This is a genomic window from Limosilactobacillus albertensis (assembly GCF_014145555.1).
In the GTDB taxonomy this organism is placed as follows: domain Bacteria; phylum Bacillota; class Bacilli; order Lactobacillales; family Lactobacillaceae; genus Limosilactobacillus; species Limosilactobacillus albertensis.
In genome coordinates this window covers 57,672-115,342 of the sequence record NZ_JACIVD010000065.1, presented here as the reverse complement: position 1 = coordinate 115,342, position 57,671 = coordinate 57,672, and the positions used below count along the sequence as shown (strand labels likewise).

Below are 57,671 nucleotides of genomic sequence, written 5' to 3'. Positions count from 1 at the left end.
GCCAGAAATAACGCGTTGACCGTCATTGCCGTACTTTAAGAACACACGGATGATGCCTTGCTTGTTATCATCAACGTATTCAACATCGCGAATGAAACCTTCGTTCTTTAAGATTTCAGCGATGTCCTTCTTCATCTTTGATGCAGGTGCTTCTACTGATTCGTGTTGAGCCATGTTAGCGTTACGAATACGAGTTAAGAAATCTGCAATTGGATCACTCATAGACATCGATGTTTTCCTCCTTTTGTCGGTTTTTGTTTACCAGCTAGCCTTCTTCAAACCAGGAATTTGTCCCTTGTGGGCAAGTTCTCGTAAGCAAATCCGGCATAGGTGGAATTTACGGTAAACAGAGTGCGGACGTCCACAACGTGCACAACGCGTGTATTCACGACTTGAGAACTTAGCTGGACGGTTGCACTTAGCAATCATTGATTTTTTAGCCAATTTGTGGAACCTCCTTTATTTAGCAAACGGCATACCGAGTTGTGCAAGTAATTCATGTGATTCTTCATCAGTTTGGGCAGTTGTAACAATAACAACATCTAAACCACGAACTCGGTTAACTTTATCATAATCAATTTCAGGGAAAATTAATTGTTCATGAATACCAAGAGTGTAATTACCACGACCATCAAATGCCTTGTTACTTACACCGTGGAAGTCACGAACACGTGGTAAGGCCACATTAACTAATTTATCCAAGAAATCATACATGCGTTCACCACGCAACGTTACTTTAGCACCAATTGACATTCCTTCACGAAGACGGAAACCGGCAATTGACTTCTTAGCCTTAGTAATTAAAGGTTTTTGACCAGAAATCAAGCCAAGTTCTTCAACAGCTTCGTCAAGATTCTTAGAGTTGGTAGTTGCATCACCAACACCCATGTTTAAGACAATCTTATCGATCTTAGGTGCTTGCATAACTGAAGAATAATTAAACTTTTCAATTAATGCTGGACGAATTTCATTTTCGTATTTAGCTTTCAAACGGTTTTCCATTAGAAGTTATTCCTCCCTTCCTTATAAATTAGTCAAGTGTTTTACCTGACTTCTTTGCAACGCGAACCTTGTTACCATCAACGAACTTGTAACCCACACGAGTTGGTTCATTTGTTGAAGGATCAATCAGCATTACGTTTGAAGCATTAATAGCTGCTTCTGTATCAATAACGCCACCATTAGGATTTGAGTTGCTTGGCTTTTGGTGTTTCTTTACAATGTTTACACCTTCAACGACAACACGGTTTTGAGAAGCAAGTACACTTTTAACAGTACCTTCCTTACCCTTATCCTTACCGGCGATTACGCGAACCTTGTCACCTGTTTTAATGAACATGTTGATTGTGCACCTCCTTATTTTCGGTTAAATCTTTAGAGAACTTCTGGAGCTAATGAAACGATCTTCATGAAGTCGTCTCCACGAAGCTCACGAGCGATTGGGCCAAAAATACGGGTACCCTTAGGGCTCTTGTCGTTGTTAATCAAAACAGCGGCATTTTCATCAAACTTAATGTATGAACCATCCTTACGGTGAATACCTTGCTTAGTCCGTACAACTACGGCCTTAACAACGTCACCCTTTTTGACAACGCCACCTGGTGTTGCCTGTTTTACAGTAGCAACAATGATATCACCGATATTACCTGTTTTAACTCGAGAACCCCCTAAAATCTTAATAACTAGGATTTCACGAGCACCGGAATTATCAGCGACCTTCAACCGACTTTCTTGTTGAATCACGGTTAATGTCCTCCTTCCATCTACAAATAAGAATTAGAATACGAAATTTTTTAGAGTTGTCTGCTAAATTAAAGGGTAGCAGCCTTTTCGACAATCTTTACAAGACGGAAACGCTTCTTAGCTGATAATGGCCGAGTTTCCATAATTTGTACAGTGTCGCCGGTCTTAGCTTCGTTGTTTTCATCGTGAGCGTAGTACTTCTTTGAGTACTTAACACGCTTTCCATAGATAGGAGCACTCTTGTAAGTATCAATTACAACAGTGATAGTCTTATCCATTTTGTCTGAAACAACGCGGCCCTGGTAAACCTTACGTGCATTACGTTCTTCACTCATGCGCTAATCCTCCTTTTCGTATTCTTATTTATTTAATTGTTGTTGACGAAGAACTGTCTTAACCCGTGCAATGTCCTTGCGTACTTGCTTAAGACTTGCAGTATTTTCCAACTGGCCGGTTGCTAATTGGAAACGTAAGTTAAACAATTGTTCCTTCAGTTCCTTTTCACGGTCAAGTAGCTTGTCAGTGGTTAATCCATTCAGTTCTTGTACATAATCTTTACTTTTCATTAGATTGTCCACCTACTTCCTCACGTTGTACGATCTTAGTGCGAACTGGCAACTTGTGACCGGCAAGACGTAAAGCTTCACGAGCGACTTCTTCAGAAACGCCCCCTACTTCAAACATTACCTTGCCACGCTTTACTGGAGCAACCCATCCTTCTGGAGCACCTTTACCATTACCCATACGAACTCCGACACCTTTGCTAGTGTATGAGAGTTGTGGGAAGATTTTAATCCAAACTTTCCCACCACGCTTCATGTAACGCGTCATAGCGATACGAGCAGCTTCGATTTGACGGTTGCTAATCCAATGTGAATCAAGAGCTTGTAAACCAAATTCACCAAAAGTAACTGTTTTACCACCCTTAGCTTCACCGCGCATGTGGCCACGTTGAACCTTACGGTGCTTTACACGTTTTGGTACTAACATGTGTTACTTCCCTCCTTGTTCATCATTGTTTGAGTTCTTCTTAGTAGGAAGTACTTCACCACGGTAGATCCATGTCTTTACACCAAGAACACCATAGGTAGTGTTAGCTTCATCCCAAGAATAATCAATATCTGCACGAAGTGTATGCAAAGGAACAGTACCATCAGAGTATGATTCAATCCGTGACATATCTGCTCCATTTAACCGACCAGCAACTTGAGTCTTGATACCCTTAGCACCGGCACGCATAGCACGTTGCATAGCACCACGCATAGCACGACGGAAAGCAATACGAGCTTCCAATTGACGTGCAATACTTTCACCTACAAGGTGAGCATCTAAATCTGGCTTTTTAATTTCCACAATATTAATGTGAACACGCTTGCCAGTTAACTTGTTAAGTTCTTTACGAAGTGCTTCAACTTCTGAACCACCTTTACCAATAACCATACCTGGTTTGGCTGTATGAATTGATACGTTTACGCGATTAGCTGCACGTTCAATTTCAACGGTTGATACAGAGGCATCAGCAAGTCGCTTTTCAATATACTTACGGATCCGAAGGTCTTCGTTAAGGTAATCAGCAAAGTCCTTATCAGCGTACCACTTTGCGGTCCAATCACGAATGACCCCAACACGAAAACCATTAGGATTGATCTTTTGACCCACTATTCATTCCTCCTATCGTTCTGTAACAACCACTGTAATATGACTAGTCCGCTTATTAATTGGAGAAGCAGAACCTTTAGCACGAGGACGGAACCGTTTAAGAGTTGGTCCTTCGTTAGCAAAAGCTTCGCTTACAACCAATGAAGCACGATCTAAGTCGAAATTGTTTTCAGCGTTTGCAACAGCAGATTTTAATACTTTTTCAACATCTGAAGCGGCACCGCGAGGGGTGAACTTCAAAATAGCAAATGCTTCGGCAACACTCTTACCACGAATGGCGTCAAGTACAAGACGAACTTTACGAGCAGAAACTCGCACCATTTTGGCAGTAGCCTTAGCTGACGTAATGTTTTCAGCCATGTTTTACTTCACCCTCCTTACTTACCTGTCTTCTTGTCATCAGCAGCATGACCATGGAAAGTCCGAGTAGGAACAAATTCACCTAACTTATGACCAACCATGTCTTCTTGTACATAAACTGGTACATGCTTCCGACCATCATATACTGCAAATGTGTATCCAATAAAGCTTGGGAAAATGGTAGAACGACGTGACCATGTCTTGATGACAGTCTTCTTTTCAGAACCTTCTTGCTCCTTAACCTTCTTCAGTAATGAAGCATCAGCGAAAGGTCCTTTTTTCAAACTACGACCCATTTAGTGTACCTCCTCTCGGGTATTAAAACGTATATAAATATTAACGAGTATGTGGACCGCGCTTCCGACCACGAACAATAAACTTGTTTGAACGAGCTTTGTGTGAACGGGTCTTCTTACCAACAGTCTTCTTACCCCATGGAGAAAGAGGAGATGGTAAACCAACAGGTTGCTTACCTTCACCACCACCATGTGGGTGATCATTAGGGTTCATAACTGAACCACGAACGTGTGGACGTTGACCAGCGTAACGAGTACGACCAGCCTTACCCTTAATAATTAAGGCATGTTCGTCATTACCAACAGTACCGATAGTAGCACGGCAAGTAGCAAGAACCATACGAACTTCACCAGAAGAAAGACGAACTAAAACGTATTTTTCTTCTTTACCAAGTAATTGAGCTGAAGCACCAGCTGAACGAGCAAGTTGACCACCCTTACCTGGTTTTAATTCAATGTTGTGAATAACAGTACCAACTGGAATGTTCTTTAATGGAAGAGCATTACCAACTTTGATATCAGCATCAGGACCAGATTGAACGGTCATACCAACCTTTAAGCCTTTTGGAGCAATGATGTATGATTTAGTACCGTCAGCGTAAACAAGTAAAGCAATATTTGCAGTACGATTTGGATCGTATTCAATTGCCTTTACAGTAGCTGGAACATCATCTTTAATACGCTTAAAGTCAATAATACGGTATTGACGCTTAGTACCACCACCACGGTGACGAACAGTAATATGACCATAGCTGTTACGACCAGCAGTGTGCTTTAACGGTGCTAACAATGACTTTTCTGGTGTAGTCTTCGTGATTTCAGCGAAGTCATAACCGTTCATGTTACGACGACCGTTAGTGGTTGCTTTGTATTTACGAATTCCCACTGTTTTTTCCTCCTTTTTTTAGTGATTAGTTTTCGCTGTTATCATTAAACAGCTTAATTTCATTTGAATCAGCAGATAAAGTTACAATAGCCTTACGACGGCGCTTAGTGTATCCTTCGTAACGACCTTGACGCTTTAACTTACCTTTTACATTCATAATGTTAACTTTAACAACCTTAACGTCAAAAATTTCTTCAACAGCATTTTTAACTTGTGTCTTAGTTGCTCGTAAATCAACATCAAAAGTGTAACGTTTGTTGTCCATACCGGCCATTGATGCTTCGGTAACTACTGGACGTAAAATAATGTCACGTGCTTCCATTATGCGAGCACCTCCTCTACTTGAGAAAGAGCTGACTTAGTGATAACAATCTTTTGGTTATCAACAACGTTTAAGATGTTAACACCAGCTGGAGTAACAACAGTAGCATTTGCTAAGTTACGTGCTGATAAGGCGGCATTCTTGTCTTCATCAGTAACAACAATTAATGTCTTTTCAGCAACGTTTAAGTTACTCATAACATCAGCAAATTCCTTTGTCTTTGGTGCATCAAAGTTTAATGCATCAACTACTACAAAGCTGTTATCAAGAACCTTTTGAGAAAGGGCAGACTTGATTGCAAGTTGACGAACCTTACGAGGAAGGCTGTACTTGTAAGAACGTGGAGTAGGTCCAAAAACAATACCACCGCCACGGAATTGTGGTGAGCGAATTGACCCTTGACGAGCACGACCAGTACCCTTTTGACGCCATGGCTTCTTACCGCCACCGCTAACAGCAGAACGGTTCTTTACAGCATGTGTACCTTGACGTAATGAAGCACGTTGACGCAAAATAGCATCGAATACAACATTTTCATTTGGTTCTACACCAAATACTGCATCGTTCAATTCAACAGTACCATTTTGGCTACCATCTTGTTTATACAAATTAACGCTAGTCATTATTTACTTCCTCCTTTCTTCTTATTTATTGTGTTGCTTACTAAGGCTCTTCTTAGTGTTAGCCTTAACAGAGTTCTTAATAGTTACGTAAGACTTGTTTGCACCAGGCACATTACCCTTAATGAGTAATACGTTGTTGTCAAGATCAACCTTAACAACTTGTAAATGTTGCATAGTGACAGTCTTGCCACCCATACGACCAGGAAGCTTCATACCTTTGAAGACCCGGTTGATAATTGCACCTAATGAACCAGGACGACGATGATAACGAGAACCGTGTGCCATAGGTCCACGAGATTGGTTATCCTTATGGATGTTACCTTGGTAACCATGACCCTTGGTAGTACCCGTAACGTCGACAGTTTCACCTTCTGCGAAAACGTCAGCCTTAACTTCGTCTCCGACTTTAATGTCCCCTAATTCAGCGTCGCGGATTTCACCGATGAAGCGCTTAGGGGTCGTATTTGCTTTTGCTGCATGACCTTGTTCAGGTTTGTTACTCAAAACTTCCCGCTTGTCATCGAAACCAAGTTGTACGGCATTGTAACCATCATTTTCAACAGTCTTGATTTGCATTACAACGTTTGGTGTTACGTCGATAACAGTAACTGGAACTAATTCACCATTATCAGTGAACACTTGAGTCATTCCAACCTTTTTACCTAAGATTCCTTTGGTCATGAGTACACCTCCAATTTTCTGTTTTATGTATAATTCTTATTCTAACAATTAAAGCTTAATTTCAATGTCAACACCACTTGGAAGATCGAGCTTCATTAATGAATCAACAGTCTTTGGTGTTGGGTCAACAATATCGATCAAACGCTTGTGAGTACGCATTTCGAATTGCTCCCGAGACTTCTTAAACTTGTGTGGTGAACGAATAACTGTGTAAATAGTCCGTTCAGTTGGTAACGGAATAGGACCTGAAATTTGAGCACCTGTCCGCTTAGCAGTATCAACAATCTTGTCAGCTGATTGATCTAAGATACGGTGTTCATAAGCCTTTAACCGAATACGAATCTTTTGTTTTGCCATTATGTTCCCTCCTTCGTCAGATTTGAAATTTGACTAGCTCCGCGGAAATTACCGCCACATCCTGTGGCAAAGCGGCCGGGTGTGTCGCAACCTTCCGCATCAACGCTTCGCAGCTTAATACTATATGGGGGTAAGGCAAATCTACCTCCAAAGCTCAAGCACCTATCCATAATACTAAAGAAACACGATTAGTTCAAGTAATTTCCTAAAATATTTTCGATTGAAATATTTTTGTAAAATTCGTATTTTATTTTACTACTAAAATATGAAATTTCTTTTTCTTAAATATCAACATCCTATATCTGAGGCTAACTAATGGATTTTTTATGTAAACAAAAAAGAACTGTAATATTCAAACTACAGTCCTTTGATGGATTTGAGATTAAGATGTCAATAATTAGTTATTGCCACCATTTTTCTTAATGATATCTTCTTGCACAGACTTAGGAACAGCTGAGTAGTGATCGAAAGTCATAGTGAAAGTACCACGTCCTTGAGTAGCAGAACGTAATGCAGTAGCGTAACCAAACATTTCTGAAAGTGGAACGAATGAGTGAATTAATTGTGCATTACCACGTTCTTCCATTCCATCAATAGTACCACGACGAGCTGTTACTTGACCCATAACATCACCCATGTTGTCTTGAGGTACAACGATATCAACCTTCATGATTGGTTCAAGGATAACTGGATCAGCCTTCTTAGCAGCATTCTTAAGAGCTAATGATGCAGCAACCTTGAAGGCAGCTTCACTAGAATCGACTTCGTGGTAACTACCATCATAAAGCTTAGCATGCATATCAACAAGTGGGTAACCAGCAAGGACACCGTTTTGCATAGCTTCCTTTAATCCTTGTTCAACAGCAGGGATGAATTCACGAGGAACAACACCACCAACAATGGCGTCTTCAAATTCAAATCCTTCCCCTTCTTTAAGTGGTGTAAATTCAATCCATACATCACCGTATTGACCTTTACCACCAGATTGACGAACAAACTTACCTTGGGCACTTGCTGTCTTAGTAAATGCTTCACGGTATGAAACTTGTGGCTTACCTACAGTAACTTCAGCATGGAATTCCCGACGAAGACGTTCCACAATGATATCAAGGTGTAATTCACCCATACCAGCAATTAAGGTTTCACCAGTTTCAGGGTTTGTTTCAGCCTTAAAGGTTGGATCTTCTTCAGCAAGCTTTTGAAGTCCCTTGTCCATCTTATCCTGATCAGCCTTTGACTTAGGTTCAACAGAAACTTGAATAACTGGTTCTGGGAAGTCCATTGATTCAAGTTGAAGTGGGTGATCTGGATCAGTTAATGAATCACCTGTAGTGGTGTTCTTCAAACCAATAGCAGCTGCGATATCACCGGAGAATACTTCAGGAATTTCTTGTTGTTGGTTAGAGTGCATTTGAAGCAAACGACCAATACGTTCACGCTTGTCCTTAGTAGCATTGAGGACATATGAACCAGATTGAAGTGAACCAGTGTAAACACGTAAGAATGTTAAACGACCAACGAATGGGTCAGTAGCAATCTTAAATGCTAAAGCAGCAAATGGCTTGTCATCACCAGCAGTTAATTCAATTTCATTACCATCAGCATCATGAGCAACAAAAGGCTTAACATCAAGTGGTGATGGTAGGTAATCGATAACAGCATCAAGCATCATTTGGATACCTTTATCCTTGTAAGCTGAACCAGCTAATACAGGGAAAATCTTTTCGTCCAAAGTTCCACGACGAATTGCAGCTTTAATTTCGTCAACTGAAATTTCTTCACCTTCAAGATACTTTTCCATGAGGTCATCGTCAATGTCAGCTAAAGTTTCAACCATTTCATCATGACGCTTCTGAGCTTCTTCCTTCATATCATCAGGAATATCAACAGTGTCCCAGTTAGTACCAAGCTTGTCTTCATCGTAAACATAGGCAACCATCTTAACTAAGTCAACTAAACCGATGAAATCATCTTCAGCACCAATTGGCATTTGAATTGGAAGTGGAGTAACATTCAAACGATCTTTAATAGTTTGAACAGAGTAATCAAAGTTAGCACCAATTTTATCCATCTTGTTAGCAAAAACAATTCGTGGAACATTAAATTGGTCAGCTTGACGCCAAACAGTTTCAGTTTGTGGTTCAACACCAGCTTGGGCATCAAGAACTGTTACAGCACCATCAAGAACCCGCAAAGCACGTTCAACTTCGACAGTGAAGTCCACGTGTCCTGGAGTATCAATGATGTTGATACGGTTATCCTTCCAAACAGCTGTTGTAGCTGCTGAAGTGATAGTAATACCACGTTCCTTTTCTTCATCCATCCAGTCCATTTGTGAAGCACCATCATGGGTTTCACCAATTTTGTGAATCTTACCAGTATAGTAAAGAATCCGCTCAGTTGCAGTCGTCTTACCGGCATCAATGTGTGCCATGATACCGATGTTACGAGTTTTAGCAAGTGGGTATTCACGTTTATTAGCCATCTTAAAAGAGTATCTCCTTCCAAAATATGGTTATACTTATTTTAGCATTTATTTTCAAAAAGGGGTGACGCTTGAGTACAAATTACGTCACCCCTTCACTGAAACTAGTTAAATAACCAGTATCAATTGACAGTGATTATTACCAGCGGTAGTGTGCGAATGCACGGTTGGCTTCTGCCATACGGTGCGTATCTTCACGCTTCTTAACTGATGCTCCGGTATTGTTTGAAGCATCAATGATTTCACGTGCAAGACGTTCAACCATAGTGTGTTCTCCACGCAAACGTGCGTATTGAACAATCCAACGAAGACCTAATGTAGTACGACGGTCTGGACGAACTTCAATCGGAACTTGGTAGTTTGAACCACCAACACGACGAGCCTTAACTTCCAAAACAGGCATAACATTTTCCATTGCTTGTTGGAATACTTCAACTGGATCATTACCAGTTTCGTTCTTAATTTCATCAAAAGCAGCGTATAAAATCTTAGTAGCAGTTCCACGCTTACCATCAATCATCAAGTGATCAATTAAGCTAGTAACCAACTTTGAGTTGTACATTGGATCTGGTAAAATTTCACGCTTTTGTACATGTCCTTTACGTGGCATTACTTAACTCCTCCTTAAATTACTTCTTATCCTTAGGCTTCTTAGCACCGTACTTAGAACGTGATTGCATACGGCCTTCAACACCGGCAGTATCTAGAGTACCACGGATGATGTGGTAACGAACCCCAGGTAAATCCTTAACACGACCACCACGAATTAAAACAACTGAGTGTTCTTGGAGGTTATGACCAATACCAGGAATGTAAGCAGTAACTTCGATTAAGTTTGAAAGACGTACACGGGCGTACTTCCGTAAAGCTGAGTTAGGCTTCTTAGGTGTCATAGTACCCACACGAGTAGCAACTCCACGCTTTTGTGGTGATGGAGTCTTAATTTCTTCTTTCTTGAAAGTGTTGTAAACATAACCAAGAGCTGGTGACTTTGACTTGCCCTTGTGGCTCTTACGGCCTTTACGTACCAATTGGTTAATGGTTGGCATTATTTTTTCCCCTTCCTTATCTAAGTCCACACATCCAGGCGGTTCATTTTTATGAATAAAAAAAGTTCCTGCATGTGTTATACAATTGTCGTGCCTTCGTTGACGCATCTGCCCAACGACAGACACTCCGTTGCTAAAAAAGCACCTTAAATAGACTATCATGCACTCATATGAATGTCAATGTATCATTGATTATTTCTTTTAAATCATTAATTTTGAAGTGCAATTACACAAAAAATACGTATTTAATAATTAGGAGGGTTATCATGTCAATTATTTCGTTTATATTCGGTGCATCATTAGCATCATTCATCGCTTCTTACAGCTATCGACTCGCTGCTAATCAGCCACTAATGTTTCCGCGCTCTTATTGTGATAACTGTCGCTTAACCCTGTGCTGGTGGCAGCTTATTCCTATTTTAAGTTTTGTTATACTCCGCGGACAATGTTTTTACTGTAAACAAAAAATAAATTTTTATCTACCATTAGTTGAATTGCTTTCCGGAACCGCCTTCGCTATTTTAATTATTTATGAACCACTTCATGACTCCATTATTATTATCTTTTTGACGTGTCTAATTTTTCTTGCATCGACCGATTTTTTTGCCCAAGTTATATATTCTTATTACCTAATTGGACTTTTTCCTGTTGCTTTTCTCTCCGTTCCGCAAGACTATCTTTATAATTTTATCTCTGCGTGTATATTAGCAATCAGCCTATTGCTCTTTGCAGCGCTAACTAAGACCCTAGGAAATGGTGATATAGAGTTTCTGTTCATTATTTGCCTTATTTGGGGCTGGAAGCAAACTCTTTTAATTATTCAAATTAGCTCAATAATTATGCTTGTTTGTTTTTTGACTACTCATAAAGCTAAATTACCCTTTATTCCAGCTTTAGCATTTACCACATTCCTTAGTATCTTTATTCAGGGATGCTAAAAAACTCCAAGAATTGATGTTTTAGTCAAAATTCTTGGAGTTTTGCACAGTTAAAATTAACTTACTTTATCTTGCTTTACCGGCTTCAATTTAACAACAAAAAGATTTTGTCCAAATTGTGCAAGGTTTTCTATATTCTGCAGCAACAACAATAGCCAGGAAAAGGCCAAGCCAAATTCAAACAATTCAAAAGCGGTCAAAGAAAGATAATTTGATAGCTTAAAAACAATATATTCAATACTCATCACAGCCCCAATGGTATATGAAATTGTTAAAAATTGTTTAGTGACTTCCGGTAGGACCCACCTAATTACAACTATTAGGATCAACATAATATAAACAAGCCACATTGCGATTCGATCATGCAAAACATGAAATTCCGGATTATTAGGAAAAAGGCCAATAGCTGCAATACATACTGCCAACATAATTAATAACCAACGTAAAGCCTGAATTTTATAACCATGATATCGTCGTTGAATATTGACAAACAAGTAGTCTACTAAGGCAATCATTAATAAACCAGTAAAAATTAACGTTATATTAAACTGGAAATTTGTTGAATTTTTAGCAGTTCCTAAAAAGCTAAAGTTATAGCGCCACCAATCTCTTGAGGAATTAGTCAACATCGAAAACAACATTCCCCCAATAATCATAATTGTTAACAGATTGGTAATCACACTAGACGATAATGTTAATGCTAAGTTAATCATTATGTAGTTTAGTGCTGCTAGTATTACAAATATAAATGCGGTCGCAGTATAAATATCAAACCGAGCATCCTTAAACATCTGGCCAAATAGCCAAAAAATAGCTGAAAAAGAAAAGGCAATAATTAAGCCACACGCAATTGTAATTGTTGGCAAACTTCGCCAATGAAAATCTTTGCTAGGACCCTTTCCCAAAATTTTAGTAATGATAAATGTCATTAAAAATGATAGTACACCGCTACACACGCCTAAGAATAACGCACCATTTGCAATAGAATAATCATCGCCAGTTATTGGGACTGTACTAATCTTTTTCAAACTAAAAAAGATCAAAAAAACACTAGCTAAAATAATTGCTGGAATAACATACCAAAAAATATTAATCTTAGGCAGCTGATCGCTTACTTTTATAGGACGAATATTAATTTGTTTATGATTAACACTAAGCGATAACTCTTCACCAATTGAAAAATCAGTTTTATCAAAAGCCGATTCAGGAATTTCTATTTGATATTTTTTAACCAAGTAATCACCTCATTCAAAGAAAAAAGGCAATAGCACCCTATACAGGTTACCATTGCCTTTTTTATATTAGTTTTGCTTATCTTCTTCTTTTAACTTTGCCTCAATATCTTTAATTGAGTAAGCAGCTACACTAACTTCTTTTGGCTTGATATTCCGGTAAGCACTCATACCAGTACCTGCAGGAATAATCTTACCAATAATAACATTTTCTTTCAAACCAACTAATGGATCATTCTTACCACGAATAGCGGCATCAGTTAATACACGTGTAGTTTCTTGGAATGAGGCAGCTGATAAGAAACTGTTTGTCTCTAAGGCAGCCTTAGTAATACCAAGAATTACCGGACGAGCCGTTGCAGGAATGTTACCAGCAACTAACGTGTCCTTGTTAGCATCACGGAATTGACTAATATCCATTAATTGACCAGGTAATAGATCAGTATCACCTGGATCCATAACGCGAACTTTCCGCATCATTTGACGAATCATAATTTCAACGTGCTTATCTAACAAGTCAATACCCTGCATACGGTAAACACCTTGAACTTGTGACAAGAGATAAGTTTCAGTAGAAAGAACGTCACGAACCTGAATTAATTCCTTAGGATCAATTGAACCTTCATTAAGTGGTGCTCCACGATGAATAAAGTCACCTTCAGCAACCTTCATTCGTGCAGTGATTGGAAGTGTGTAAGTCCGCGTATCAGTTTCACCCTTAACAGTAATATCTTTGGTTCGTTCAGCTGGATTTTCTTCAATCGATACAACCTCACCAGTAACTTCAGTAATTGTTGCACGACCCTTAGGATTACGTGCTTCAACAATTTCTTGGATACGAGGAAGACCTTGAGTAATATCATCGTTACCAGCAACCCCACCAGTGTGGAAGTTACGAAGAGTTAACTGAGTACCTGGTTCACCAATTGATTGAGCAGCAACAGTTCCGACAGCTTCACCGGCCTCTACACGATCACCGGTAGCGGCATTTCGTCCATAACAACGTTCACAAACACCATGTTCAGTATTGCAAGTAAATGCTGAACGAATAGTTACTTTCTTAACGCCCGCATCAACAATCTTTTGCGCCATTGCTTCATCAATAAGAACGTTCTTATCAACAATCTTTTCGCCAGTCTTAGGATCGAAAACGGACTTCATAGTGTAACGACCCATAATCCGATCGTAAAGCGGTTCAATCATTTCATTACCATTAGTAATAGCAGTAACTTCAAGCCCACGATCAGTACCACAATCTTTTTCACGAACAACAACATCTTGCGCAACATCAACAAGACGCCGAGTTAAGTACCCCGAGTTAGCAGTCTTCAAGGCTGTATCAGTCATACCTTTACGAGCACCGTGAGATGAAATAAACATTTCCAAAACAGAAAGTCCTTCATAGAAGTTTGACTTAACAGGTAATTCCATGATTTTACCGTTTGGTGATGCCATTAATCCACGCATTCCAGCTAACTGAGTAAAGTTTGAAATGTTACCCCGAGCACCGGAGTCAGACATCATGTTAATTGGGTTATGGATATCCATGTGTTCAATTAACTTGTTTTGAACTTCATCCTTAGCATCATTCCATGCACCAATTACTCGTTCATAACGTTCATCATCAGTAATTAGTCCACGACGGAATTGTTTTGTAATTAAAGCAACCTGCTTTTGTGCTTTATCAAGGATTTCTGGTTTTTCTGGCAAGTCGTGAATATCAGACATAGCAGTAGTCAAACCAGAAATAGTTGATTCATAGTATCCAAGGTCCTTAATACGGTCCAAGAATTGAGAAGTCTTAGTAACTTTGTAACGCTTGTACACTTCCGCAATCAAGTCAGATAAGAAGCCCTTCTTGAATGGCGGAACTAATGGTGCGTTTTCAAGGTATTCCTGAATATCTTGACCTGGTTCCAAGAAGAAACGGTCATCTACACCATTTTGAATATTTGCATCTGTTGGTTCATTGATGTAAGCAAAATCCTTAGGCATAATTCGGTTGAAAAGAAGTTTACCAACCGTTGTTACCATGATTTTGCCCCGTTGTTCATCAGTAAATGGCTTTTCTGGGAATGCAGATACTTGAACCCCAACACGGGTTTGTAATGAAACATAATCATTACGGTATGCAATTTCTGCTTCGTCAGTATCCTTAAAGATCATTCCTTCACCTTCACGACCCTTATCTTCAGTAGTCATGTAGTAGTTACCAATAACCATATCCTGTGATGGTGATACAATAGGTTCCCCATCACGAGGACTAAGAATATGGTGAGCAGCAAGCATCAGCAAACGTGCTTCTGCTTGTGCTTCATCAGATAACGGAACGTGAATAGCCATTTGGTCACCATCAAAATCGGCATTGTATGCTGAACATACTAATGGGTGAAGACGCATTGACTTCCCAGAAACCAAAATTGGTTCAAAAGCCTGAATACCTAATCGGTGGAGAGTAGGTGCCCGGTTTAATAGAACCGGGTGCTCTTTAATAACATCTTCTAATACATCAAAGACATCATCATCACTACGATCGATCTTTCGCTTAGCTGCTTTAACATTAGCAGAAAGACCACGCTTAACCAATTCATGCATGATGAATGGCTTGAACAATTCAAGAGCCATTGGAACAGGTAGTCCCATTTGATTTAACTTCAACGATGGACCAACATCAATAACTGAACGACCAGAGTAGTCAACACGCTTACCAAGTAAGTTTTGACGGAAACGTCCCTGCTTACCTTTAAGCAAGTGTGAAAGTGACTTCAATGGACGATTACCTGGTCCAGCAACCGGACGGCCACGACGACCATTATCAATCAAAGCGTCAACTGCTTCTTGAAGCATCCGTTTTTCGTTTTGAACGATAATTCCTGGAGCTTGTAATTTAAGAAGACGCTTTAAACGATTATTACGGTTAATAACCCGCCGATATAGATCGTTCAAATCAGATGTAGCAAATCGTCCACCTTCAAGTTGAACCATTGGCCGTAAATCAGGTGGCATAACTGGAATTACATCCATAACCATCCATTCAGGCTTATTTCCAGATTTAATGAAAGCTTCAAGAATATCAAGACGACGAATAGCTCGTGTCCGTTTTTGACCAGTAGCTTCCTTCAATTCTTCTTTTAATTCAGCAGCTTCCTTATTTAAATCAACATCTGCCAGAAGTTTTTGGATCGCAGCAGCACCCATTTCAGCCTTAAAACGGTCACCGTATTCTGCTTTCTTATCACGATACTCAGCTTCAGTTAAAAGCTGCTTCTTTTCAAGTGGAGTGTCACCAGGATCAAGAACAACATATGAAGCAAAGTAAATAACTTCTTCAAGTGAACGTGGACTCATATCTAATACGAGCCCCATTCGACTTGGAATCCCTTTAAAATACCAAATATGGGATACTGGAGCAGCTAATTCAATGTGCCCCATCCGTTCACGACGAACTTTTGCACTTGTAACCTCAACACCACAACGGTCACAAACACGACCTTTGTAACGGATACGCTTGTACTTTCCACACGCACATTCGTAATCCTTGGTTGGGCCAAAGATTCGTTCGTCAAACAGACCTTGCTTTTCTGGCTTCAATGTCCGGTAGTTAATCGTCTCAGGTTTTTTTACTTCCCCATATGACCAACTACGGATCTTATCTGGAGATGCCAGACCGATCTGCATACTTTCAAATTTATTGACATCAATCAAAGGATGTTCCTCCTTCTTTCAGTAAACCGTAGCAACCTAAATATTAATTTTGATTAGTTTTGTCATCGGTAGTTGATGAAGTTGCTTCAGATTTATTTTCTTCATCGTTCTTCTTTTCTTCTGTCTTATGCTGTTCTGCATACTTAGCTAATGCATCAACATTTACAACTTCATCGTCATCTTCATCCATGTTCTTCAATTGAATTTCTTCATTGTTACCATCAAGAACCTTCATATCAAGGCCTAATGCTTGTAATTCCTTAACAAGAACACGGAATGATTCTGGAACACCTGGCTTAGGAATTGGCTGACCATTGATGATGGCATCGTAAGTCCGAACACGACCAACCGTATCATCTGACTTGTAAGTAAGAATTTCTTGAAGCGTGTAAGCAGCACCATAAGCTTCAAGAGCCCAAACTTCCATTTCACCAAAACGCTGTCCACCAAACTGAGCCTTACCACCTAATGGCTGTTGCGTAACAAGTGAGTAAGGACCAGTAGAACGAGCGTGGATCTTATCATCAACCATGTGAGCTAGCTTAAGGTAATGCATGGATCCAACGGCGATTCGGTTTTCAAATGGTTCACCGGTACGTCCATCATAAAGGATCGTCTTACCATCTTCTGGGAAACCTGACTCACGAACAGCATCCCAAACATCCTTATCAGATGCACCATCAAATACTGGAGTTGCCATGTGAATGCCAAGACGACGAGCAGCCATTCCTAAGTGTAATTCAAGAAGCTGACCAATATTCATACGACTTGGCACACCCATTGGACTAAGCATAATATCAATTGGTGTTCCATCTGGCATATATGGCATGTCTTCTTCCGGCACAACGATAGAAACAGTACCCTTGTTACCGTGACGTCCAGACATCTTGTCTCCCACTTGAATCTTACGTTTTTGAGCAATGTAAACTCGAACCATTGTGTTTACACCAGGTGATAATTCATCACCGTTTTCACGAGTGAAGACCTTAACATCTTGAATAATTCCGCCACCACCGTGAGGAACACGTAATGATGTATCACGAACTTCACGTGACTTTTCACCAAAGATAGCATGAAGTAATCGTTCTTCTGCGGATAATTCTGTCATTCCTTTTGGTGTAACCTTACCAACTAAAATATCACCATCATGAACTTCGGCACCGACACGAACAATACCATTTTCGTCAAGATCCTTCAAAGCATCGTCACCAACGTTAGGGATCTCTCGCGTCATTTCTTCCGGTCCAAGCTTAGTTTCACGTGCTTCAGATTCATAAGATTCAATATGAATTGAAGTATAAACATCATCCTTAACTAACCGTTCGTTAATGGCAATGGCATCTTCGAAGTTGTATCCTTGCCAGGTCATAAAGGCAATCAGTGGGTTTTGACCAAGAGCCAATTCACCTTGTTCCATTGATGGACCATCGGCTAAAACATCGTCAGCATCAACATGTTCACCAACTTTAACAATTGGTCGTTGGTTGTAGTTCTTACCACCGTTTGAACGACGGAACTTCATTAACTTGTAAGTATCAAGCGTGCCGTCTTCTTCGCGAACACGAACTTCACGTGCATCAACATATTCAACCGTTCCTGGCTTCTTCGCAATCATTGCAACACCAGAGTCATGAGCAGCTTTGTAGTCGATACCAGTACTTACTAATGGTGCATGTGGATTAATCAAAGGAACAGCTTGCCGCTGCATGTTGGCACCCATCAAAGCACGGTTAGAGTCATCGTTTTCAAGGAATGGAATACATGCGGAAGCGACAGAAACAACTTGCTTAGGAGAAACATCCATGTAATCGATATTCTCGACACTTGTTTCAATGTAATCATCCTTATCACGAGCCATTACCTGGTCATCTACAAATGAACCATCATCATTTAATGGTGTGTTAGCCTGTGCGATGATAAAGTTATCTTCTTCATCGGCAGTTAAGTAATCGATCTTATCAGTTACCTTATGATCTTTCCATGAAACACGACGGTATGGAGTTTCAATAAAACCATATTTATTTACCCGAGCGTATGAAGAAAGACTATTGATAAGTCCAATGTTAGGTCCTTCAGGTGTTTCAATAGGACACATCCGACCATAGTGAGTATAGTGAACGTCCCGCACTTCATATCCAGCACGATCACGAGTCAAACCACCAGGACCAAGGGCTGAAAGACGCCGTTTATGAGTTAATTCACCTAATGGGTTCGTTTGGTCCATGAATTGAGAAAGTTGAGATGAACCAAAGAATTCTTTAATAGAAGCAACAACAGGTCGAATGTTAATTAATTGTTGCGGTGTAACGGTATCAGGATCCTGAATTGACATCCGCTCACGAACAACCCGTTCCATGCGGGCAAGCCCAATCCGGAATTGATTTTGAAGTAATTCACCAACTGAACGAATTCGACGGTTACCTAAGTGGTCAATATCATCTGTACTACCAATACCTTCTTGTAAATTAAAGAAGTAATTCAAGGAAGCAAGAATATCAGCAGGTTCAATATGCTTGTATTCTAATGGAATATGACCGTTACCGATGATAGGCACAACACGGTCAGGATCATTCTTAGAATATACTAGAATCTTTTGTAATTTAACCGGCTCCGTCACAACAGCTTCATCGGATGGAGTATACGTAATAGTCTTAAAGTCATCACGATCTAAGTAAGGTTCAAGCTTTTTGAGCAATTCCTTAGTAACAGTATCGCCCTTTTGAGCTAATACTTCTCCAGTATCCGGATCAGCTAAAGTTTCTGCTAAGGTTTCACCAAGTAAACGGTACTTAAGCATTAACTTCTTGTTAGTCTTGTAACGACCAACTGGTGCCATGTCATAGCGTTTTGGATCAAAGAACCGTGCTGTCAATAGGCTCCGAGCTGAATCGGCTGTCTTTGGCTCACCAGGACGAAGACGTTCATAAATATCCTTTAATGATTCTTCAACTCGGGAGTCTTCTGCATTTTTGTGAACATCTTTATCTAAAGTTAATGACAATGTTTCACTATCGCCACCAAACATGTCGATAATTTCATCATCAGAACCAAAACCTAATGCCCGAATTAATTCAGTCATTGGTAACTTACGAGTCCGATCGATCCGAACATATGAAACATTCTTAGCATCAGTTTCATACTCTAACCATGCACCACGGTTAGGAATGAAAGTTGCTCCGTAGTTTGGCCGACCATTCTTATCATTTTCTTCACTGTAGTAGACACCTGGAGAACGAACTAATTGTGAAACGATAACCCGTTCTGCACCATTGATAATGAAAGTACCTTGGTCAGTCATGAGCGGGAAGTCACCAAAGAATACATCTTGAGACTTAATCTCACCAGTCTCATGGTTAGTTAACCGTAACGTAACATGAAGTGGTGCTGAGTAGTTAGCATCGTGTTCACGAGCTTCATCAACAGTATACTTAGGTTCTAAAAGTTGATAGTCAACGAATTCCAAAGATAGCTTACCTTGGAAATCATCAATTGGCATAATATCATCAAACATTTCCCGCAAACCTTTATCCATAAACCAATTGTAAGAATCGGTTTGGATTTCAATAAGGTTTGGCAATTCGAGAACTTCTTTAATTCGCGAGTAGCTCCGACGGGTACGGTGCTTACCGTATTTAACTAAATGTCCAGCCAAACTGTTCACCTCTCTAATTTATTCCGTAAGCCCATTTAAATATTACATTTTGATTACAATTTGCCTAAAATACAACTTTTGGGCAAAAAAAATCCAAAAACAGTTCAATGACTGTCTTTGGCTTTTATGCAGAACCAGATGGACAATAGATCACCGGGTTCAAATGAACTCACAATTACATACTATTAAAGTATACGAGTTCTATTAAATTTTGTCAATATTTTTTTGAATGTTTTTTATCCTTTTCCGCCCCAATTTGATAAACCATTAATAATGCAGTCTAGAATTAATTGGTCACGCTGTTCAGGCGTAATAGAATGACCGCCAATTAGTTGAGAAGTGCCAAAAATTGGAGTTAATCCTGCAATGAATAATTCTGCTGCTTCTTTAGGAAGAATATCTGGACGCAACTCTACTTCTGGTTGGCGGAAGAAGGCAGCAATTGGTTCCAAATAATCCATTGTAAAGATCATATTAAGCTTTTGCTGTGCACTCTTAGATAAGAGACGCATTGCTTGGTTGTATTGATCATAAATACTCAATGGATGGTGTTTTTTCAATGCCTTAGTAATTTGCCATAATTGTTCATTAGGCGACAAATCATGTTTTCGCATTACCTTGTTGATATCCTGACGAACTTTTCCGCATAAGTTGGTCATTACATCAAGATACAAAACTTCCTTGTCACTGAAATGGTGGTATAAGGCCGGTTGTGTAATGCCGATTTGCTTGGCAATATCCCGTGTAGAAGTTTCACCAAAACCTTTTTGTAAGAATAATTTTGTGGCGGTTTTCAAGATCGCTTGTCTCGTCTTTTCTAATTGTTCCGCACGCTTCATCTATTATTCATCCCCTATTTTTTGATTATTAATTATCTGATAAACACATTATAAGACTATAACTTATCTTTTGACAACTGTTTTAGAAAAATAATCATCAAATGTGATAAATGAGTGCTATTTAGCTGGCAAATTATCGTTATCATTAGAGAACATATCTGGCATAATCAGCATTATTACCGATGAAAAATTATCAGTTATATTTAATAACGTATTTAAAATTAAAATGATGATAATTCCCAATATTGGATCATCATCACTTAAAAATCTTACTTATTCAAATTTAATTCAACAGCTTTATCTTCGTCTGCTTTTTTTACCTTAAAAGTAATTTTTCCTTGGTGAGCGCCAACCGTAACATCGTCACCAACATTAATCTCACCGCTTAATAACCCTGTACTCAAATCATCTTCGACATAGTCCTGCAAAGCACGGCGTAATGGTCGCGCACCATAAGCAGGATCATACCCAAGTTTTGCAATTAAATCAATTGCGGCAGGGGTCACTTTTAAGTTAATCCCTTGTTCACTTACTCGCTTATTCAAGTCTGCAACCATTAACTTAACGATTTGGTGAAGTTCCTTCTTTTGTAGCGAATGGAAGATAATCGTTTCATAAATTCGGTTAATGAATTCGGGACGGAAGTAAAGTTTCATTTGCTGTTTAATAGCAGCTGACATCGCATTGTAGTCTTGGGACATATCTTTTGCTCCAAAGCCTACTTCCTTTTCATCTTGCAATTGGGTTGCTCCAAGATTTGAGGTCATAATAATGATCGTATTTCGAAAATCTACCCGTCGTCCTTTAGCATCGGTTAAGTACCCATCATCTAAAACTTGTAGTAGTAAATTAAATACGTCTGGGTGGGCCTTTTCAGCTTCATCTAATAAAACAACAGAGTATGGGTGCTGGCGTACTTTTTCGGTCAACTGACCGCCTTCATCATAGCCAACATATCCAGGAGCAGCCCCGATTAGACGACTAGTACTATACTTTTCCATATACTCAGACATGTCAATCCGAATCATATTATCTTCTGATCCGAAAATAGCTGCCGCCAGCGCTTTAGCTAACTCTGTCTTTCCTACCCCTGTTGGCCCTAAGAACATGAACGAACCGATTGGACGACTTGGATCCTTTAACCCGCTTCGTGCCCGCCGGATCGCTTTGGCCACTACCGCAACAGCTTCATCTTGCCCAATTACCCGTTGATGAAGAACTTTTTCAAGATTAACTAAGCGTTCACTTTCGCTCTTTTTTAACTGTGTCAACGGAACACCTGTCCATTCGGCAACAACTTGGGCAATATTTTCACCAGTTACCTTTAATTTATAATTTTGTGAATTTTTCTTTTGATTGCGCTGCTCTTTACGGTCAATCTTATCTTTAAGCGCTAATTCTTGTTGACGAAGCGTTGCTGCCTGATCAAAGTCTTGGTTATCAATTGCCTCTTCCTTCTGTGCCCGCAAGTCTTCTAACTGACTCTCAAGAGATGGTTGCCGGTTCTTTTTATCTTCAGCATCAATTCTGACCATTGCTGCCGACTCATCAATTAAATCAATTGCTTTGTCAGGCAGGAATCGATCAGAAATATAACGATCAGACAGTTTAACTGCTTGTTCTAATGCATCATCAGTAATCCTAGCATGGTGATGTTCTTCATATTTTGGTCTTAAGCCGCGTAGGATTTGGAGAGTTTGATCTGTCGTTGGTTCGTCTACTTGGACAGTCGCAAATCGCCGTTCAAGAGCGGCATCAGATTCAATATACTTTTGATACTCGTCAAGGGTCGTGGCACCAATTGTTTGCAATTCACCACGCGCCAATGCAGGTTTTAAGATATTTGAGGCATCAATAGCACCTTCTGCACCCCCAGCACCAATTAGCGTATGAAGCTCATCGATGAAAAGAATTACATGCCCATCAGTTTGAATCTCATCAATGACTTTCTTTAGCCGGTCCTCAAATTCACCACGATATTTAGTACCTGCAACTAATGATCCCATATCTAACATCATTAATCGTTTATTTGCCAGCTCATCTGGTACCTTTCCATCAACCATTCGCTGAGCTAAGCCTTCTGCAATCGCTGTCTTCCCTACTCCTGGTTCTCCAATTAGAACCGGATTATTTTTGGTACGACGGCTGAGAATTTGTTCTACACGTTTAACTTCTTTCTCTCGCCCAATAACAGGATCAAGGCGGCCATTACGGGCTAGTTCTGTCATATCCCGAGCTAATTTATCCAAAGTAGGTGTGCCATTTTGCTGAGGCCGTCGCCGTACTTGTTGCCGATTTGCCGACCGTTGCTGGTTATCGGCAATTCCTAATCGTCGTAAAATAACCTTCCTCATCTGCCGTGGCACAATATCTAGACTGTATAGAATACGCGAAGATAGGACGCTCTCATCAGCAATTAAAGCTAATAATAAGTGTTCAGTTCCTATCTTTAACGCATGCATTTGTTGGGCCTCTCTACCAGCTAGTGATAGTACCTGTTTTGCTTTAGGTGAATATGGTAGATAATCTGATGCTCCTAAGTTTTCCATCGTCCCATAACCAATTAGACGTTCAATTTCTTCACGAATATCATCACTGGTTACAGAAAATTGTTCAAAAATCTTATTAGCAATGCCATCTTTATCCATTGAGAGAGCAAGCAAAAGGTGTTCAGTGCCCACTGCTTGATGTTTAAAATATTTTGCTTGTTCCTGCGCAATTGCTAGAACATGCTTTGCACTTGGTGTGAACATATTATCCATGTACAGTCCCCCTTTTAACTCTCATAGCGTAGTCGGTTCAAGAATGATATTAGAATCCGTGCTCGAAGATGATCTTCAGCTTTACTATCACCGATTGATAAAGCTTGTTTGGATAATGCCACTAACATCAAATCACCTTCACGTCTTGTAATTACGTTTTCTTCATATAATGTACGAACAATATCAAAAGCATCACGCTCACGAACCGAATCGCCAATTGCTTGAATGAGTGAGTTTAGCACATTTACGTCATCAAGTAAATTAACCCGCTCAATTCGAATATATCCACCGCCACCACGCTTGCTTTTAACTAAATAACCATTTTGAATGGTAAATCGAGTCTTTATTACATAATTAATCTGTGATGGCACAACATCAAAATGATTGGCAATCTCAGAACGTCGAATCTCGACCTGTGCTGAATCACCAAGAATTTCTTTTAAATATGCTTCGATAATATCTGAAATACTTTTATTCTCCATTATATCACCTCGGCTTCTCTGACTAATCTTGACCATTATTTTACCACACTTTTAAAACCGACGCCTAATTCTCTGATTATCTTTACTGATTTTAAGAGAATAATAAAGACTAGTGAAACCTTCTCGCTTCACTAGCCTTTTAGAGAATTAAATATGAACTATTTTAATTATTTATTGTGAACAAAATCAACAACGTTACGACCAACAACCTTATTATCCTTAAGTTCTTGAATCATGTCGTTAATTTCACTTAACTTACGAGTCTTTACAATTGGGTGAACCTTACCTTCAGCACCGAATTGGAAACATTCAGCTAAGTCTTGACGAGTACCAACTAATGAACCCGCAACAATGATACCATCAAGAACAGTCTTAGCAATGTTAAGCTTCATGTCACCTTGTGGAAGGGCAACAGCAACTAACTTACCATCTGGACGAAGAGAGTCAACAGCTTGATCAAAGGCAGCCGTCGTTACAGCAGTAACTACAGCAGCATGAACACCGCCAACCTTTTCTTGAATTTGTTGATCAACATCACCATCATGACGGTTAATCAAAATTTCAGCACCATTTTCCTTAGCAGCTTGAAGCTTGTCAGGGTTACCATCAACGGCAATAACGTGAGCGCCAAAGACATTGTGAGCAAATTGGATACCTAAGTTACCCAAACCACCAGCACCAACAATGGATACCCATTGACCTGGCTTAATGTCAGCAACCTTTAATGCCTTGTACATAGTAACACCAGCACAAGTTAATGAAGTAGCTTCAACAGGGTCAAGGCCTTCTGGAACCTTAACAGCGTAATCAGCTGGAACAATACATTGTTCAGCCATTGCACCATCGGCAGTATAACCAGCGTTAAGAACGTTCCGACAAAGGGTCTCACGACCAGTCAAACAGTATTCACAGTGTCCACAGCCCTTAAAGAACCAAGCAATTGATACTCGGTCGCCAACTTTTAAGGAAGTAACGCCAGGGGCAACCTTGGATACACGACCAACACCTTCGTGTCCAATAATCCGACCTGGCTTCTTGCCAAAATCACCAGCAGCACAGTGAAGGTCAGTGTGGCATAAACCACAGTATTCCATATCAACTAATGCTTCGCCCGGCTTTAAATCCCGGAGCTGAACATCTTTAACAGTAACGTATCCATCTACTGGATCATTAATTACAGCAGCCTTCATAAGGTAAGATCTCCTTTAATAAACAAATTACTTTTTACAATGCTTATAGTACCATAACTCCTTGACAAATTTAAAGTGAAATTTTGCACATTTATAGAACCCGTCATGATACCACTACAATATATCTACTCTTAAATCATTAACAGATAAGGAACCACCGCTTCTAAACCAATGCAAATAAATTTGTACAGTAAATCACTTACAATTTATCACTAAAAATTTACTTTTAATAAAGTCAGTTATTCTATCTCCACGAGGAATGTTATAATTTATTTAACCATTCAAAGGAGTGATATCAATGGCTTATGGATATATCACCAAGCTAAATGAAAAAGTAGAACGTCGGCATGTCCGTTACAATAATCGTTACGGGATAGCTATTGCGGCCGATATTTATGCCCCTAAAAATTTAAAAGAGGACTAATTATTACCAGCAATTATTATCGGAGCCCCATACGGAAGTACCAAGGAACAAGCCGCAGCGGTTTACGCAAATAAATTTGCACAACTTGGTTTTATCACGTTGGCATTTGACCAAGTATATATGGGAGAATCTGCTGGTGAACCTCGGCACGTTGCATCTCCTGACTTGTACGCCGAATCCTTTAGTGCAGCAGTTGATTATTTAGGAACTAAAGCTGCACATGTTAATCGGGAACAAATTAGCGTAATTGGAATTAGTGGCGGCGCAGGATTTGCGATCAGCGCGGCAGCTGTTGATACACGAATTAAGTCGGTTGTTACTATTTCACTGTATGACATGACAGATATTCGTGAAATGGCCAACCTGGCACCAGAACAGCTATTCCAGCTTAAAGATCAATTATCTCGCCAGCGCTGGGATGACTTTGAAAATGGACAGCCCGATTATCACCCATCATTCCCTGAAACGCCATATGATAGTATCGATGATTTACCAAATCAGGATAATCTAACAAACGAATGGCTCCGTTTCTATGCTCTTAAGCGGGGATTCCATCCAAATGCCCGTGGAACTGCAACTACTACTTCTAACCTTGCAATGCTCGAATTTTCTGCCATGGATTACATTAAAGAAATTTCACCGCGACCAATTTTATTTGTCTATGGGGACAAGGCGCATTCACGGTCTTATTCCGAGCGAGCTTACTACCTTGCTGATCAGCCAAAGCAGAAACTCGTTATTGAAAATTGTGAACACATTGATCTCTATGACAACATGGAAAAAATTCCTGTTGAACAAATTGCAAAGTTTATAAAAGATAGTTTTAATAAATGATCTAAGACGTCAATTGGCACTCCTAATGCTAGTTGACGTTTTTATTTATTTACTTAATCACATAAGAACAATAGTTGAAGCTTCTCAGCACTATAAGCTATAATTTTAGCCATCCTACTTTTAATTTAACAAATAGACTCTTAGGGAGACTAAATTATGAAGGAACTCAAAGTTTTTCTAATATCATCAGCTATTTTATTTTTATTTGCTATTACATATTTTATCTTGATTCCCCTCAATCTTCATTACAATGCCTACTATTACGCAACCCATATGCCGCATAAAAGATATCAATACCCTTTTATTGCCGTAATAAACGTGCGATCTGATGACCCCCTCGCTCGAAAATACGTGCCAGGATACAAAGTCGAATATTTTGGAGATGTTCGAGAAGGTTTTAATCCACAAATCCAAAGAAAAAACATCGCTCAGAATAACGACCTTCTGAGTATCTCAAATACCCTTGCAGAATATTATCCTAACGCAAGTGACGCAAACTTTGATAACGAGAACATTGAAGATGATAAATTTACTATCGATTTTGAATCAGATGGTAAGATCTATAAAATCGAACGTGGTAAAGGAATGCCTGATTATTCTGAAAAACTAATTCTTAGCGAGCTAGATCGTATTCAAAGTGAAATCAAATATCATGTGTCGAAGCCATCAATTAATCTTCAATGGCTCTGGAATATGAAGTTTGAAAAGCGGTATAGTAATTAGTATCAAATTTCTAAATAACATAAATAAAAGGACTGTCATTCAACGATTTACCGTTTAATGACAGTCCTTCTTAATATAAATCGGAATTACAAGATTTGAACTTGCGACCTCTGCGTCCCGAACGCAGCGCTCTACCAAGCTGAGCTAAATTCCGAAAAAATAAGCGCAACAGCCAGACTGTCACGCTTATTATAATAAGTGCACCCAGAAGGAGTCGAACCTTCAACCTTCTGATTCGTAGTCAGACACTCTATCCAATTGCGCTATGGGTGCATATAAGCGGAAGACGGGATTCGAACCCGCGACCCCCACCATGGCAAGGTGATGTTCTACCACTGAACTACTTCCGCATGTATCTGATAAGTTATTCCCTATCAACGATTATTAATATTACACGAAAACCTCATCAATGTCAACAAGAATTTTCAAAATATTAAATGCGGATGAAGGGACTTGAACCCTTACATCAAAATGATACAAGATCCTAAATCTTGCGCGTCTGCCAATTCCGCCACATCCGCATAATGAATGGAGGATACAGGGCTCGAACCTGTGACCCCCTGCTTGTAAGGCAGATGCTCTCCCAACTGAGCTAATCCTCCATAAATAGGCTTGCTATATAAATCAGCCTATTTAATATATCATCTAAATCTTTTTTTGTCAAACTTTATTTAAGATTTAATTCAATTAATTTTTCATCGATCATTGTTAATACTTTTTTAGCGGCAACAGGATCCTCGACAAAATCATATTTATCGCCATCAATCATCATCTTGGGACTCTCATTATAATTCTCATACCATTGAATGTAGCGTTCATTTAAATTTTTATAGTATGAATATAATGACGGATCATTTGCAATTTGTTCAAACGAGCGTCCCCGCTTTTTGATCCGTTCAAGCATGGTCTCAAATGATACTCTAATCGTAATCAATAAGTTAGGGGCTTTTTGATGTGGTTGCTCCGGTAATTCCTCCATCATATTGCCTAATAATGAAGAATAAATATTTGACTCAGTCTCAGTTGCCCGGCCCATATCCGCATTTAACTTAAATAACAATGCATCTTCAAAGATTGAGCGATCTAAGACATTTAAGTCATTAGAATATGAACTTTTAATTTCATCAAGGCGTTTATTTAAAAAGTAGATTTGTAGTAGAAATCCATACTTTTTAGGATCCTTATAAAAGAGCGGCAAAATTTTATTATCATCAACAGATTCATAAAATGCCTGACTATTAAGATGATCTGCCAATATTTTTGTCAAACTAGTCTTTCCTGCACCAATTGTACCGGCTAAAGCAATCATTTATTTTTCCCCCTGTTTACAATTTAAAAAGTCACGAACACAATTCTAACATTTAAAATAAAAAGGAGCGAGTATCAAGTAAATTTTCTCGCTCTTTAATGCTTATTAATCTTCTTTCGGTTCGTAAGATTCACCCTTTGTCCGCCGTGATAAATCAACTTTTTCAAGCGGAATTAAGTGCGTTTTATACCGAATTTTATAATATAAGAACAGAATTAGAAATAGTGGAATTCCCATATACGTGATTAAAATATTTTGCCAGTCCATCTTTACAAAGGCATCAATATTTTGACCACAAATAACGACGATACATAATACAAGGGCAAATACTGGACCAAACGGGAAGCCAGTTGCATGATACTTCAATTCGGATAGTGTATGTCCTTGTTTTAAGAATGCTTTTCTAAAACGATAGTGCGAAATTGCGATTCCTAACCAGGCAATGAATCCGCATAGTCCAGATGCACCGATTAAGTAGTTATATGCTTTAGGACCAATAAATTGCGTTGCATAAGCTGCTAACGACACAACCATTGTACCAAGCAAAGCATAAATTGGAATTCCCCGACGATTTACATAACCAAAAATTCGCCATGCATATCCTTCACGAGCCTGTGAATAAAGCATCCGCGTTGAAGCGTATAGTCCAGAATTAGCAGCTGAAATTACTGCTGTTAAGATAACGGCATTCATTACACTAGCTGCAAAAGCTAATCCCGCACGCTTGAAGACAATTGTGAATGGACTCATCGTGATGTTTGAAACATCTTGATTTAATAAATTCTTGTCAGTATAAGGCAAAATACATGCAATAACAAAGATCGCAAAAATATAGAAAAGCAAAATCCGCCAGAATGTTGAATGGATCGCCTTTGAAACAGATTTTTCTGGGGTAGCTGCTTCTCCAGCAGTGATACCGACTAATTCTGTTCCCTGGAACGAGAATCCAGCAACTAAGAAAACACTAATAATTGCCGGTACTCCGCCAACGAAAGGCGCTTGCTTATAATGGAAATTACTTAAGCCGACTGGGCGGCCACCCATAATTCCTAAAATAATTGCAACTCCCACAATTAAAAATACAACAACTGTAATAACCTTAATTAGGGCAAGCCAAAACTCGGTTTCACCATATGAACGCACTGACAAATAATTAATCAAGAAAATCAGTACCATTACGGTCAAACTAAAAATCCAGCCTGGAACATTAGGGAGCCAATAGTTCATTACAATTCCCGCAGTCGTTACGTCAACAGGAATTGTAATTGCCCAGTTAAACCAATAGTTCCAACCAAGAGCAAAACCTAATGCGGGATCAACGAATTTTGTTGAATAAGCTGAAAACGATCCGGTTAATGGCATATATGTTGCCATTTCACCTAAACTCGTCATTAGGAAATAAACCATGATCCCCATAATTCCGTATGCCACTAATGCTCCACCTGGTCCCGCTGTTGAAATAGCGGATCCACTAGCGATAAAAAGTCCGGTACCAATTGTCCCACCAAGGGCAATCATCGATAAGTGACGTGTTTCCAGCGTCCTTTCCATCTGCCCTGTCGACTTAGCTCCATCTGCCATAAATATTTCCTCCAAATTTGTGTGCTAACGTCATCATTTTCGAAGAGGATAAATTAAAAGAGCCTTCTGATCGGCAACCCTACCAGAAGACCCAACTTGAATACCTAGAATTGTTGAATCAATTTAGGAAGCGCCCCGCAACTTTCTGCGACAGTCCATAGCCTATTATGACTATGTCCCAACAGCTACCAAAAATAAGTTAGGTAGTGTTTCGGCATATTTCCCTTTCACCAATGCTACGATGCTTATTCATCTAACACAAGCTACTAATAAAATATGCAACCTCTTCATCGAATGAAATTATACCCTACTCAAATAAAAATGCAAGTCTGATTATTTAACAATATATTGCCATAAGTCATCATGTTCATAAGTAAAGCCACATTTTATAAGCACTCGTTGAGACCGAAAATTGCTCTTTTTACACTCTGCATGAATGATGATTTTAGAAGGCAAGGATGAAATAACTTTGCGAAGTGCAAATGTCATTATTCCCTTGTTCCACTGGTTACGCTGCAAAAGATAGCCCAATTCATAATGGCGAAGAAGACGTTTCCCTTCATCCCCATACCAATTGCTTAGCATAATCATTCCGATTACCTTCTTATTCAGTTTTACCACCACAATATGATTTTGCTGAATAAATACCTTAATGGCTAAAACACGATTTTCTCTTTGCTTTGGCAGCATCAAGCCCACTGTTTGAACCAATTTTTCATCGGCGAGCAGATCAACAATTCCATCTAAATCATCCCTGCTTCTTACTGGTTCAACTGTAATTTTGTTCATCTGTTTTCTCCTATTTCCCGGGAAATTTTCAAGAAAAAAGAGGGATAATTCTAAAAAATTTAGATTTCCCTCATTATTTGTTATTAAATTTCAACGCTACGTAAAAGCGGGATACGTTGTAACCGGGGAGCCCAGGCTACGTAAAGCCATTCAGCTACTTGCAGCCAAGCATATGCTAACAACATAGCACCAACCGTATCGAAAGGCCAGTGAGCATATAAGTATACTCGAGATACTGCTAAGAAGAAAACAGCAAAAATTAATAAAATTTGTAAAATTTCCCGAACAGAAGCCTTTTGGATAAGCGGAATAACTACTAAGAACAAGATTGCTACTACTAAGAAGAATCCTAAAGTATGTCCGCTCGGAAAACTATACCCATCATCTGCTGGTAAGTGTTGGGCTGGGCGAACACGCTTAACAATATGCTTAACAACCGTTCCTAACACGTCACCGCCAAAGATCGTTCCAAGCGACCACAGTGCTGGAATCCGATACCCTTTCAACCATAAAATACCGGCAATGATGAATACCCATATTAAATCTAGAACAGGTTTAGCAAGAAAAGATAGCAACGTCATTAATGCATGGAACCAGCCAATCCCTTCAAGGCGCTGACTAGTAAATAGCGATTGTAAAACTGCATCGATCATCGTTACCACTGATGAATTAAACATAATTAATAGCATTAAAGCAATAAAGAAACCACCGCTTAAGGCGAAACGCCACCATCGATGATTATCACGTTCAATAAACATAATTAAGGATTCTCCTAACTTAAATTAATCAATCAGAAATGAGTATACCACACTGTCAAAAAATCCACCGTGACTTTTTTATTAAATATTTGCGAAAGTATATATAAACTCGATTCAAAAGCTCCCCTATTCCAAAGCCAAGAGTAATCGCCCCCACAATTACTACTACTTGATAGAAATAAACAGTAACAAGGTGATAATTGCCTATTGCAAAGTTTCGAACTACTTTATAAGCCTGTCCTCCTGGCACAAATGGAACTAATGCCGGAACATTAAAAACGATGATAGGCATTCTTTTTCGTCGCGCAGCAATTTGGCTGCACACCGAGATCAAAATTGCTGCAACTAAATTACTAAAGGCAAGTCCGACACCACTATAATAATACATAACCCAATAAACAACCCAAACACCACCACCAATAATTCCCGCTGTATTGTAAGCTTTACGCGGAATGTTTAGGAGAATGCCGAAACATACTGTTGATACATAACATAAGAGAAATTGTAATAATAAGTTACCCCAATTCATCTGTCATCCTCCTAATTAAAGTGCAAGACAATTACAATTGCGCTTCCAATTGATACCGCCGTTAGAATTGCTTCAATTCCTCTCGTCGGCCCGCTAATTAAATTACCAGAAACGAGGTCACGAGCAGCGTTAGTTAACGGGACTCCTGGTACAAGCGGCATTACTGCACCAATGATAATATCATTAATATTATTAGCAAGACGGAATTTAACGAAAAGCACTGCTAGTATTCCGATTATTAGTGAAGAACAAAATTCTCCGAGATACTGGATCTTGAATTTTCGCAGTAAATACGAAAAAGCCCCGTAGCCAATGCCACCAGCAATAAATCCTGCCCATGAATCAGCCATATTCCCGGTAAAGACAATCATTAACGCCCCACTTAGAATAGCAGCAGCAAATGATTCATACCAGTTTTGCCATTTGGGCGATGTTTGACGATCAATCTTTTTTAATTTAGCAAATGCTTGTGGAACATCGATTTTTCGCCGGGCTAATTCACGAGAAACTTCATTTACATCTGCAATCTTACTTAGGTTATTTTTTCGGTGACGAATAGTAATCACTTGAGCGTGTGGTTCATTGATTGTGCCGACCACGATTCCTGTAACGGTTGTAAATGCTTGGAAGCCTTGCAATCCTGCATTCTTTGCCATTCGGGACAACGTATCATTAACACGTTCCATATTAGATCCATTTTCAATTAATAGTCTTCCCGCTAGTAGACACATTTTTAACGCCAATGCCTGTCGTCGCTTTGTCAACATTACTATTCGCCTTCTTTAACTAAAAGATACTCCCTATTATCCACCCTTTATATCTCTACCTCAATAAAAAAACGACTGGAAAATTCCAGCCGCTCTTTTCTAGTCTTTAACAACATTTGCTGCTTGAAGACCACGTTCGCCTTCTTCAACATCAAATGTAACATGTTGTCCTTCATTTAATGACTTAAAACCATCGCCTTGAATTGCGGAGAAGTGGACAAACACGTCATCCCCGCTTTCACGAGTAATAAAGCCATAACCCTTATCGTCATTAAACCATTTAACAGTTCCTTGTTCCATCTTGGAAAATCCTCCTGTGCATTACGCACTGTAAATATAATTTGTAATTCATCTCAGGTGAAGAGATCCATTTGCAATGAAACAACCGAACCAACCGCACTTAAAAAAACTACATGAATCATTGTATCATATAAGTAAAAATTTACCTAATCTTTATTTACATTATCTGGTTCAATAAAGATATTATGTGATGCCTTATATGAAACATTGATTTCCTTATCATCATTTTCCTTACGAATAACAATCGGTCCTTCAAATGGTTCATGACGGACGACAATCACTTGTTCTTGTGGACGCAATCCTAATTCCTCTAAGTAAGTTAATAACTCATGATTATCTAAGAAGCGTTCCAATTCAACTTTCTCGCCATCATTAGCATCTGCCAGTAAACGATGTGTCACATCTGGAAACTTACCATTAGCTGATGGAATCACACCACCATGAGGACAATGATCAGGATGCTGGAGAAAAGTATCTAGCGCAGTTGCAAGCCGATCACTTGTCTGGTGTTCAAGGATTTCTGCTTCTGAATGAACATCTGCGAAATTATAATGAAGCTTATCCACTAAAAATGTTTCCCATAAACGATGCTTACGAACAAGTTCTGCAGCGTACTTCTGTCCTTTTTCGGTTAGAGAAATACCAGCATACGGTTCATGAACAACCAGCCCTTCGTCAGCCAACTTAGAAATCATCTCGGTTACTGATCCAGCGGCAATTCCTAGTCCAAGGGAAATCTCTTTATTAGAAACTTTTTTATGACTACCGCCTAATTCAAAAATGATTTTGAGGTAGTCTTCCTTCATTGGAGTCAATCTGTTTCACCTCTGGGTATTAAAATTTGGCCTACGATCGGTCACTATATGTTTTTTTATATATTAACATTGAACCCAAATTGATTATATCATATTATTAAAAGTGTAGTTTGGAAAGCCTAACTTTTTTGTTATCAGCTTTTTACAAACCCGCAATTGATCTTTACGGAGGAGTAGTTAATTTATGGACGAAAAAGTAACGGGGAAACGCTTTTTAGCGGTTACCCTCCTAAATGTAATAATTACAATTGTTGAGATTATTGGAGGTATTTTTTCTGGAAGTTTAGCCTTACTATCAGATGCTTTCCATAACCTAGGAGACTCGCTTTCCATCGTGCTAGGTTACTTTGCTCAGCATATTGGCGGACATCCGGAAAACCGCCAACGAACATATGGCTATCGGCGAGCTGAGATTTTATCAGCATTAACTAACAGTATTTTCTTAATAGTCATCTCGATCTTTTTAATCATCGAGGCAATTAAACGGTTAGAGCATCCCCAGCATATTAATGGGGGGATCATGTTAACAGTTGCTGTAATCGGTCTTCTAGCAAACTTTATTTCAGCAGCCCTTTTACATGCCGGAAGCGAAGATAGCTTAAATGTTAAAGCTACATACCTACACATCCTAAGCGATGCATTATCCTCAGTTGCAATTATCATCGGGGGAATTATTCTTACATTTGTTAACATCCCCTGGCTTGACCCAGCCCTAACAATCGGGGTTGCCCTTTATATTGTATATGAAGCTTGGCCAATCATTACTCAGACTATCAAAATCCTCATGCAATCATCACCAGATCTGGATTATGATGCTATCGAACATGACCTTAAGCAAATTGACGGCGTTACCGCAGTACACCATGTCCATGCATGGATGATTGATGAACACCGGATTATTTTCTCTGCCCACCTTAATTGTGATGATCTTCCCCTTAGCCAGGTCGAACGGATTTATAGTCAGGTTGAAAAAATTTTGCATGAAAAATATAATATCTGCCACGTAACTATTCAGGCAGAATACCATCGGGGAAAAGATGAAGAATTATTTAATACCCCCGTTGACGAAAAGAACGTTATCAATAACGATTTCCAAAATAATAACTAACTACGAAAAAACGACCAAAATCGGCGAAAAACTGATTTTGGTCGTTTTCTTTACTACCAGCTATCGGGCTGCTTCGTTAATGTTTTAGAGGCGAACTACTATCTAAAATAGTTTTCCGACTCCATAGTGAATTGTAATGGTGATCAACCCAATAATAATATTTCGAATTACCGCTACCTTAACAAGTCCATTACCAAGCTTAGAACTAATATATCCTGTCAATGCACTCGTCAATGCAACTGCTAAAATCACGGCATACCACTTATATGCTTCTGGTGCAAAAGTCATTGCCATTAAAGGAAATAAACCACCGGCAGCTGCAGAAAACAGTGATGAAAAAGCAGCATCCCACGGATTAAGGTAATGCCCTAATTCAATATCATACTTAACGCGGACAACAGTTTCTAACGGCTTTTTATTAAGAAGATCCTGGGCAATCTTTGTTGACGTTTCAGGAGTAACTCCCTTATCAATATAATAATCTCTAACAGCAGCTAACTCGCCATCATAGTCTGTTTTTAATAATTTTTCTTCTTTTTCAACCGCAGCTTTTTCAGTATCCTTTTGGGTTGATACTGATGCATATTCCCCAGACGCCATTGAAAAAGCACAAGCTAGCAGATCTGATAAACCAGCGATAAAGATTGTAAAACGATCGGTTGTCGCCGCAGCAACTGAAACTAGGACCCCAACAACAGTTAAAATTCCATCATTTGATCCTAACACACCAGCGCGTAGAGTATTAAGCTTTTCTTCCATCGTTTGTTTTTGTCGCTTTTTTACTTTCATAGCCATTATTTCTCATCTCCCTAACGCGCAAATAATTGTCCGATCAAATATGTAACTCCCATGGTCAACAATCCAGCTGCCGCATTTCTAACCATTGACTTAATTCGATTAGATTTACCTAATACCGCAGCAAAATATCCCGTAATTAATAATGCAATCAGTACGGCAATCGCAGTAGCTAAAATACGCGTATCCGCTGGAGAAACTGTTACAGCGACCATTGGTAAAATAGACCCGGTTGGAAATGAAATAAACGAGGCAATCGCTGCCGCATAAGGACTAGTAAAATCTTTGGGGTTAAAGCCATATCGTTCTTGGACAGCGGTCCCTAAAGCATCTTTTTCCATTAATTCTTTAGTAGCCTGATTAGCCAGTTGCGGGTCAATATCTTGCGCTTCATATTTCTTTTGAACGTAATTGAATTCTTGTTGATATTGGTCTTTTAATCGTTGTTTTTCACTAATCAAGGCCATCTTCTGTGAATCCTTTTGGGTAGAAACAGAAACATATTCCCCCATACACATCGAAATCATACCGGCTAAAGTCCCCGATAAGCCAGAAATTAAAATTGAATAGGCATTACTTGTCGCTGCGGCAACCCCAATAACAATTCCCGCAATCGAAATGATTCCGTCATTTGCGCCCATTACACTTGCTCGTAAAACATTTACTTTTTGAGCTAAAGACATTTTTTTCTTGGGCAATTCTATCCCTTCCCTCTCATTAGTTTAGAATCATTATAACATAGAAATACTAAAAAACAACAATGATTAACTGGCTTACAAATCCAATTTATAAAGATTCTAACTTCGCTATGCATAGAAAAAGCGATAGCTCAATTAACGAGCTACCGCAATAATCCTAAGAAAAATTAGTCTATTCATAGCTTTGAACTGTATTTGTCCGAATAACAAATACTGATGTTCCAGCATGACGGGCCATATATGAAGCTTGTGAACCTACCGCTTTTCGGTTTCCCTTCTTACCAATTGAACCAACAACCAATAAATCAGGTTGGAAAGCTGGGATAACATGATTACAAATCCGTTCAGCTGGACGTTCACCCCGGTCAACAATCGCAGTAATCTTTTCTGGGTTAACTCCATAATCAATAGCTGCCTGAACGTATTCATTTACTCGTTGTCGTAATTCATCCTCACTACTGTGAACATAATCCTTATCTAAGATTTGATACACATTCACGCGGTCAGTCTCCAAGATTGAAACGATCCCGATTTCTGATCCGTCACGTTTTGCCTTGTCAACCGCGTATGAAAAAGCGGCACGGGCATCTGGCGCATCGTCAACACCAACGAGGATCTTTTTGAACTTCTTTGGCTTTATTTCGAACATTAGTATTCTCCTTCCTATGTTCTCCTTTTAACGATAAAGCATTACTCGCTCCTCTTCGTTAAATCATATTGTTCACTCACTATGTTACTACTTATCTCAATTTTGTAAATAATTATTTTGGCATTCCTAAAATAAAAGTAATTTATTAAAGAATTTCATAATTATCTTGATAAATTAAGCTTTACACAATTATCATTTTGACGCTTTATGAAACAAACTATATAATTGAAGTTACCTGCTTACTGATAATATAAATGAAATGGGGGTATATAACACATGTCAATGATTGAATTTCATAATGTGCAAAAATACTATGGTAAGTTTCATGCATTAAAAGATATTAATTTAACAATTGAGGCTGGCGAAACTGTTGTATTAATCGGCCCATCAGGATCCGGAAAAAGCAGCCTGATTAGGACTATCAATGGTTTAGACCCAATTAGAGATGGTCAATTAATTGTTAACGGATTTGACCTTGCTGACAAAAAGACCAATGTTAACTTAATCAGAAAAGACGTCGGCATGGTCTTCCAGCACTTTAACCTGTACAACAATAAGAGCGTCCTTGAAAATATCATGCTTGCGCCACGAATCGTCTTAAAACGACCAGATGATGAAAACAGAGAACTGGCAATGCAGCTTCTTGATAAGGTCGGGCTTGCCAATAAGGCTGATAGTATGCCGGCACAATTGTCTGGGGGACAAAAGCAGCGAATTGCAATTGCGCGTAGTCTTGCAATGAAACCTAAATGCTTATTATTTGATGAACCAACAAGTGCGCTTGATCCAGAAATGATTGATGATGTTTTAGACGTTATGAAAGACATCGCCAAAAATTCAAATATGACAATGCTGGTTGTAACCCATGAAATGGGATTTGCACGTGCAGTTGCCGACCGAGTAATATTTATGGCAGATGGTCAGATTTTAGAAGATGATTCAACAGAAAAGTTCTTTGGCGACCAGCCATCTACAGAACGTGCTCGTGAATTTATGAGTAAGATTAGCGGTCACTAAGGAGGGAGTAATATGAAAAAGTATTGGCGATTAATTAGTCTTAGCGCCCTCCTCATCATGACCTTCTTAACCCTATCTGCTTGTAGTAGTTCAATTTCCAAAAAAGATGTCTTAACTGAAGATATGCGTAGTCAACGAATCACGTGGGGGGTTAAAGCAGATACCCGGCTTTTTGGCTTAGAAAATATTAGAACCGGAAAACTAGAAGGGTTCGAAATTGATCTCGCAACAGCCTTAACAAAGAAAATTCTCGGTCCAAATGGGAAGCCCACCTTTGTTCCAGTAACTAGTGGAACACGGGTGCCATTACTAAAAAACGGTAATATTGATGCAATCATGGCTACCATGACGATCACCCCCGAACGAGCTAAACAAGTCGACTTTACTCATTCTTACTTTGATGCAGGGCAGTCACTTTTAGTTCGAAAAGGAAGCCCAATTAAAAATATCAATGATTTAAACAAACGGGGCGCTGTTATCTTGGGAGTTGCAGGTTCAAATTCAGTAAAGAACGTTGCCAAATTTGCTCCTAAAGCCCGTGTTCTTCAACTATCAGATTATGCCCAAGCAATGACTGCACTTAAGTCAAAGCAAGGGGATGCCCTTACTACTGATAATGGTATTCTTTATGGGATGGCTGCCGAAAATCCTGGCTATGAAGTCGTTGGCGGTAATTTTACTAAAGAACCATACGGAATTGCTGTTAATAAAAATCAAGAACGATTCCGTAAAAAGTTAAACTGGGCACTAAAAGAAGTTGAAAAAGACGGAACTTATAACCGCCTCCTTCTTAAATGGTTCGGTGATGTCAAAGGATTTAATTATCAGGAGATGAAACGCTAATGTTAAACTTAATTGCAAATCAGTGGCATCCCCTTTTGACCGGTTTATGGAATACTATTCTCTGTAGTCTAATCGCATTAATTGGGAGCCTTATTATTGGAACTTTCTTTGCTTTGCTAGAAATTTCCCAAAACCGTGTTGTTAAAATTATTGGTCACGTCTATGTTGAAGTCTTTCGTAATATTCCACTACTAGTAATTACAATGGCTTTCTTCTTGATTATTCCAATGTATATCGTCAAAATTAATGGTTTTACAGCAGGAACGATTGGCTTAACCCTTTATACTTCAGCTTTTATTGCTGAAACTGTCCGTGCCGGAATTAACTCAATTGACCACGGACAAATGGAGGGAGCACTCGCTAATGGCCTAACTTATGGTCAAGCAATGCGGTACATCGTTTTGCCCCAAGCTTTTCGTGTAGTAATTCCGCCGCTTGGGAACCAGTTTATCAACCTCGTTAAGAATTCATCAGTGCTTGCCTTTGTCGCTGGTTTTGATCTTATGTACCAAGGAAATTTAATTGCAAACGATACGCTAGAAACGATGCCTACTTACTTTATCGTGGGGATAATGTACTTAATCATTACCCTTCCGCTAAGTTACTACATGCGCCATCTTGAAAAGAAACTAGCCTAGGAGGGATGAAAAATGCAAAACTTTATTGATGCTTATTCATGGATTAATATTCGTTTCCTCCTTGAAGGTCTATGGATTACAATCGAAGTTTCCCTTATTTCCATTGTGATCAGTTTTATTCTTGGAACATTTCTCGGAATTATCCGTTATGCCAAAATCAAATATCTTTCAGCGATTGTGGGGTTCATTATCGACATTCTCCGTAACCTGCCACTCCTGCTTATTATTTTCTTTACCTACTTTGGCTTACCAAATATTGGAATAAAACCAGAAATTATCCCTGCGGCTATCATGGCCCTATCAATCTTTGAATCTGCAATGGTAGCAGAAATTGTTCGCTCGGGGATAAATTCAATCGACTATGGTCAAACAGAAGGAGCCTTAGCAAATGGGCTTACTAAGTGGCAAGCATTACGAATTATTGTTTTGCCGCAAGCAATTAAAAACATGATGCCGGCCTTAGTTAGTCAGTTTATTTCGTTAGTCAAGGATACCTCTTTGGCAACAATTATTGTTTTGCCCGAGTTGATGTATCACGCACAAATTATTTATGGTCAAAACACTAACTACATTATTCCAATGTTTGTTGCGCTGGCCGTCCTATACTTTATTGTTTGTTACTCCCTCTCATTATTTGCACGATACTTACATAAACATATTGCATAATAAAAAGATGTGACCGTGAAAATTTTTCAGTCACATCTTTTATTTTTTAATATTGGATCATAAAACCGAAACGCTGGTGTTCGCCAGTTAGCCGATCTACATGCCGTTCCATTACCTGGCGACGCTGTCCGTACATCATCCAAACTGTAATTCCGATAAATACGGCTAATTCAATCCCCGTCCCAATCCAATCCTGAATTGTAACTTTACCTGTCATCAGTGTCGAATCAGAAGCGACAAATGCCGTCCAATCTAACAAAAAGTGCATTATCATGGCTAGCCATAGCTGACCGGTATAAACATAAACCGTTGCAAAGAAAAGACCGATACCTGCTGCACTAACAGCTTGTAGGATAGTCATGGACCATTCTTGCGGACCATAATTAGTAAGATGAACAATTCCAAACAAAATTGAACTGGTTGCTAAAGCTAGTGGAAGGCGTTGTCTTAGGTTACGCCAAGCATAAAATAGAATACCAAGAATTGCAAAACGGAATAAACTTTCCTCCATTACTGCCGCTTCAAATGCAGATAAGGTAAAGTCCCAATTAGCATGGTGCAAGTTAGGCATTTCACCAGTGTTTAATGCCATAAAAACAATATCTACTAAAATTAGCCCAGCAAAAATCCACCAATTAAAATCACCACTCCAATGCGGCTTTAACCCTGGCCAGGATAAATGCCACGTTCTCATTACCGTAGTAGTAAGAATAAAGAACGCAACAGCACCCACTGCACCAGTAGATAGCGTCAATAATAGAAAGTGGTTATCAACTAGGTCCGTTGGCAAGGCAATCAAGGGAGTAAAAACAACTTGTGCCAACCAGGCAATAAATATTAGCCGCTCAATACTCCAATTCATCAGTCCCCCAACCACGCTAGCAAAAGGCGCAAACATAATGAAATAGTAAAAAATCATCATTGTAACTACACCCCGTGATGGCAAATGCAGTAGCACGATAATTTCACGAACCATAACGTCCCATGCAAAAACTAGAATTATTGGCTGAGTTATTACCTGTAGCCACGCGTTCAACTTTTTTACTAGCAACGGCAAATTAGGAAGCAATTCAAAAGTTAGACCAATCGCTAAAATTGCAACCATAATCAGCAATGCTAATGCAACTGTTTGACGATTAAACTCGTAATTACGAATCATCATCATTGCCAAAATGACCAGGGTTGCCCCAATTTGAACCCGATACCAGATCCTTAAATAATCGTTTCCGGTCATTTAACCTCATCCTCTCTGGGAAATATAAAATAATTGCTAAATATGATCATACCAAACAATCTCCTTAGTTTTAAGGACAAATCCTCTTTTTTTAGTTTAAACCAGAAAAGAACTCACAGGCAAAAAATCTGCAAGTTCTTTTTTTATTATTTATTTAGTATTTCCGGTCGCAACTGCTTGTTTTTCTTTAACATTCTTCTTTTTAGAATGATGTTGCGAATTACGGTGGTTATGGTTATTTGACCGCTCACCCTTATGTGATTGGTTATTTTTATTATTTGGACGACGATAATGCTGGTTCTCTGAACGATTGTTACCATTCAAAATTGTTACCATTGGAATGATTACGGGACGTCGACCAGTCCGATCATAGAGTAGCTTTTGTAACCTACTAATAATTGTCCGGTTAAGTACTCGTTGGTCAATATGTTTATGATTCTTAAAGGTATTGAGAATTGCCCAGAACACTTCATGGTTAGCAGCCTTAATCAATTCTTGTGATTCATGCATATAAACAAAACCACGCGAAACAATATCTGGACCGGCAACAATTTGATAGTCCTTTAAATCAACAACTGCAATTGCGGTTACGACCCCTTCTTCAGATAATAGGCGTCGTTCACGAATCTCAGGGTTACCAACAGTATCGCCAGCATCACGACCATCAATATACACGTCACTGACACTATCAATGTGATCGGCAACACGACAAGAATCCTTTGTTAAGGCTAAAACATCCCCATTAGATAGGACAAAGCTATTTTCCTTAGGTACACCAGTCATTTCAGCTAACTTAGTGTGGATTTTCTGCATCCGGTATTCACCGTGAACCGGCGCAAAGAATTTCGGCTTCATCAAGCGAAGCATAAATTCTTCATCAACTTGACCACCGTGCCCGGATGTATGGATATTATTAACATAACCATGAATAACATTAGCACCGTCTTCTTCAAGCTTATTGATAAGGGCATTAACGCTAGTCGTGTTACCCGGAATTGGGTTACTTGAGAAAACAACGGTATCCTCAGGCTGAATGGTAATTTGACGGTGAGTTCCGTTAGCAATCCGACTAAGCGCCGCCATTGGTTCCCCCTGCGATCCGGTACACATGATCAATACTTTTTCCGGTGGATAATTATTAATTTCGTTTTGGTCAATTAATGAATCTTTAGGGATATTCAGGTACCCAAGTTCTTGACCAGCCGTAATTGCATTTTCCATACTACGACCAAAAACAGCAATCTTACGCCCTTGAGCAATGGCTGCATCAGAGGCTTCACGTAAACGATAGACGTTAGAAGCAAACGATGCAAAAATGATCCGTCCCTTGATCCGCTCGAAAATACGTCGAATATGAATATCAACCCAGCGTTCAGACTTAGTAAATTCTGGTCGTTCCGCGTTTGTACTATCTGAAGTCAATAGCAAAACACCATCATCGCCTAGTTTAGCCATTTGTTGGAGATTTGGACCAGGTAAATTCCCAACCGGTGTCAAATCAAACTTAAAGTCCCCGGTTTGAACAATCGTCCCTTGCGGAGTATGAACTGCAATCCCTAATGTATCAGGAATTGAGTGGGTTGTCCGGAAGAAACTAACCCATAATTTCTTAAAATGAACCTCATCAAATTCATTGATTTCATGCAACTCTGCGTTTCGTAATAGATGTTTTTCTTCTAGTTTTCCCTTAATCAAAGACATCGCAAAGGGACCTGCATAAATTGGTGCATTAACCTTTTGCAGGAAAAACGGAAGACCGCCAATGTGATCTTCATGACCGTGAGTAATAAAGATTCCCTTAATCTTATCTTTATTTTCAATAAGGTAGTCATAGTTTTGAATTACATAGTCAACCCCCAGTAATTCATCTTCTGGGAATAAAACACCACAATCAATTACGATAATTTCATCTTGAAATTGTACACAATACATATTTTTACCAATTTCACCAAGGCCACCCATGGCGTAAAAGGCAACTTCATTATTTTTTATCTTTAACTTTGCCATAATACCTTTCCTTTTATAGATTTTTTATAACGTTAATTAACGGAAATTTAAGTAAGCCAAAAGAACCGCTTTGTTTGGGCAAGGTCGGTTACTTTATTCTAATTTTATTTCTTGGCACTTAACTTTATTATTTTAATCCGTACGTAAAACTAATGTTATTTTACCACATCTACAAATTTGAAGGTAGTAATAAAGGAATGAAAAATAACCTTCTTAACAAGCTATTATTCATTCCTTTAAATTGATCTTTAATTTAGTCTTCTTCAGGTAATTGTTCTTCTTTTTCTGACCATGCTGTCATCCAATCAACAACTGGTTCACCATCTTCTTGATATTTAACATCTGTCAAGTCTGATAAAATTTCTTGATATGCAGGCTTGCTAAGCCGGGCACTTACTTCCGTCAGCTCATGATGATCCATAAACTGATTATCGCGTAATACTTGGTTAATCGTTGCAATCAGTTCATTTGAAACACGGGATCCTAGAATTTCCAAACTTCCTTTATTGTATTGACTAACATAAAAATCAATAAATGAATTAAGGGCATTTTGCTTAGCGTCCTCGCTTAACTCACTGTAACTTAAACCCGATGTCGTCACTTATGGTCGTCCCTTTCTAATTTTCCTTTACCTTGTCGTCTTTACCATACCACAAAGTTTCTTTCGCGTTAATTATCCGCCTTATTGCGGTTCCGGACATGAAGACTGGTTTTATCGTCAGTAATTACCGCATAAATTTCTTTAGTCGGGTCTTCGGTCAAGGGTCCTAGTTTTACCTCACCTTGTTTCTCCCCAGTCTGCTTTATTTCCATAATGCAATCAGCAATAAAACGCGTAAAAATTTTATGAAGTTCACGCCGCTCTTGCTCTTTTTTTACTGCCGTTGTTAAAGTAAAGCCTTGATCTAAATACACCTTAATTGTAAATACTTGAAAAATTGTTGGAAAACTAAAGTAATGATTCTTATTTTGTTCATCTTGGTCTGAACTTATATAGCCCTTTTTTTCCCAATATCTTAATTGACTTGTAGATACTCCCGTCACCCGAGACACTTCACTCATACTTATTTTAAGTTGTTTGCTAATAATCATTTGCCTAATTTGTTCAGAAAGCGAATCCATATTTCTCTCCTTCAACTTTTTACTCTATTGTTAAATTATCAAAAATCCGTTATCTTTGTCAAATTATTTGACAAAGATATTAAATAGTATTATATTCTTCACATTGCATAAAAATATAAAGGGGGATTCTATTCGTGAATCAAGAGCAACAACCCGTTGATATTAATGGCAAGAGTTACAATCGTTCCTTAATGATCTTTGTATTATTAATCGGGGCATTTTGTACAATCTTAAACCAGACCATTCTATCAACCGCCTTTCCGGCATTAATGAATGCATTTAATATAAGTACTGCTACCGTTCAATGGCTAACTACCGGTTTTTTATTAGTTAACGGAATTATGATCCCCGTCAGTGCTTATCTTACTAGTCGTTTTAATACTAAGAGTCTTTTTATCATTGCAATGTCGATTTTTGAAATTGGAACCATTATGGCATGGATTGCTCCATCATTTGCGGTCCTATTAATGGGACGGCTTGTTCAAGCAGTTGGTGTTGGAATCAACATGCCGCTGATGCAAAATATCATGTTAACGGTATATCCACCTGAAAAACGAGGAGCAGCCATGGGGATTAACGGTCTTGTTATCGGTTTAGCTCCTGCCATCGGTCCCGCCCTCTCTGGTTGGGTTATTGACAATTTTAGCTGGCGTTGGCTCTTTGGAATGATCGTTCCAATTGCCGCCCTGGTAATTATTGCAGGTATCTTTGCTGTTAAAAATGTTATTCCAAATGCTAAGCCAAGTCTTGATTGGATTTCAGTCATCATTTCAACACTAGGATTCGGAAGTATGCTTTATGGTTTCTCCAGCGTTGGTGATAAAGGATGGACAAACCCTATCGTCTTCTCAACAATCATTGTTGGAGCAGTCTTAGTTGCCTTCTTAATTATTCGCCAAAATAAACTAGACGAACCGTTCCTTGAATTCAAGGTCTTTGAGAGTAAAGAATTCTCACTCGCAACTATCTTAAGTTCAATTGTTATGATGGCGATGGTTGGGGTCGAATTTGTTATTCCTCTTTATCTTCAAATTATTCATGGAATGTCAGCTTTCCATTCTGGCCTTACATTACTGTTTGGGGCATTATTCATGGGATTCATGAGCCCAATTACAGGGAACTTATTTGATCGTTATGGAGCTAAACGACTTGTCTTTACGGGAATGTTCATTTTAAGTGTTGGGACAATTCCATTTGCCTTCATTACTCGTGATACTCCAACCATTTATATTGTCTTCCTATACGCAGTCCGAATGTTTGGTATTTCAATGGTAATGATGCCTGTTACAACTGCCGGAATGAATTCTCTTCCTTATAATTTGATTTCTCACGGGACAGCAGTTAACAATACGGTCCGCCAAGTTGCTACTTCAGTCGGGACTGCAATTATGATTTCCGTGCTTACGAACGTTACAAATAGTAATAAACCGACTCACTCATTGCTTGTTCAAGCACCATTACAATACAAGGCTAAGATGTTCGATGCAACTTTGATGGGATACCATGCTGCCTTCTGGTTTGCAATTGCCTTTTCACTAATTGGTCTTGTCCTTGCCCTCTTTGTTACTAGCGGTAACGGAATTCATCTAAAAATTGATAAATCTGCTAATAAAGGAGGGGAAAAGTAATGGTCATTATTTTAACTTTTCTAGGCGCAATCGCATTCTTTGTATGTATGATGTTTATCCAGCAAAAAAATTTACGAAACATCTTAGCAACTATTACAGGAATTATTTTTATTGCCTCCACAACGTTAATGACGTTAAACTACAGTCACCATTTTGGGATGCATCAAGTAACGACTACTACAACTACGCGTATTTACTCCGCTTCTAATTCAACGATGCCCCTTGCCCTCTATCAACCAGTAGGGAAAAGCGGTCAAGATAACGTCTATATCTATAACACAAAGCCAAAACAAAAAACGCCCCGCCATACTCAAGCAAACGAGTATACTACCAGCCGCATCAAATGGACAAAAAATGATACGCCACAGTTAGTCACAACTGAGACTCGTTGGCAGTATAAAAACAGTTTTTATAAAGTCCTCTATGCATGGTCTGGAATGGACAATACATTAGTTAAGCGTACAAATGTATTAGAATATCCGCAAACATATATTAAATTAACAACTAGTCAGGCTAACAAGCTTTCAAAGGTTGCAAAATCAGCAGCTGGGAAGCATTTACAAGCACAGGCAGCAGAACAGGGACGGGCATTTGTTACTGCAAAAGTTCAAGCAGCAATGGCTAAGAATCCGCAAATGACAGCTAAACAAATTCAACAAGTTTCCGCTCAGGCAGAACAAGAATTTCAATCACAAAGCGTTAAGCAGATTTTAAAACAAGTTAAATAAAGGACTGTAACATAAATTCTACTATTTAGATAAAATACAAACAGCGCAGTACACAAATGAGCTCCAGTATTCGGTAAATCCGAACGCTGGAGCTCTATTTGTGCTTGTGGTTTTTTAAAATGAACTAGCAAGCTAGTTTTGTCTCACTCCCTTTAGTTAAACTCTGCTGGCATTGCAGATGTAAAGGTTAATTGCTTAAGGGTAAACGGATCCATAAAACTAATTTTACTTGCATGAAGTAGCTGGTGATCATACTTACTTGTATCTCCGCCATAAAGATGATCGCCAATCAGCGGGTGACCAATTGAAGCAAAGTGAACACGAATCTGATGCGTCCGTCCGGTATGCAACCGCACCCTTACTTGGGTCCAATTATCTCCCTGCTTTTCAACCCAATATTCGGTTAAAGCGCGTTGACCATCTTTTGCAATTACCCGGGCAATTTTACCTTCACGGCGAGCTATTGGTTTGTTTATTTCACCATGCTTATCCGTTAACGATCCTCCTACTAGCGCCATATATTCCTTAATCATTTTATGTTGTTGAACTTGCTGACTGATCATACTGGAGGCAATATGATGCTTAGCTACCAGCAAAATTCCTCCTGTAAACCGGTCTAATCGGGTAATCAGATGCGGACGTAAATCAGCGGAACCGCTGGAAAGTAAATACCCCTTTACCCTGTTGAGTACTGTTCCGTTTGAGATTGTCGGTCCGGGAATTGACGAAACTCCTGCCGGCTTATCAATCACTAGCCAGTTATTATCCTCATAGACAATATTTAATGGCTCGTTACTAACTGCAACACTCTCGTCTGCCGGTTCTGGCTGAGCTTTAACCGTTAATGGTTGGTGTGGCAGAATTTGCGTAGTCGGTCGAACCTGCCGATGATCAACAAGAAATTCGCCTTCACCGTTTTTCAGATCATTAAATAATCGATGACCCATTCCTAGTGATTGAAGATATTTTTTTATCTTAATCGGCTCTGATCCTTGGTATACCCATGTATTTTCCATATTCAGTACTTTCCCTTCTAAGTTTTTATGTACAAAAAAAGAGCTGATGACATATATCACAGCTCTCCTAATTATGACGGTCCGTACGAGACTCGAACTCGTGATCTCATCCGTGACAGGGATGCGTCCTAAACCAACTAGACCAACGGACCATTTGACAACAAATAAAAGTATACGAAACTTTTTAATATTAGTCAACATCTTTTTTTAATTATTTTACTTTTTATTTTTCCAATGTATACCCATAGTTTATAATGAGAGTACTAGCTATTATTAAGGAGGAGTTTTTAATGCAACAGTTGGGCAAACGCCTATTAAACTGGTGGTCAAAATATTCAAAATTTATAAAAGTAGTATTTGTGACCTCGGTTTTAATCTTCGTCATTCTTGCCCTTGGTAGTTTCTTTAAGACAGTCAAATGGCATGAAGTTGGCGTCGGATTAGCAAATCTTTCATGGGAAAACATCATTTTCCTATTAATTACCGGATGTATCGCCGTTATTCCAATGCTAGGCTATGACTTTGCAATCACCCGTTTATTACCCGGGAAATTTAAGAAATTATACATTATTAGATGTGGTTGGATAACTAATACTTTAACTAATGTTGCAGGCTTTGGCGGAATTCTTGGCTCCACATTACGAGCTTACTTCTACCGAAAAAATGCAACGAAAAAGGAAATTCTTCTTGCTATCTCTAAGATTGCCGTCTTTTTGCTTTCTGGTTTATCTGTTCTTTGCTGGGTAGCGTTAATCATTATGTTTGTATTTCATGACGGTGGACACTTTAACCAATATGCGCTTTGGCTTGTCGGCGGTGGGCTCTATTTCCCGATTGTTTTCTATTTTACTGTTATTCATAATAATAAATTATTTAAGGATGTTACCCCTAAAATAGGGTCTTTCCTCGTTGCCAGTTCAACCTGTGAATGGTTATTTGTCGCCCTATTCTTCTTATTAGTAGGTTGGTGCTTAGGGATTCGTCATAACTTAATTAGCGTATTACCATTATACGTCGTTGCACAGGTTTTAGGGGTCCTTTCAATGATTCCAGGGGCGCTTGGCTCATTCGACCTGTTAATGATGCTTGAACTGTCATTGCTTGGCGTTCCCCAGGCAACCGCTGTTATTTGGTTATTGTTATTCCGTATTTTCTACTATATTGTCCCATTATTTATTGCCGGAATCATGTTTTTGCATTCTCTTGCATCACAAGTCAACCAATTTTTTGATGGCTTGCCGTTATTAATGGTTCGGAAGACCGCCTACTTTTTAATTACAACATTTATGTATGTCTCTGGTATTTTAATGCTAATCACAGCATCAATTCCAGATATTACCGCACAGAATAAAATTATTGCACGCCTCTATCCTTATACGTTCTTCTTCTTGCATCAACTAACAACAGTCCTTTTCGCACTAGCAATGCTTGCCTGCGCTCGGGGATTACAGTCAAAAGTAAAAAAAGCTTATCTCCCAACATTAATCTTATTAGTGATTGGAATTGCAAATACTATCTGGAACCTTGGCACGCTCAGTCTAACAATTTACCTAATTATTGTCCTGGTTCTTGTGCTATTATCTCGTCACGTCCTTTACCGTAAAAAACTGGAATATTCAATCGGTAAGTTTGCCATTGATAGTCTTATTTTTGCCGGTGCTTGTATTTTATACGTGATTGTCGGTGTCATTAACGCCCCGCAGTACTCAAGTAAGCACCATATTCCCGACTTCCTTTTCTTTCCTGGAGAAAAGATCTGGGTGTCTGGACTATTCGGATTAATTCTTGGCCTCTTGTTAATTTTCTTCATCCTTCGTTACTTTATGGCCGGGACAGATCCATTTAACATGCCAATTGTCTTCAATGCAGACCGTGTCCGTAATGTAATCAAAGAATATGGCGGCAATGAAACTAGTCACCTTGCATTTCTCAAAGACAAAGCTATTTATTATTACAGTGTAGATGATCACGATCAGCTATTCTTTATGTATCGGCGCAAATATGACCGGTTAGTAGTCATGGGAGATCCCGTTGGTGACAAAGCTAGTTGGCGACCGGCATTACGGCAATTTGTCCGCGAGGCAGATAACTATGGCTATCAATTAGTATTTTATGAAGTATCTAGTGATATGACCATGCTCCTACATGAATTTGGGTTTGATTTTATTAAGACTGGAGAAACAGGGTTAGTTAAACTTGCCGATTTTACACTTGCAGGTAAACGGCAACGATCACAACGAGCCTTAATGCATAAATTTGACCGCGAAGGATATACTTTTTCTGTAGAAGAACCACCATTTAGTAAAGAACAGTTAGCAGAAATGAAAAAAGTTTCAGATAGCTGGCTTGGTAATGAGGTTGAAAAAGGATTCTCGCTCGGTTTCTTTGATTCGTATTATATCAATCAAGCGCCAGTAGGGGTTGTCCGCAATAAAGACGGAAAAATGGTTGCTTTTGCGACTTTCATGCCAACAGGTGGTAAAGAAATTCTTACAATTGATCTTATGCGTCATAGTAAAGATGCACCATCCGGAATCATGGATAAAATTTTTATCAGCATGTTCCAATATGGTCAAGAAAATGGATATACTTACTTTGATTTAGGGATGGCACCCCTTTCTAACGTTGGAGAATATCAATTTAGTTTTATTGAAGAAAAAGCTGCCCACTTTATTTACGAATACGGATATCACTTGTACGGTTTCCAAGGACTGCGACGATATAAAGATAAATATGCTACAGCTTGGTACTCTCGCTATACTGTCTTCCGTAAAAAGAATTCAATTATTGCAACAATGATGATTTTAGTCAGTGTTGTTAACCAACGTGTTGATCAGCAAAACCACCGTTCAATTTTCTGGTGGATTGCTAAATAAAGAAAGATTCGTAAAAACAAAATCAAGGCCTCTAAAGTTCAACTTTGCCGAACTTTAGAGGCCTATTTTATAAGCTGGGGCTTATCTCCCAGCCCCCACATTTATTATTTTTGATCCATCAAATAATCATAAAGCATCTCGTGCTTAATCTTATCAGTATTATAACCTAGTACTTCCGCAATTTGATAAGCAAAAGCTAGGGCAGTTGCTGGACCGCGACTCGTAATGATTTTCCCATCATTATCCACAACCGTAATGTCTTCTTTAAACGTTGCAGTTGGGGCAACCTTAGCAATTTCCTCATTAATACCTGGAAAGCAAGTATAACAATGGTCATTAAGCAAGCCATAACGTGCTAATGCGATCGGCGCAGCACACATTGCAGCATCCCACTTATTTTCTGCATTTCGTTTTTGCATTAATTTCATCAACTGGTCATTATCACGAAGTCTCTGAGCACCGCCACGACCACCGGGGAATGCAACTACATCATAATCAAGCAAGCTATCGTCCATTACCTCGTCACACGTTAATTCAATATTATGGGCACCCGGCACATGGAGATCTTCTAAGCCAACCATAGTTGTATCAATCCCCATCCGTCTAAGAACATCAACAATCGTTAATCCTTCAACTTCTTCACAACCCGGTGCAAACATAACAGCAACTTTTGCCAAAATATCACCCCATTAATTATTAATTGTCGCAACTACCCGTTTCATTACAAGTTTAGATTCTGGAATTTGATAAAGGGGATAGCTGTGGAATAGCCCGCGTCCAGCACAAAATTTAACCACAACTCCGGCTTCCCGCAACTTCTGAACAAATAACGCGGTGTCAGGATACAAAATTTCTTTTGTCCCAACAAATATCATTACATCGCGTAATTGCTCAAAGTTTCCGTATAACGGACTTAACCGGTAATCACGGTGGTCAGTGTTGCCAGCCCACATTGTACCGATTTTTCGTAGGCCGCTCACTGCTAGTGTAACATCATTTTCTTCATATTTACTAATAAGAGGGTTGCCTAAATCAAGATCAAGCCATGGTGAAAATAAAATAAGGTGTCCAGGTTGTGGCAACCCTTTTTTACCAAGGTACTCACAAAAACCAGTTGCCAAACCACCACCAGCGGAATCACCCATAATTGTAATTTGACTAGCAGGAACCAAATTATAAATCTCATTATATAAAGCAGCGATTTCCTGGTAGGCTTGCCGATATGTTGCTTGCGGTATTAGCGAATAAAGCGGAACATAGATCTTTGCTCCACTCTCCACCGCTAATCGATTTAAATATTGCCAGTGAGTCTTATCGGGTCGTTGAACATAAGCACCACCAGTAATATACATAATCACTCGCTGATTCTCACTATGGTTATTTAAAATATAAGTGACCAATCCCTCTTTTTCCTGACGTTTAATGTTGACAGACAGTGAAACCGCGGGAAGCTGATAATCGGCATCATTATCAATCCATGCATTGCTAATCATTGCATTGAATTTATTATTCTCAGCTAAATCATTTTTAAATCCACTTAACTGAATACCCATCTCAACAAGAGTCGCCTTATTCGACCGATGTGCACCGCACCGCCGCAACTCGCGTAAACTATTTTCAAGATTAGCAGCTAACCGGCTAGCAATTTGAGCATTAATCTTTTTCATCTTCTCCACGGAAATTGCCTCTCCTCATTTACAAAAATCTCACTACTATCCTATCATGATTTAAGACTCAGTTTCCTTAAAATTACTTAAAGGCGCTACCGTTTGTTGACGGCGATGATTTCGCCATCCTAAAGAAATAACTAGCGCCAAAGCAATAACAATTAAAATAACGGCCGCAATGATGATATCTCGATAACCAGTATAAAGAATTTTTCTCATCATTGGCAATAATGATTCTGGCAAAGAATCAGCTGTTTTCGCATTCGATAATTTATTAAGCATTCTAAGCGTAATCCCATGATGTTCTTGAACTCCCCGAAATAATTCCTGATTAAGGATAACACCATAAACAGCAGACATAAGGGTTTGACTAAGGATCCGTAAAAGATAGCCCAAAGATGTTGCAATTGGTACATCACGCAATTCTGCATCTGTTTGAACATTGATTTGAAGGATATTAAAAACAAGGCCAACACCAAAACCTTCAAACGCTCCCATCAGTAAGAGCAGCCAAAATGGTGATTTCTGTCCGCCAATCATAATTCCAAGGTAAGCAATAAAAATTGATGCCGCTCCGCAAGTAACGATCCAGTATTTACCCCAGCGTTCCTGAAGGACAGGGACAAGTTCAGAACCGATAAAATTAGTCACAGCTCCGGGAATTTGAGTCATCCCCCCGAGCAATGCGCTCAATCCCAATATTCCCTGTGCCCACATTGGAATATAAGTAACAAAGGCAATAAATGATCCCCAAATAATTACGAATAATGTAAAATCAACTACTAATTCATGATTCCTAAAAAGACGACTGGGGACAATGGGGTCAACTGCCTTGCTATCGACTCTTGCCATCCAGAACAAGAGGAGCATTCCAATAACCAATAGTGCTGCAACGATTAATCCAGATGCTGAACCAATCAACTGAACAGCAACTAAGATCATTACCAAACTGACAACCAATAGGGTAGCTCCTAAGTAATCCACTGGTTTTCCCGCAGCTTGTTTTTTCACATTCTTGTAGAATAAACTGACGATGGTAATCGCAATTAACGCAATCGGAACATTAACGTAAAATACCCAGTGCCAACTTAACGCATCGACAATCCAGCCACCTAGTAGCGGACCGATAATCGATGCCGTCCCAAAACATGCACTAGCAATTCCTAATACTTGCGCACGTTTTTTCAAGTTGTCATATAATTCGGCAAAAACAATAAACGGAATGGTATTCATTCCACCGGCACCAATCCCCATGATCGTTCGGGCAATAATAAACCATAAAATATTAGGAGCAAGACCCTGAAAGATAGCACCAACTAGAAACATCGAAGTTGCAGTAATATAAGCTTGCTTATTTCCTTTATGCTCACCAAATTTACTCCATAATGGCGTAGCAACTGCCATCCCTAAAAGGAAAGTTGCAATAATCCATCCCATATACTGGAGGCCGTGTAAATCACTGGTAATAGCTGGCAACGCAGTGTTAACAATAGTACCGTCCATTCCTGCCATAATATTTGATAGAAGTAACGCACCTGTAACAATCGTTCGCCGTTGTTGCAATTCCACTTTCTCATCTCCCTTAATTTTTACGTACTAAAGAGGATGGGACAAAGCTTTAATGTGCATTATCCCATCCTCTTTGATTAGAAACTGTTTCCCATTATACGACCTTTATCGCTAAAAGTATAATGGTTATTTTTTTAATATTTTAATTTCTCGACCTAACTTTTGCCAATCATCTTTAATCGTTGGTTCCAATCGTCGTGCATAAAGTACTGCGGCTGGATGATACATCGGCATAATCCAATACTTTGTCGGTGACATCTGATATCCATCGTGGTTTGCATTAGCTTGTTGTATTTTCTGGTGAAGCAATTGGCCATGAAGTTCACCAATATTAGCATTACGGCCCAACAAACGTTGAAGTGCTGTATTGCCAAGGGGCACAATCAGTCGCGGCTTGACGGTTGCCAGCTCCCAATCAAACAGCGGCGCAAATGCAAGTACTTCCTTTTTGGTGGGCGTTCTGTTAGGGTGTTTCTCGATTAATTCACCAGTCTTTTTATCCTTAACTTTCTTAATGCTATAAGGGCGCTGGCGGACAACACTAGTAATGTAAACTGTTGAGCGTGAGTACCCAATTGATTCAATGAAACCCATTAATTCCTGACCAGAAGCGCCTGAAAAGGGAATATTTACTTTTTCTTCATGACGTCCCGGTGCCTCTCCTACTAACATTAGGTCTGGGTTAATCGGCCCCTGACCAGGAGTAAATCCTGTTAGCTGACAACCTGCAGTTTTTGCTTTTACCTCTGCTAGCAATTGTGGTGGATATTCAGCAATCATATCACTATCAATCTCCTATCCATTATGCCGCCATTTAGAATCAGTAAGAATACGTGCCGCAATTAATCCTAATGGTAAGAACACGATAATTAATAAGGCTTTTGTCATCCATAATGTTCCCACACTAATTGAAGTTAGTCCAATATTATACATTGCTCGATACATGTATAATCCCGGAACCATGATAACAATTGATGGGACGGTGATCGAAATTTGTGGGTATTGGATCTTTCGTTTAACAATTGATGCTAACAGACCAGCTACAAACGCACCGATAAATGCTGCAGCTCCTGCTGGAATCCCCGTCAAATCTGTCAATTCCAACCTTAACGTATTAGCAACCGCACCAATAATTCCTGCGATTGCCGCCATTTTAGGCGTACTATTAAACATGATTGAAAAGCCGAAGACCCCACAAAAACTTGCCGGTAACCGCAATAAGAACATTGTTAATGCGGAGAGCGGAAGAACAGCAAAATTTTCTGGTCGCAGATTAACCATCAATGCTACAATCCACCCGACTAATGTAGCAACAGTTATAATCGCTACGGCATACATCATTCGCTCAAGTCCAGACCGCATATCAAGTTTAGAAATATCTAGCCCGCTAGTAATGAATGGGAATCCAGGAATGATAAATAGCATTGCACCGATATAACCTGCTTCATGCCGCGAGCTAACGTTGAAGGCTAACTGCATTAAGCTTAAAGCAAGCAAATATGAAAGACATGCAACTGCTACCGCAACGGCAACACAGGCAAATAAAGTAATATGACGATCAATTAATTTTCGCCGAACATAATTACCTAATCCAGCACCAATAAAACTACAAAACATTTCCACCGGACCGCCGCCTAGCAAAAAAACAAAGGCACTACATGCAAGAGCCGCCGCTAATCCCACTTGATAAGGAGCATAGTTTCCCTTAGATTGGGCGATTTCTTCTAGCTGAGCATGAATTTCACCGATTGTCATCTCACTTCCATGCTTATCAAACTTTTTTATAAATCGTTCCATTCGCGCAAGTTTAGTAGTATTAACACTCGTACTTGGCAAAGAAATCGCATGAGTATAGCTATGATGCGCGTCCATACAGGTATATTCAAGGGAAACCAGCCCAATATCAACAGAGCAAGTCATCTTTAATGTCCGTGCGACTGTATTCATCGAGTCACGTACCCGCCATGCCCCGGTACCATATGAAAGCATCATTAACCCAATCCGCCCGACAATCGCTGCACGTTCTACTAAGTTTGCTTCATATGCGGGGGTAAAATTATCATTTGTGAAAAAATCATGCCATGGAATCGCCATATGATGTTTTTCTGACAAATGTTCAGCCGGCTCAAATGTATCCGTTGCCGTCTCTTTATCCTTACTCAAAACCATCAAGCTCCTTCATCAATTCTCTTAACTATTTAATTATACGGCGTTTGTCAAGCAGTCGGTGTAATTTCTTCTAACTGCGAAATTAACTGTTGCTCATCCTTACTTAAAATATAGTCTTCACGAGTGGCAATTGAAATATAAAATTTTTCTGGAATTGGATCTTCAATATCCAGGGCAACAATCCCCGGTTCGTCTTTTACTGCATCTTTTACCATTAAACTAATTCCCTTATTTTGGCGAACTAATTCTTTAATCCAAGAAATATTTGGAACCTTATAAACAGCTGTTCGCGGATTGATTTGGGCATAAGTAGAATAGGCTTGAAAGGCGGCCTTATGTACATATTGCTGGTCATAGTTAATAAACAGCTCATCAGTTAAGTCCCGAAAACTAACTGCCTTTTTCTTAGCAAGCGGGTGCTGTTCGCTCACGATTATACTAAATGGTCTAGTTGTTATTAGCTGAGCAAAAACTCCTGCTTGGTTGATCGGCGCAATTGAACCCAGCATTGCAATATCAATTTTTCCTGCTTGTAATTCAGCTAATAAATCATGCGAACCAACAGAAACTATTTTGATCCGTTGTAAAAGCTGTTTCGAAAGATTACCAATTATATGCGAAATATACATTTTACCGATTATTGGCGGCAAGCCGAATTTTATTTGTTGTTGATCAGCACGAGCAATTTCTTGATGCGCAATATCAATTTTTTTATTAATGGCAATTGCTTTTTTATACAATAGGTGACCGCTTCGAGTAATCATTTCATCCCGATGAACCCGATCTTTGCGTACCAAATTCGTGTCAAATTCTTGTTCAAGCCGACGAATTGCTTGGGTAATGCTGGGCTGGGAAACATTAAAGTACTTTGCTACTTGAGTATAATTTTTTAATTTAACTAACATAACAAAGTATTGTAAATCTCGAGTATTCATCGTCTTTACCCTTTCTGTATTTAAATAACATCTTTATATTACGTCAACTTATGAATGAACACAAAATAATGTTCGTAAAAATAGGCGGTAATATAAAACCCTATTACCTAAATAAATTAATGTTCTTGTAAGTACTTATCCATTATTTCATTAAATTTTTTTGCCTGTTCAGCCATAATTACGTGACCGCTTTGATCAACGGCTTGGTGCGTTATA

Annotated in this window: 61 protein-coding genes, 6 tRNA genes and 1 riboswitch (2 of these 68 cut by a window edge); of the genes, 12 read left to right on the top strand and 55 right to left on the bottom strand. The window is 39.1% G+C overall.

Annotation, left to right across the window (positions count from 1 at the left end; translation table 11 throughout):
- From rpsH to rpsL, 19 genes are all read right to left on the bottom strand, one after another.
- Positions 1-228 carry the 5' portion of a 30S ribosomal protein S8 gene (gene rpsH, locus H5S41_RS07200; protein WP_003664546.1) on the bottom strand. It extends 171 nt beyond the left edge of the window, so only the first 228 of its 399 coding nucleotides appear in the window; the start codon lies at positions 226-228; its stop codon lies off the left edge, out of view.
- Between the two features lie 30 nt (positions 229-258).
- On the bottom strand, positions 259-444 hold the full coding sequence (locus H5S41_RS07195) for a type Z 30S ribosomal protein S14 (protein WP_003664547.1): 186 nt from the start codon (positions 442-444) through the stop codon (positions 259-261).
- 15 nt (positions 445-459) lie between these two features.
- Positions 460-1,002, bottom strand: a complete 543-nt coding sequence (rplE, locus tag H5S41_RS07190) for a 50S ribosomal protein L5 (protein ID WP_153709926.1) — start codon at positions 1,000-1,002, stop codon at positions 460-462.
- 28 nt (positions 1,003-1,030) lie between these two features.
- Positions 1,031-1,339: a 50S ribosomal protein L24 gene (gene rplX, locus H5S41_RS07185; RefSeq protein ID WP_153709925.1), complete on the bottom strand. Its 309-nt coding sequence runs from the start codon at positions 1,337-1,339 to the stop codon at positions 1,031-1,033.
- Between the two features lie 35 nt (positions 1,340-1,374).
- On the bottom strand, positions 1,375-1,743 hold the full coding sequence (rplN, locus tag H5S41_RS07180; protein WP_076459600.1) for a 50S ribosomal protein L14: 369 nt from the start codon (positions 1,741-1,743) through the stop codon (positions 1,375-1,377).
- Between the two features lie 68 nt (positions 1,744-1,811).
- Entirely contained in the window at positions 1,812-2,078 is a 267-nt protein-coding gene (gene rpsQ / locus H5S41_RS07175) for a 30S ribosomal protein S17 (RefSeq protein WP_003716661.1), read from the bottom strand.
- A 24-nt stretch (positions 2,079-2,102) separates the two neighbouring features.
- Positions 2,103-2,309, bottom strand: coding sequence for a 50S ribosomal protein L29 (gene rpmC, locus H5S41_RS07170; RefSeq protein ID WP_057805829.1), 207 nt, complete (start codon positions 2,307-2,309; stop codon positions 2,103-2,105).
- Complete coding sequence (gene rplP, locus H5S41_RS07165; protein ID WP_003664555.1) at positions 2,299-2,733, bottom strand: 50S ribosomal protein L16; 435 nt, start codon at positions 2,731-2,733, stop codon at positions 2,299-2,301. Before rplP ends, rpmC begins: the two co-directional genes overlap by 11 nt.
- 3 nt (positions 2,734-2,736) lie before the next feature.
- Entirely contained in the window at positions 2,737-3,402 is a 666-nt protein-coding gene (gene rpsC / locus H5S41_RS07160) for a 30S ribosomal protein S3 (RefSeq protein WP_003664556.1), read from the bottom strand.
- 12 nt (positions 3,403-3,414) lie between these two features.
- Entirely contained in the window at positions 3,415-3,762 is a 348-nt protein-coding gene (gene rplV, locus H5S41_RS07155) for a 50S ribosomal protein L22 (RefSeq protein WP_003664558.1), read from the bottom strand.
- Between the two features lie 17 nt (positions 3,763-3,779).
- A complete protein-coding gene (gene rpsS / locus H5S41_RS07150) occupies positions 3,780-4,058 on the bottom strand; it encodes a 30S ribosomal protein S19 (protein ID WP_003716091.1) in 279 nt (92 codons plus the stop codon).
- A gap of 40 nt (positions 4,059-4,098) precedes the next feature.
- Entirely contained in the window at positions 4,099-4,944 is an 846-nt protein-coding gene (gene rplB, locus H5S41_RS07145) for a 50S ribosomal protein L2 (RefSeq protein ID WP_003664563.1), read from the bottom strand.
- Positions 4,945-4,969: 25 nt separating this feature from the next.
- Entirely contained in the window at positions 4,970-5,266 is a 297-nt protein-coding gene (gene rplW, locus H5S41_RS07140) for a 50S ribosomal protein L23 (RefSeq protein WP_153709924.1), read from the bottom strand.
- A complete protein-coding gene (gene rplD / locus H5S41_RS07135; RefSeq protein ID WP_182597673.1) occupies positions 5,266-5,889 on the bottom strand; it encodes a 50S ribosomal protein L4 in 624 nt (207 codons plus the stop codon). The genes rplW and rplD overlap by 1 nt, the downstream gene beginning before the upstream one ends.
- A 21-nt stretch (positions 5,890-5,910) precedes the next feature.
- Positions 5,911-6,570 (bottom strand): 50S ribosomal protein L3, encoded by a 660-nt coding sequence (rplC, locus tag H5S41_RS07130; protein ID WP_153709922.1) that lies wholly within the window; start codon positions 6,568-6,570, stop codon positions 5,911-5,913.
- 48 nt (positions 6,571-6,618) lie between these two features.
- A complete protein-coding gene (gene rpsJ / locus H5S41_RS07125; RefSeq protein WP_153709921.1) occupies positions 6,619-6,927 on the bottom strand; it encodes a 30S ribosomal protein S10 in 309 nt (102 codons plus the stop codon).
- A gap of 397 nt (positions 6,928-7,324) precedes the next feature.
- The gene (gene fusA, locus H5S41_RS07120; RefSeq protein WP_163704344.1) at positions 7,325-9,412 is read right to left on the bottom strand and encodes an elongation factor G; all 2,088 of its coding nucleotides are present in this window, start codon (positions 9,410-9,412) and stop codon (positions 7,325-7,327) included.
- A gap of 139 nt (positions 9,413-9,551) precedes the next feature.
- Positions 9,552-10,022 (bottom strand): 30S ribosomal protein S7, encoded by a 471-nt coding sequence (rpsG, locus tag H5S41_RS07115; protein ID WP_003668788.1) that lies wholly within the window; start codon positions 10,020-10,022, stop codon positions 9,552-9,554.
- A 19-nt stretch (positions 10,023-10,041) separates the two neighbouring features.
- The gene (gene rpsL / locus H5S41_RS07110; RefSeq protein ID WP_003664576.1) at positions 10,042-10,461 is read right to left on the bottom strand and encodes a 30S ribosomal protein S12; all 420 of its coding nucleotides are present in this window, start codon (positions 10,459-10,461) and stop codon (positions 10,042-10,044) included.
- 266 nt (positions 10,462-10,727) lie between these two features.
- Between rpsL and H5S41_RS07105 the strand changes: the two genes are divergently transcribed.
- On the top strand, positions 10,728-11,399 hold the full coding sequence (locus H5S41_RS07105; protein WP_182602824.1) for a prepilin peptidase: 672 nt from the start codon (positions 10,728-10,730) through the stop codon (positions 11,397-11,399).
- A 56-nt stretch (positions 11,400-11,455) separates the two neighbouring features.
- Here H5S41_RS07105 and H5S41_RS07100 read toward each other — a convergent pair whose 3' ends face one another.
- The 7 genes from H5S41_RS07100 to adhP form a co-directional block, all read right to left on the bottom strand.
- Entirely contained in the window at positions 11,456-12,634 is a 1,179-nt protein-coding gene (locus H5S41_RS07100; protein ID WP_182602823.1) for a DUF998 domain-containing protein, read from the bottom strand.
- A 66-nt stretch (positions 12,635-12,700) separates the two neighbouring features.
- Entirely contained in the window at positions 12,701-16,336 is a 3,636-nt protein-coding gene (rpoC, locus tag H5S41_RS07095; RefSeq protein ID WP_182597676.1) for a DNA-directed RNA polymerase subunit beta', read from the bottom strand.
- Between the two features lie 43 nt (positions 16,337-16,379).
- The gene (rpoB, locus tag H5S41_RS07090; RefSeq protein WP_182602822.1) at positions 16,380-19,997 is read right to left on the bottom strand and encodes a DNA-directed RNA polymerase subunit beta; all 3,618 of its coding nucleotides are present in this window, start codon (positions 19,995-19,997) and stop codon (positions 16,380-16,382) included.
- 227 nt (positions 19,998-20,224) lie between these two features.
- A complete protein-coding gene (locus H5S41_RS07085) occupies positions 20,225-20,827 on the bottom strand; it encodes a TetR/AcrR family transcriptional regulator (protein WP_153709914.1) in 603 nt (200 codons plus the stop codon).
- A gap of 269 nt (positions 20,828-21,096) precedes the next feature.
- Positions 21,097-23,589 (bottom strand): ATP-dependent Clp protease ATP-binding subunit, encoded by a 2,493-nt coding sequence (locus tag H5S41_RS07080; RefSeq protein ID WP_182602821.1) that lies wholly within the window; start codon positions 23,587-23,589, stop codon positions 21,097-21,099.
- 14 nt (positions 23,590-23,603) lie between these two features.
- Positions 23,604-24,071 carry a CtsR family transcriptional regulator gene (locus H5S41_RS07075; RefSeq protein WP_153709912.1) on the bottom strand — a complete coding sequence of 156 codons (468 nt, stop codon included), beginning with the start codon at positions 24,069-24,071 and terminating at the stop codon, positions 23,604-23,606.
- A 167-nt stretch (positions 24,072-24,238) separates the two neighbouring features.
- On the bottom strand, positions 24,239-25,261 hold the full coding sequence (gene adhP, locus H5S41_RS07070; RefSeq protein ID WP_182597679.1) for an alcohol dehydrogenase AdhP: 1,023 nt from the start codon (positions 25,259-25,261) through the stop codon (positions 24,239-24,241).
- Positions 25,262-25,559: 298 nt separating this feature from the next.
- On the opposite strand from adhP, the gene H5S41_RS11965 reads away from it, so the two are divergent.
- From H5S41_RS11965 to H5S41_RS07060, 3 genes are all read left to right on the top strand, one after another.
- Entirely contained in the window at positions 25,560-25,685 is a 126-nt protein-coding gene (locus H5S41_RS11965; protein ID WP_259395109.1) for a hypothetical protein, read from the top strand.
- A 12-nt stretch (positions 25,686-25,697) separates the two neighbouring features.
- Positions 25,698-26,519, top strand: coding sequence for an alpha/beta hydrolase (locus H5S41_RS07065; RefSeq protein WP_182602847.1), 822 nt, complete (start codon positions 25,698-25,700; stop codon positions 26,517-26,519).
- Positions 26,520-26,675: 156 nt separating this feature from the next.
- Positions 26,676-27,242 carry a hypothetical protein gene (locus H5S41_RS07060; protein WP_182602820.1) on the top strand — a complete coding sequence of 189 codons (567 nt, stop codon included), beginning with the start codon at positions 26,676-26,678 and terminating at the stop codon, positions 27,240-27,242.
- An 80-nt stretch (positions 27,243-27,322) separates the two neighbouring features.
- Here the strand turns inward: H5S41_RS07060 and H5S41_RS07055 are convergent.
- The 13 genes from H5S41_RS07055 to H5S41_RS06995 all read right to left on the bottom strand — a co-directional run bounded on the left by H5S41_RS07055 (position 27,323) and on the right by H5S41_RS06995 (position 34,090).
- A tRNA-Pro gene (locus H5S41_RS07055) sits at positions 27,323-27,396 on the bottom strand.
- Positions 27,397-27,441: 45 nt separating this feature from the next.
- Positions 27,442-27,515, bottom strand: a tRNA-Arg gene (locus H5S41_RS07050).
- A 5-nt stretch (positions 27,516-27,520) separates the two neighbouring features.
- Positions 27,521-27,592 (bottom strand) — tRNA-Gly (locus H5S41_RS07045).
- An 88-nt stretch (positions 27,593-27,680) separates the two neighbouring features.
- Positions 27,681-27,763, bottom strand: a tRNA-Leu gene (locus H5S41_RS07040).
- Positions 27,764-27,771: 8 nt separating this feature from the next.
- A tRNA-Val gene (locus H5S41_RS07035) sits at positions 27,772-27,844 on the bottom strand.
- A gap of 65 nt (positions 27,845-27,909) precedes the next feature.
- Positions 27,910-28,551: a deoxynucleoside kinase gene (locus H5S41_RS07030; RefSeq protein WP_153709909.1), complete on the bottom strand. Its 642-nt coding sequence runs from the start codon at positions 28,549-28,551 to the stop codon at positions 27,910-27,912.
- A gap of 105 nt (positions 28,552-28,656) precedes the next feature.
- Positions 28,657-30,132, bottom strand: a complete 1,476-nt coding sequence (locus tag H5S41_RS07025; RefSeq protein ID WP_182602819.1) for an amino acid permease — start codon at positions 30,130-30,132, stop codon at positions 28,657-28,659.
- 120 nt (positions 30,133-30,252) lie between these two features.
- A riboswitch (Lysine riboswitch) is annotated at positions 30,253-30,428 on the bottom strand.
- Between the two features lie 37 nt (positions 30,429-30,465).
- Positions 30,466-30,921 (bottom strand): GNAT family N-acetyltransferase, encoded by a 456-nt coding sequence (locus H5S41_RS07020; RefSeq protein WP_182602818.1) that lies wholly within the window; start codon positions 30,919-30,921, stop codon positions 30,466-30,468.
- Positions 30,922-31,004: 83 nt separating this feature from the next.
- On the bottom strand, positions 31,005-31,679 hold the full coding sequence (locus H5S41_RS07015) for a phosphatase PAP2 family protein (protein ID WP_182602817.1): 675 nt from the start codon (positions 31,677-31,679) through the stop codon (positions 31,005-31,007).
- A gap of 55 nt (positions 31,680-31,734) precedes the next feature.
- Positions 31,735-32,208: a threonine/serine exporter family protein gene (locus H5S41_RS07010; protein WP_163704397.1), complete on the bottom strand. Its 474-nt coding sequence runs from the start codon at positions 32,206-32,208 to the stop codon at positions 31,735-31,737.
- 11 nt (positions 32,209-32,219) lie between these two features.
- Complete coding sequence (locus tag H5S41_RS07005) at positions 32,220-32,975, bottom strand: threonine/serine exporter family protein (RefSeq protein WP_182602816.1); 756 nt, start codon at positions 32,973-32,975, stop codon at positions 32,220-32,222.
- A gap of 99 nt (positions 32,976-33,074) precedes the next feature.
- A complete protein-coding gene (locus H5S41_RS07000; protein ID WP_019252698.1) occupies positions 33,075-33,275 on the bottom strand; it encodes a cold-shock protein in 201 nt (66 codons plus the stop codon).
- 146 nt (positions 33,276-33,421) lie between these two features.
- The gene (locus H5S41_RS06995; protein WP_153709903.1) at positions 33,422-34,090 is read right to left on the bottom strand and encodes a metal-dependent transcriptional regulator; all 669 of its coding nucleotides are present in this window, start codon (positions 34,088-34,090) and stop codon (positions 33,422-33,424) included.
- A 184-nt stretch (positions 34,091-34,274) separates the two neighbouring features.
- Here H5S41_RS06995 and H5S41_RS06990 point away from each other — a divergent pair, with 184 nt between their 5' ends.
- Positions 34,275-35,198, top strand: coding sequence for a cation diffusion facilitator family transporter (locus H5S41_RS06990; protein ID WP_182597684.1), 924 nt, complete (start codon positions 34,275-34,277; stop codon positions 35,196-35,198).
- Between the two features lie 102 nt (positions 35,199-35,300).
- Here H5S41_RS06990 and H5S41_RS06985 read toward each other — a convergent pair whose 3' ends face one another.
- The 3 genes from H5S41_RS06985 to H5S41_RS06975 all read right to left on the bottom strand — a co-directional run bounded on the left by H5S41_RS06985 (position 35,301) and on the right by H5S41_RS06975 (position 37,340).
- Positions 35,301-35,993 carry a VIT1/CCC1 transporter family protein gene (locus H5S41_RS06985; RefSeq protein WP_182597749.1) on the bottom strand — a complete coding sequence of 231 codons (693 nt, stop codon included), beginning with the start codon at positions 35,991-35,993 and terminating at the stop codon, positions 35,301-35,303.
- A 14-nt stretch (positions 35,994-36,007) separates the two neighbouring features.
- Complete coding sequence (locus H5S41_RS06980) at positions 36,008-36,691, bottom strand: VIT1/CCC1 transporter family protein (protein WP_182602815.1); 684 nt, start codon at positions 36,689-36,691, stop codon at positions 36,008-36,010.
- Positions 36,692-36,863: 172 nt separating this feature from the next.
- A complete protein-coding gene (locus tag H5S41_RS06975; RefSeq protein WP_153709900.1) occupies positions 36,864-37,340 on the bottom strand; it encodes a universal stress protein in 477 nt (158 codons plus the stop codon).
- 276 nt (positions 37,341-37,616) lie between these two features.
- Between H5S41_RS06975 and H5S41_RS06970 the strand changes: the two genes are divergently transcribed.
- From H5S41_RS06970 to H5S41_RS06955, 4 genes are read left to right on the top strand one after another with little or no spacing between them, the layout of a single operon-like run.
- Entirely contained in the window at positions 37,617-38,357 is a 741-nt protein-coding gene (locus H5S41_RS06970; protein WP_153709899.1) for an amino acid ABC transporter ATP-binding protein, read from the top strand.
- A gap of 12 nt (positions 38,358-38,369) precedes the next feature.
- Entirely contained in the window at positions 38,370-39,200 is an 831-nt protein-coding gene (locus H5S41_RS06965; protein WP_182602814.1) for a glutamate ABC transporter substrate-binding protein, read from the top strand.
- Positions 39,200-39,838 carry an amino acid ABC transporter permease gene (locus H5S41_RS06960; RefSeq protein WP_182597687.1) on the top strand — a complete coding sequence of 213 codons (639 nt, stop codon included), beginning with the start codon at positions 39,200-39,202 and terminating at the stop codon, positions 39,836-39,838. Before H5S41_RS06965 ends, H5S41_RS06960 begins: the two co-directional genes overlap by 1 nt.
- 12 nt (positions 39,839-39,850) lie before the next feature.
- Positions 39,851-40,504 carry an amino acid ABC transporter permease gene (locus H5S41_RS06955; protein WP_182602813.1) on the top strand — a complete coding sequence of 218 codons (654 nt, stop codon included), beginning with the start codon at positions 39,851-39,853 and terminating at the stop codon, positions 40,502-40,504.
- 46 nt (positions 40,505-40,550) lie between these two features.
- Here H5S41_RS06955 and H5S41_RS06950 read toward each other — a convergent pair whose 3' ends face one another.
- From H5S41_RS06950 to H5S41_RS06935, 4 genes are all read right to left on the bottom strand, one after another.
- Positions 40,551-41,738 carry a CPBP family intramembrane glutamic endopeptidase gene (locus H5S41_RS06950; protein ID WP_182597689.1) on the bottom strand — a complete coding sequence of 396 codons (1,188 nt, stop codon included), beginning with the start codon at positions 41,736-41,738 and terminating at the stop codon, positions 40,551-40,553.
- Between the two features lie 150 nt (positions 41,739-41,888).
- On the bottom strand, positions 41,889-43,745 hold the full coding sequence (gene rnjA, locus H5S41_RS06945; RefSeq protein WP_182602812.1) for a ribonuclease J1: 1,857 nt from the start codon (positions 43,743-43,745) through the stop codon (positions 41,889-41,891).
- Between the two features lie 253 nt (positions 43,746-43,998).
- Positions 43,999-44,346: a DUF3368 domain-containing protein gene (locus tag H5S41_RS06940; protein WP_182602811.1), complete on the bottom strand. Its 348-nt coding sequence runs from the start codon at positions 44,344-44,346 to the stop codon at positions 43,999-44,001.
- A gap of 68 nt (positions 44,347-44,414) precedes the next feature.
- Complete coding sequence (locus tag H5S41_RS06935) at positions 44,415-44,867, bottom strand: MerR family transcriptional regulator (protein WP_182602810.1); 453 nt, start codon at positions 44,865-44,867, stop codon at positions 44,415-44,417.
- A 134-nt stretch (positions 44,868-45,001) separates the two neighbouring features.
- Here H5S41_RS06935 and H5S41_RS06930 point away from each other — a divergent pair, with 134 nt between their 5' ends.
- Both H5S41_RS06930 and H5S41_RS06925 read left to right on the top strand, forming a co-directional pair.
- Positions 45,002-46,495: an MDR family MFS transporter gene (locus H5S41_RS06930; RefSeq protein ID WP_182602809.1), complete on the top strand. Its 1,494-nt coding sequence runs from the start codon at positions 45,002-45,004 to the stop codon at positions 46,493-46,495.
- The gene (locus tag H5S41_RS06925; protein ID WP_182602808.1) at positions 46,495-47,223 is read left to right on the top strand and encodes a DUF4811 domain-containing protein; all 729 of its coding nucleotides are present in this window, start codon (positions 46,495-46,497) and stop codon (positions 47,221-47,223) included. Before H5S41_RS06930 ends, H5S41_RS06925 begins: the two co-directional genes overlap by 1 nt.
- Before the next feature lie 152 nt (positions 47,224-47,375).
- Here H5S41_RS06925 and H5S41_RS06920 read toward each other — a convergent pair whose 3' ends face one another.
- Both H5S41_RS06920 and H5S41_RS06915 read right to left on the bottom strand, forming a co-directional pair.
- On the bottom strand, positions 47,376-48,239 hold the full coding sequence (locus tag H5S41_RS06920; RefSeq protein ID WP_182602807.1) for an RluA family pseudouridine synthase: 864 nt from the start codon (positions 48,237-48,239) through the stop codon (positions 47,376-47,378).
- Positions 48,240-48,316: 77 nt separating this feature from the next.
- Positions 48,317-48,391, bottom strand: a tRNA-Asp gene (locus H5S41_RS06915).
- Positions 48,392-48,529: 138 nt separating this feature from the next.
- On the opposite strand from H5S41_RS06915, the gene mprF reads away from it, so the two are divergent.
- Positions 48,530-51,115 carry a bifunctional lysylphosphatidylglycerol flippase/synthetase MprF gene (mprF, locus tag H5S41_RS06910; protein ID WP_182602806.1) on the top strand — a complete coding sequence of 862 codons (2,586 nt, stop codon included), beginning with the start codon at positions 48,530-48,532 and terminating at the stop codon, positions 51,113-51,115.
- 104 nt (positions 51,116-51,219) lie between these two features.
- Here mprF and H5S41_RS06905 read toward each other — a convergent pair whose 3' ends face one another.
- From H5S41_RS06905 to H5S41_RS06875, 7 genes are all read right to left on the bottom strand, one after another.
- Entirely contained in the window at positions 51,220-51,792 is a 573-nt protein-coding gene (locus tag H5S41_RS06905; RefSeq protein ID WP_182602805.1) for a DJ-1 family glyoxalase III, read from the bottom strand.
- Between the two features lie 12 nt (positions 51,793-51,804).
- A complete protein-coding gene (locus H5S41_RS06900) occupies positions 51,805-52,791 on the bottom strand; it encodes an alpha/beta hydrolase fold domain-containing protein (protein WP_182602804.1) in 987 nt (328 codons plus the stop codon).
- Between the two features lie 51 nt (positions 52,792-52,842).
- Positions 52,843-54,351 (bottom strand): MFS transporter, encoded by a 1,509-nt coding sequence (locus H5S41_RS06895; protein ID WP_182602803.1) that lies wholly within the window; start codon positions 54,349-54,351, stop codon positions 52,843-52,845.
- 126 nt (positions 54,352-54,477) lie between these two features.
- Complete coding sequence (locus H5S41_RS06890) at positions 54,478-55,131, bottom strand: uracil-DNA glycosylase (RefSeq protein WP_182597700.1); 654 nt, start codon at positions 55,129-55,131, stop codon at positions 54,478-54,480.
- A 15-nt stretch (positions 55,132-55,146) separates the two neighbouring features.
- Positions 55,147-56,514, bottom strand: coding sequence for a threonine/serine exporter family protein (locus H5S41_RS06885; protein WP_182602802.1), 1,368 nt, complete (start codon positions 56,512-56,514; stop codon positions 55,147-55,149).
- A 53-nt stretch (positions 56,515-56,567) separates the two neighbouring features.
- Positions 56,568-57,455: a LysR family transcriptional regulator gene (locus tag H5S41_RS06880; protein WP_182597702.1), complete on the bottom strand. Its 888-nt coding sequence runs from the start codon at positions 57,453-57,455 to the stop codon at positions 56,568-56,570.
- A gap of 116 nt (positions 57,456-57,571) precedes the next feature.
- On the bottom strand, positions 57,572-57,671 hold the 3' portion of the coding sequence (locus H5S41_RS06875; RefSeq protein WP_182602801.1) for an alpha/beta fold hydrolase. The gene runs 689 nt beyond the window's last position; only the last 100 of its 789 coding nucleotides appear in the window; the start codon falls outside the window, past its right edge; the stop codon is at positions 57,572-57,574.

Excerpts from the sequence above, each read along its gene's own strand:
- rplE (WP_153709926.1), bottom strand. The coding sequence starts at position 1,002 with ATGGAAAACCGTTTGAAAGCTAAATACGAAAATGAAATTCGTCCAGCA.
- rplX (WP_153709925.1), bottom strand. The coding sequence starts at position 1,339 with ATGTTCATTAAAACAGGTGACAAGGTTCGCGTAATCGCCGGTAAGGAT.
- rpsQ (WP_003716661.1), bottom strand. The coding sequence starts at position 2,078 with ATGAGTGAAGAACGTAATGCACGTAAGGTTTACCAGGGCCGCGTTGTT.
- rpmC (WP_057805829.1), bottom strand. The coding sequence starts at position 2,309 with ATGAAAAGTAAAGATTATGTACAAGAACTGAATGGATTAACCACTGAC.
- rplP (WP_003664555.1), bottom strand. The coding sequence starts at position 2,733 with ATGTTAGTACCAAAACGTGTAAAGCACCGTAAGGTTCAACGTGGCCAC.
- rplV (WP_003664558.1), bottom strand. The coding sequence starts at position 3,762 with ATGGCTGAAAACATTACGTCAGCTAAGGCTACTGCCAAAATGGTGCGA.
- rpsS (WP_003716091.1), bottom strand. The coding sequence starts at position 4,058 with ATGGGTCGTAGTTTGAAAAAAGGACCTTTCGCTGATGCTTCATTACTG.
- rplW (WP_153709924.1), bottom strand. The coding sequence starts at position 5,266 with ATGGAAGCACGTGACATTATTTTACGTCCAGTAGTTACCGAAGCATCA.
- rplD (WP_182597673.1), bottom strand. The coding sequence starts at position 5,889 with ATGACTAGCGTTAATTTGTATAAACAAGATGGTAGCCAAAATGGTACT.
- rplC (WP_153709922.1), bottom strand. The coding sequence starts at position 6,570 with ATGACCAAAGGAATCTTAGGTAAAAAGGTTGGAATGACTCAAGTGTTC.
- rpsJ (WP_153709921.1), bottom strand. The coding sequence starts at position 6,927 with ATGGCAAAACAAAAGATTCGTATTCGGTTAAAGGCTTATGAACACCGT.
- fusA (WP_163704344.1), bottom strand. The coding sequence starts at position 9,412 with ATGGCTAATAAACGTGAATACCCACTTGCTAAAACTCGTAACATCGGT.
- rpsG (WP_003668788.1), bottom strand. The coding sequence starts at position 10,022 with ATGCCACGTAAAGGACATGTACAAAAGCGTGAAATTTTACCAGATCCA.
- rpsL (WP_003664576.1), bottom strand. The coding sequence starts at position 10,461 with ATGCCAACCATTAACCAATTGGTACGTAAAGGCCGTAAGAGCCACAAG.
- H5S41_RS07105 (WP_182602824.1), top strand. The coding sequence starts at position 10,728 with ATGTCAATTATTTCGTTTATATTCGGTGCATCATTAGCATCATTCATC.
- H5S41_RS07085 (WP_153709914.1), bottom strand. The coding sequence starts at position 20,827 with ATGAAGCGTGCGGAACAATTAGAAAAGACGAGACAAGCGATCTTGAAA.
- H5S41_RS07080 (WP_182602821.1), bottom strand. The coding sequence starts at position 23,589 with ATGGATAATATGTTCACACCAAGTGCAAAGCATGTTCTAGCAATTGCG.
- H5S41_RS07075 (WP_153709912.1), bottom strand. The coding sequence starts at position 24,071 with ATGGAGAATAAAAGTATTTCAGATATTATCGAAGCATATTTAAAAGAA.
- adhP (WP_182597679.1), bottom strand. The coding sequence starts at position 25,261 with ATGAAGGCTGCTGTAATTAATGATCCAGTAGATGGATACGTTACTGTT.
- H5S41_RS11965 (WP_259395109.1), top strand. The coding sequence starts at position 25,560 with ATGGCTTATGGATATATCACCAAGCTAAATGAAAAAGTAGAACGTCGG.
- H5S41_RS07060 (WP_182602820.1), top strand. The coding sequence starts at position 26,676 with ATGAAGGAACTCAAAGTTTTTCTAATATCATCAGCTATTTTATTTTTA.
- H5S41_RS07030 (WP_153709909.1), bottom strand. The coding sequence starts at position 28,551 with ATGATTGCTTTAGCCGGTACAATTGGTGCAGGAAAGACTAGTTTGACA.
- H5S41_RS07025 (WP_182602819.1), bottom strand. The coding sequence starts at position 30,132 with ATGGCAGATGGAGCTAAGTCGACAGGGCAGATGGAAAGGACGCTGGAA.
- H5S41_RS07020 (WP_182602818.1), bottom strand. The coding sequence starts at position 30,921 with ATGAACAAAATTACAGTTGAACCAGTAAGAAGCAGGGATGATTTAGAT.
- H5S41_RS07015 (WP_182602817.1), bottom strand. The coding sequence starts at position 31,679 with ATGTTTATTGAACGTGATAATCATCGATGGTGGCGTTTCGCCTTAAGC.
- H5S41_RS07010 (WP_163704397.1), bottom strand. The coding sequence starts at position 32,208 with ATGAATTGGGGTAACTTATTATTACAATTTCTCTTATGTTATGTATCA.
- H5S41_RS07005 (WP_182602816.1), bottom strand. The coding sequence starts at position 32,975 with ATGTTGACAAAGCGACGACAGGCATTGGCGTTAAAAATGTGTCTACTA.
- H5S41_RS07000 (WP_019252698.1), bottom strand. The coding sequence starts at position 33,275 with ATGGAACAAGGAACTGTTAAATGGTTTAATGACGATAAGGGTTATGGC.
- H5S41_RS06990 (WP_182597684.1), top strand. The coding sequence starts at position 34,275 with ATGGACGAAAAAGTAACGGGGAAACGCTTTTTAGCGGTTACCCTCCTA.
- H5S41_RS06985 (WP_182597749.1), bottom strand. The coding sequence starts at position 35,993 with ATGGCTATGAAAGTAAAAAAGCGACAAAAACAAACGATGGAAGAAAAG.
- H5S41_RS06975 (WP_153709900.1), bottom strand. The coding sequence starts at position 37,340 with ATGTTCGAAATAAAGCCAAAGAAGTTCAAAAAGATCCTCGTTGGTGTT.
- H5S41_RS06970 (WP_153709899.1), top strand. The coding sequence starts at position 37,617 with ATGTCAATGATTGAATTTCATAATGTGCAAAAATACTATGGTAAGTTT.
- H5S41_RS06965 (WP_182602814.1), top strand. The coding sequence starts at position 38,370 with ATGAAAAAGTATTGGCGATTAATTAGTCTTAGCGCCCTCCTCATCATG.
- H5S41_RS06960 (WP_182597687.1), top strand. The coding sequence starts at position 39,200 with ATGTTAAACTTAATTGCAAATCAGTGGCATCCCCTTTTGACCGGTTTA.
- H5S41_RS06955 (WP_182602813.1), top strand. The coding sequence starts at position 39,851 with ATGCAAAACTTTATTGATGCTTATTCATGGATTAATATTCGTTTCCTC.
- H5S41_RS06950 (WP_182597689.1), bottom strand. The coding sequence starts at position 41,738 with ATGACCGGAAACGATTATTTAAGGATCTGGTATCGGGTTCAAATTGGG.
- rnjA (WP_182602812.1), bottom strand. The coding sequence starts at position 43,745 with ATGGCAAAGTTAAAGATAAAAAATAATGAAGTTGCCTTTTACGCCATG.
- H5S41_RS06935 (WP_182602810.1), bottom strand. The coding sequence starts at position 44,867 with ATGGATTCGCTTTCTGAACAAATTAGGCAAATGATTATTAGCAAACAA.
- H5S41_RS06925 (WP_182602808.1), top strand. The coding sequence starts at position 46,495 with ATGGTCATTATTTTAACTTTTCTAGGCGCAATCGCATTCTTTGTATGT.
- H5S41_RS06920 (WP_182602807.1), bottom strand. The coding sequence starts at position 48,239 with ATGGAAAATACATGGGTATACCAAGGATCAGAGCCGATTAAGATAAAA.
- mprF (WP_182602806.1), top strand. The coding sequence starts at position 48,530 with ATGCAACAGTTGGGCAAACGCCTATTAAACTGGTGGTCAAAATATTCA.
- H5S41_RS06890 (WP_182597700.1), bottom strand. The coding sequence starts at position 55,131 with ATGATTGCTGAATATCCACCACAATTGCTAGCAGAGGTAAAAGCAAAA.
- H5S41_RS06880 (WP_182597702.1), bottom strand. The coding sequence starts at position 57,455 with ATGAATACTCGAGATTTACAATACTTTGTTATGTTAGTTAAATTAAAA.